Consider the following 54,170-nt stretch of genomic DNA (forward strand, 5'->3'; position numbering starts at 1 on the left):
CGAGTGCGCTCAGGTCTTCGGTCATCGCGTCGTCGTCGAGGTCGTAAGGCGGGTCGGAGAAGACGAGATCGAACGGGCCCGACGCTCGCGCGAGAAACGCACGCACGGAGCTCTCGTGGATTCGCGCCGTGTCCGCTGCGCCCGCCTTCGCGACCGTCGCGGCGTTGCGTCGGATGATCGCGGCGGCAGGACGCCCGCGTTCGACGAGGTCACAGCTGGCTGCGCCGCGGCTGAGGGTCTCGAGTCCGAGGGCGCCGGATCCGGCGTACAGGTCCAAGACGCGGGCATCAGTGATGGCGTCGGCTGCCTGCAGTGCACCGAAAAGCGACTCGCGAACACGGTCGCTGGTCGGACGCGTTCCCGCGCTCGGAACCTCGAGCCGGGCGCCCCTCGCGGTGCCTGCGATGATCCTCGTCACCCGTTCACGATACGACAACCGCGGTGTCGGCCGTGTCGGTCGCGTTCCCTAGACTCGGAGCATGTCCCTCACGCTCGATTCTTCGCTCGAGGAAGCGCTGGGCGCGACTCCGGCGAAGACGCTGAATCGTGCGTTCGGTATGAAGACGGTCGCTGATCTGGTCTCCCACTATCCCCGGCGCTACGCCGACCCTGGCGAGCTCACCCCGATCCGCGACCTTCCGGTCGGCGAGACCGTGACGATCGTCGCCGAAGTCCTCTCGTCGAGTTTCCGCCGCATGCGCAATCGTCCCGGAGCGATGGTCGATGTCGTCATCGGTGACGGCGTCGGGCGGATGTCGTTGACCTTCTTCGCCAAGAACATCGGCCAGGCCGAGTGGCGATCGAAGGACCTCGCCGTCGGTCGCCGCGGTGTGTTCTCCGGCAAGGTCGGGATGTTCAACGACGTCACGCAATTCGCTCATCCCGAATACGAACTCTTCGATGACGAAGACGCAGCGCGACGGCGTGCCGATGCCCGCGCGGCGGTGCTCATCCCGATCTATCCGGCGACCGCGAGCCTGCAGACGTGGCAGATCGCGAAGTTCGTCGGACGCGTGCTCGACGCCCTCACGTCGGTGCCCGACCCGCTCCCGGAAAGTCTGCGCGCCGACGAGGAGCTGCTCTCGGCACGTGATGCGCTGGAGTACATCCACCGCCCGCGGACGCGCAACGACATCGACCCGGCCGTGCGAACCCTGCGCATGCACGAGGCGCTGACGCTGCAGGCCGCGCTGCTTCAGCAGCGAGCCGCCGTTCGAGCTCTCTCGGCGACCGCCCGTCCCGCGCAGCCCGGTGGGCTCCTCGATCGATTCGACGCGGCCCTGCCCTATGCGCTGACCCCTGATCAGCAGACGGTGGGTGACGAGGTGGCGCGTGACCTCCTCGGCGCCTGGCCGATGAATCGGTTGGTGCAGGGCGAGGTCGGCTCGGGCAAGACGTTGGTGGCGCTCCGGGCGATGCTGCAGGTGGCGGAAACCGGCGGGCAGGCCGCTTTGATCGCCCCGACCGAGGTGCTGGCAGGACAGCATCTGCGTTCGATCGCCAAGATGCTGGGACCCGAGCTGGCCCCGTTGGTGATGCCGACTCTGCTCACGGGCCAGCTTCCTGCCGCCGAGCGCCGCAAGGCGGCTCTGCGCGTCGCCTCCGGGCAGTCGCTCATCGTGGTCGGCACCCATGCACTGCTCGGCGAGAAGACGACGTTCGCCGACCTCGGCCTCGTGGTCGTCGACGAGCAGCACCGTTTCGGCGTCGAGCAGCGGGAGGCGCTGCGCGCCAAGGGATCCAGCCCGCATGCGCTGGTCCTCACGGCGACGCCGATTCCGAGAACGGTGGCGATGACGGTGTTCGGAGATCTCGATACCTCGGTGATCCGCACCATGCCGGCGGGTCGCGCGGGAATCGAGACCTTCGTCGCCCCCCTGTCGGAGCATCCCGGGTGGTTCAACCGGGTGTGGGATCGGGCGGCGGAGGAGATCGCGCAGGGGCGGCAGGTCTTCGCGGTCTGTGCCGCGATCGACACCGCGAAGAAGACCGCAGAAGCGGGCGAGCAGCCGGTCGTGGCTCCGGAGGGCGCGGCGGGGCCGCGGTGGGGTGTTGTGCAGCTCGACGAAGCACTCGGTACACATCCGACACTCGGCGGCCTCCGACGGGCCGTCCTGCACGGACGGATGCCCTCCGACGAGAAAGACGCTGTGATGCAGGCCTTCGCCCGCGGCGATATCGATCTGCTGCTCGCCACGACCGTGATCGAGGTCGGGGTGGACGTCCCCAACGCCTCCACCATGATCGTGCTCGACGCCGACAGGTTCGGCGTGTCACAACTGCATCAGTTGCGCGGAAGGGTCGGTCGTGGTGGTGTGCCAGGGCTCTGCCTTCTGGTGACCGAAGCCGAGACGGGCTCTGTGGCTCGTGACCGTGTCGACGCAGTGGCCGCGACGCTTGACGGTTTCGCACTCGCAGAGGTCGATCTTGAACTTCGTGGTGAAGGCGACGTGCTCGGCGCGGCCCAGGCGGGAGTTCGCTCGTCCTTGAAGCTGCTCCGGGTGGTCAAAGACGCCGGGCTCATCGCCCTGGCGCGCGAGATCGCCGAGGGAATCCTCTCAGGCGACTCGGAACTCGCATCCCATCCCGACTTGCGCGAGGCGATCGGCAGGCGCGTGAGCGACGAGGATCGCGCGGCGCTCGCGAAGAACTGAGCCGACAGGGCGGTGCCCTAGGCTGGAGCGATGAGCAGCAGGATCGCCGTCGTGCCGGGTTCTTTCGATCCGCCCACATTGGGCCATCTCGACGTCATTCGACGTGCCGCGAAGCTGTACGACGAGCTGCACGTGCTGGTCGTGCACAACCCCGGCAAGGAGGCGATGCTTCCGATCGCGCAGCGGTTGTCGCTCCTGGAGCGTTCCATCGAGGAAGACGGCATGGCCGGGAAGATCGTCATCGGATCCTGGAGCATGGGGCTCCTGGTCGACTACGCCAGGGATGTCGGCGCGGGGGTCCTGGTGAAGGGCATCCGTTCGCAGATCGATGTCGCATACGAATCTCCCATGGCCATCGTCAACCGGCATCTCGCCGACATCGAGACGGTGTTCCTTCTTCCCGACCCCTCTCACGCACTGGTGTCGAGCTCCCTCGTGCGGCAGGTCGCTTCTCTCGGCGGCGATGTGACCCCCTTCGTGCCTCCGGCGGTCGCGGCGTTCCTCGACACCGGCTCCCGAGGGCTCTGACGACGCCGCCACAGGGAGTTTTCGGCCTCGTGGCAGGCAGAGCCGGTACGATTGCGGGGTGCGATCTCGACTGAACGGCCCTTTCAACCTCCCCGCCCGCGACATCGTTCGACGCCCGGGCGAGATGCGCGAGCACGAGTTCACCGTGACTCTGACCGAGCCCTGGGGCGAGGGGATCGTGACCTTCGAAACCGGATCACAGATCGACATCGATGTGCGGCTGGAGTCCGTGCATGAGGGGATTCTGGTGTCGGGTACGGCCGATGCCGAGTACGTCGGAGTGTGCGGAAGATGCCTCACCGAGATCGCTCGGCCCGTCGAAGTCGAGTTCCAGGAGCTTTTCGCGTATCCTGGTGAGGAAGAAACTGACTTCGAGGTTCAAGACGACCACGTGGATCTTGAAACTCTCGTCAGGGATGCGGCCGTATTGTCGCTTCCGTTTCAGCCGGTGTGTCAGCCGGATTGCCCGGGTCTCGACCCGAGTACGGGCGAACGGCTGACCGTGAGCACCGGAACGGAGCAGGCCGCTCCCATCGATCCTCGGTGGAGTGCGCTCCAGAACATCACAGACCAAGGGCGCGCAGCAGAACGCGGCGCGACCGAGAACACAGAAGAGAGTTAGCCATGGCTGGTAACCCCCCGAAGCGCAAAGTATCCCGCTCCAACACCCGCTCGCGTCGCGCGCAGTGGAAGGCGGCGCCCATCACCCTCGTGAAGACGGAAGAAAACGGCAAGACCGTCTACAGCCGTCCTCACCAGGCGAAGGTCGTCACCGACTCCCAGGGCACCGAGCTCTACATGGAGTACAAGGGCCGCAAGGTCGCTGACGTCTGAGTCGTCTCTCACGACCGTGACAGAGGTCCCCGGGGGGACGAGACCTCTCCCTGAGAAGCTCCGCGTCGATATCGACGCGGAGCTTCTGGAGTTGGCTCTCACTCATCGCTCCTATGCCTACGAGCATGGGGGCATCCCGCACAACGAGCGACTCGAGTTCCTGGGCGACTCGGTGCTCGGCCAGGCGGTGACGGTGATGCTCTTCACCACGCATCCCGACCTGGACGAGGGCGAGTTGGCCAAGCGGCGCGCCAGCGTCGTGTCCACTGTCGCCCTCGCCGAGGTGGCTCGCGGGATCGATCTGGGCAGCCATCTTCTGCTCGGCCGTGGCGAAGAGCAGACCGGCGGTCGCGACAAAGACTCGATCCTCGCGGACACGATGGAAGCCGTGATCGGCGCCACCTATCTCTCTGTGGGGCCGGAGGCAGCGACCGCGCTGGTGCTGCGGCTCACTGCGCCTCTGCTCGCCGACCCTGAGCGTTATGGTGCGGCGATGGACCCGAAGACGAGCTTGCAGGAACTCGCTGCCCGTTCGGGAGCGACTCCGCCGCAGTACTCCGTCGAGGCGAGTGGGCCCGACCATGATCGTCGCTTCACAGCCACGGTGGTCGTCGGAGACGTCCGTATGACGGGCACCGGAAGCAGCAAGAAGACGGCCGAGATGGCTGCGGCGCTCAGCGCCTGGCGCCTGCTCGACGAGCGTGCCTGAGCTTCCCGAGGTCGAGGTCGTCCGCGCGGGGCTCGCGCCTGCTGTCGTCGGGTCGCTGATCAGCGCGGTGACGGTGCACGACGAGCGCGCGCTCACCCGGCATCCGGCGGGTGCTGCCGACTTCGTCGGACGCCTCGAGGGCTCGAAGTTCACGGCGGCGTCGCGGCGGGGGAAGTTCCTCTGGCTACCGCTGGACGGCGCGAAGTCCGCGTTGATCGCGCACCTGGGGATGAGTGGGCAGATGCTGCTCCGCGCCCCGGACGCCGTGCTCGAGCGCCACGAACGCATTCGCCTCCATATCGAGCACCCGGTGATCGGCGAACTCGCGGTCGTGTTCGCCGATCAGCGGACGTTCGGGTCGCTCGCGGTCGACAGTCTGATCGACGACGGCACCTCTTTCGTGCCGAGCCAGGTCATGCACATCGCTCGCGACCCTCTGGATGAGACCTTCGACGATGATCGGTTCCGACGTGCACTCTCGGTGCGCGGCAGCGCCATCAAACGGGTGCTTCTCGATCAGACCATCGTCAGCGGCATCGGCAACATCTACGCCGACGAGTCTCTCTGGGCGGCCCGCATCCATCCGGAGACTCCGGCTGCACATCTCTCGACTCGGGCGGTTCGCCGGCTCCTCGAGGAGGTCCGCGCCGTGCTGACGAAGGCCCTCGCTGAGGGCGGAACCAGTTTCGATGCGCAGTACGTGAACGTGAACGGGCAGGCGGGCTACTTCGCGCACTCGCTCAACGCTTACGGCCGCGGCGGGCAACCGTGTCCGCGCTGCGGCGGCAGCATCCGCCGCGAGGCGTTCATGAATCGCTCGTCGCACTACTGTCCTCGCTGCCAACGTCTCCGCTGACGACGGAGGACTCACCCCACGCGGAACGCGCCGGCCAGCAGCGGTCGCGTGGCCCAGGTACTCGCCCAGACGACCCCGATGCCGATCGCGATGACGGACGCGATCGTGAGGAGCGAGAGGGGCGCCGTGATCAGCGCGATGCCCACGAGCGGAAAGGCCAGGACCCCTGCGCAGAGCGCGGATCCGACCGCTGTCAGCAGGAGCGGGGACATGATCGCGCGACGTCGCGCGCGATCCACGGTTTCCAGGGGGACGCCCAGGTGATGGAGGCTGCGGTGGAGTTCTCGCTGGTCCAGCACGTCCGAGGCCTGATTGACCCCGACGGATGCCGCGACCATGAGGAACGAGCCGACGAGGGTGATGATGAGTCCGGTGCGGATGTCGTCGATGAGAGCCACATCTGCGGCGGACGCGTCGGCCGCGCTCATCACGTTCATGACCGCGACTCCGGTGCCCGCGAAGACGGCCATGAAGCTCGCCATCGCGATGCCGCCCACCTGTCGCCACGCCGCTTTCGGAGAATCGAGCACCACGCGCGCGGCGAGGAGCCGCTCTGGCACGGCGGCGCGGCGGAGCTGACGGGTGGCGGCGACCTTCAGGACCCACGGGCCGAGAACGTTCAGCACGGCGAGGACGGCGCCGAACATGCCGGCGAGAACGATGATCGTGGTGACGAGATCGCCGATCGAGGGGAAGGCCTTGATGACCACGAAGGCCACCGCGACAGCGCCGACAGCGACGATCACGCGCACCCAGTGCACCTTCGCGGGGGCCGAGCGCGTGCGCACGCCCAGTGGTGAGATCACCACTCGACGAAGGCCGAGAGTCGCGCTGGCGGCGGCGAGCACGAGGACACCGAGGAAGACCACGACGATGTGGAGTGGCGGCAGCACCACCGCCCCGAAACCGAGCGACTCACCGCGAAAAGGGATCAGTCCGATGAGGGGACTGAGCGCGAGATGCCCGACGACTCCGAGGAGCGCGCCGACAGCGGCGACGAGGACCGATTCGACGACCGTCGCGAACGTGACGCCCCCGGGGGAGACGCCCAGCAGTCGCAGCGTGGAGAGGCGTTCATCGCGGCGGCGCGCGGAAAGACGTGCGGCGGCACCTCCGAGTGACACCAGCGGGACGACCAGCAGGACGAGTGCGATGGCCGCGAGCGCCTGGTAGATGGGGGCTTCCGGGTCACTCCACCCCCAGAAGGACTGGGCGCCGCCGATCACGCTGAGCACCAGGGTGGTCACGATCCCGAATGCGGTGACGGGCAGGGCGAGAACGCTGTTCTGCCCCGGGGAAGGGCGAAGCAGCAGCGAGAGGACGTCGGCATTCATGCGGCCACCGCCGACGAGACGATCCGGCCGTCACGGACGGCGATGGTGCGCGTGCACCGCGCCGCCACCTCCGGATCGTGGGTCACGACGACCAGGGTGCGCCCTTGGCCTGTCGTGGACCAGAGCAGGGCGTCCATGACCTCGGCCGACGTGCGCGAGTCGAGCGCTCCCGTCGGCTCATCCGCGAAGACGAGCTCTGCACCGGTGGCCTGGGCTCGTGCGATCGCGACGCGCTGGGCCTGCCCACCGGAGAGTTCGCCGATCCGACGATCCTCCATGCCGGCGAGGCCGAGCGCTGCCAGCCAGGATGCCGCGTGCTGGACAGCGTTCTGACGCTTCACACCGTTGATCATGGAGGCCAGCGCGACATTCTCGACCGCGGTCAGCTCGGGGATCAACAGTCCCTGTTGGAAGACGAATCCGAAGCGTTCCCGACGCAGACGCGAGCGAGCCGCCTCTTTCAGCGCGGTCACTTCGACAGGTTCTCCCTCTGCGGGCCGGAAGAGGACGGTCCCCGAATCCGGTGCGACGATTCCGGCCAGCACGTGCAGCAGAGTCGTCTTGCCGGAGCCGGATGCGCCCATGATCGCGACGGACTCGCCACGAACGACCGTCAGGTCGACGCCCGCGAGGGCTCGTGTGGGTCCGAAATTCTTCGTGAGGGCACGGGCTTCGAGCAGAGGGATGTTCATATCCCCAGCCTCGTCACCTCGGGCCGCCATGTCGTCGGCCCGGCGGATGAGGCTGTGGGACCGGAATCATCCCGAAGAATGACATCCGGCTTTCGACTCAGTCTCCGAGCTTCTTCTGCCAGGCCCCGGCGTACGACACCGGCGCGAAGCCGATCGCCTCGTTGATGTCGAGCATCGGTCGGTTCTCCTCCGCGTTGAAGGTCGAGACCACAGGCGAGTGCGGCATCAGATCGCGCCAGCGAAGCAGGTTGGCGCATTTGACGATCATGCCGAGTCGGTGTCCTCGGTGATCCTTGGCCACCAGTGTGCCGAACTGGTGGGTGACTCCGGTACGGTCAGCAGCGATCAGCAGTTCGTTGTAGGCCACCAGATCTCCCGTCGGCACATGCTGCACTGCGGCGACCGAGACGGCCTGGCCGGCGCCGGTGAGTCGTCCTTCGCGTCGGACCACACGGTCGGCGTCCCACTCCTCGGCGGCGAAGTCCATGTCACCGCTGGGTGCATCGGTCGACAGTCGAGCCAGGACAGCGGCGAACCCGGCACGCAGTTCGGGCGGAGTCGGCAGCATCCACTCGACGAGCCGATAGTCCGGTCCGGCCGTCTCCTGCGCCGCGGTGAGGGCGTCGCGCAGGGGCGTCGGATCAGCCCGCAGATCGAACTCGCTGTTGCGTTCGACCTGCTCGAGTTCGTAGCCCGCGGCCTCGAGGAGATCGGTGAGGGGGGTAGCCGGGACTCGACCCCACCCCGTGCGCGGCATCAGCATGCGCTCGGCCTCACCCGGACGGTGGAGCGTCCAGAGCTGAAGTACGGAACGTCCGCGCGCGCGGGCCTCGGCCTGAGCGCGAGCGAGCAGGGCCTCCTCGACGCCGCGCCCCCACTGCGCCGCCGGTACGAGCAGATCGATCTCCGCCGCGTGCGCGTCCTTCTCCTGAGCGAACGCGATCGTCACCATTCCCGCGATCTCGTCCTCGAAGCGGGCGACGAATCCGAGGCTGACCGAGTCGGTGTCGTCCTGCCAGTCGGGGAGCATCTGCGCGGCGTCGGGCGGCAGGTCGGGGAGGCCGACGGCTTCATCGCAGATACGCCGGTTGAGCTCGCCGAATGCACGGAAGTCTCCTGCATCGTCGCCATCCAGCGTCGCGGGGACGGTGAGAGGGGTGATCGTCATCGCGATCGTCGTCATGACAGTTCCTTCTTCCATGCGCCTTCGTAGGCGGTGGGGGTGAAGCCGAGGGCTTCGTTGATGGCGAGCATCGGGCGGTTCTCCTCGGCGTTGTAGGTGACCACGCGCGGGGACTCGGGGACCATCTCCGCCCAGGAGAGGAGTGAGACGCACTTCACCAGGAGACCGAGGCGGTGGCCGCGATGCTCCGTGAGCACGAGGGTGTCGTCCTGATGCGAGACCGCGTGCGGGTCAGGGCCGATCGCGAGTTCGGTGAACGCGCTGAGCTCGCCGGAGGTGATGTGCTCTGCGGCCGTCACCAGCACGGTCCGCCCCATCTCGGCCGACCGGCGCTCGGCGTCGGTGAGGCGTGCGACGTCCCAGGCTTCCTCGTCGGTCTCGAGTCCCGCGCTCGGCGCGTCCGTCGACATGCGCGACTTCAGCCACGCGTATCCAGCCGCGCGATCCTGAGGCGTCGGCACTCGCCACTGCACGACGCGGTAGTCACGGGACTCCGCTTTCGCCTGCGCGAGCAGTCGGCCCGTACGTCGGAGCGTCGCGGCCGACAGCTCCAGGTGGCTCACCCGGGCGACCTGCTCGAGATGGAAGCCATGCCGGCGCAGGAACCGCGCGACATGATCCTCGGGGACGCTGCCGAATCCGGTGGGCGCCTCCAGCCGGGGGCCTGCGCTCGGTGGCTGCTCCGTCCAGTTCTGCATCACCGAGCGGCCGTGACGGCGGGCGACCGCCTCGAGATGGGGGAGTACCGCGGAACCGATGCCGCGGCCCCACACGGACGGCCGGAGTTCGACGGAAGCGATGACGACACGCGAACCCTCCTCGTTCGGCACGTCCACGACGGCACGCCCCACGATGTCTCCGCCGAGGCGCACCGCCCAGACGTATGTCGTCCGCTCCTTGCGCGACCGCAGCAAGGGCAGCAATGCCTCGGGCGTCAGGTCCTGTTCGGCTCGGCCGGTGACCTCGCGGTAGACGACGTTGCGGACGCGGGCGAGTTCGCGGAACTCGCCCGCGTCCGCTGCATCCGCCCGTGCCGGGAGCACGAGCGGATGCAGCGTGGCAGCTGCGGTGAGGGGGATGGACATGGTCGGATCTCCGATCAGCGCAACTGGTGGTGCAGGTCGTAGGTGAGCAGTGCGAACCTCTCCGCCGGGGTCCGGTGACGATCGCCGAGGCGGAACTCCGGGCCGGGGTCGGTGTGCAGGCTCCGGCGGATGGGCCGGGGACGCTGCGCCCGCTGGAGCAGCCAGAGGCCGATCCGGAGGGACAGACGATCGGTGAGAGCGAGCTTTCGCAGATCGTCGGGGCGGGGGATGTGGAGGACCTGCTGGTCCTCGGTATCGGGCGGGCGGGTGAGGCTGCGGTGCAGCGTCGAGTTCACGATGATTCCTTCGAAGTGAGTGGAGTGGGGTGCGCCGATGTGCGCTCGCGATGGAAGAGCCGATCGCGGAGCATGCGGACGGATGCGGCGTCTGGGCCCGCGGAAGACGGAGCCGAGAGCGGCAAGGGTTCCTCGACCTGACAGCGGATCAGAGGATGGAGCGCGGCAGAACGAACGAGACTCTGACCTGAGACGAGGCAGAGATCTGGCGTCGAGGTTCTAAGACTCCGTGCGGGAGCGGTCGCCGGCGGCTACCGAAAACGCGTGGCGCGGCGCGGAATGCGCTGGCGCGGCGAGGCCTAGGGCCTGGGCGTTGAGCTGAGTGATCATCATCGGTAACCTCCTTTCGTGTGGCGATCCGCACGCCAAGCTAGCGAACGTCCACATCGGCCGTCAAGCATTTTCTCTCGGAACGGCGTGTCGCGGGCGGCGCGGGTTCGACCTCTGCCCGCGCGGGATGACGGTTCATTGCGACGATTCCGGTAGCGTAGCCGCGTGATTCTCCCCGGACGAGCGGTGCCCGCATGCATCTGAAGAGCCTGACGCTCAAAGGGTTCAAATCGTTCGCGCAGCCGACGAGTTTCGTCTTCGAGCCGGGTGTCACGTGCATCGTGGGTCCGAACGGCTCCGGAAAGTCGAATGTCGTCGACGCCCTCGCCTGGGTGATGGGCGAGCAGGGGGCGAAGACGCTTCGCGGCGGGAAGATGGAGGACGTCATCTTCGCCGGCACCTCGACGCGGGGGCCGCTCGGTCGCGCGGAGGTCCAACTCACCATCGACAACGCCGATGGCGCGCTTCCGATCGAATACGCCGAGGTGACGATCAGCCGCACGCTCTTCCGCAACGGTTCGAGCGAGTATGCCATCAACGGCGAGAGCTGCCGACTTCTCGACGTACAGGAGCTGCTGAGCGACTCCGGCCTCGGACGTGAGATGCATGTCATCGTCGGGCAGGGGCGGCTCGACACCGTCCTGCAGGCGTCGCCGGAGGACCGCCGCGGCTTCATCGAAGAGGCCGCCGGCATCCTCAAGCACCGACGCCGCAAGGAGAAGACTCTCCGAAAACTCGACGCCATGGAGGCGAACCTCACTCGTCTGAGTGACCTGGCGGGCGAGATCCGACGCCAGCTGAAGCCGCTCGGACGCCAGGCCGAGATCGCCAGGGAGGCGCAGACCATCGCCGCCGTGGTGCGTGACGCCAAAGCACGGATCTTCGCAGACGACGTCGTCGCATTGCGCACGGCACTCGCCGACCACCTGCGCACCGAACACGAGCGCCACACGGAGCGCCTGGTGCTGTCCGACCAGGCGGAGACGGTGCGGGCGGGCATCGCCCGGCTCGAACAAGACCAGAATTCCGTCGCCGTCGACCAGGCCCGCAGTGTGGCATTCGGTCTGGAGCAGGTGCAGGAGCGGATGCGTGGTCTCTATACGCTCGCGAACCAGCGCCTCGCCCTGCTCGGGTCGGAAGAAGAAGACGCCGCCGTGACGGCTGTGACCGTGACCCAGAGCACCATCGATGAAGCGAAGGAGGAGATCGATGTGATCTCCTCCGGTCTCGGCGACGCACAGGATGCCGCGGCGGCAGCGAGCCGCGATGTCGTGCATGCCCGGGCCGAGCTCGACACGCTCGACGTCGATATCGCGGAGCAGAGCGCCTTGGTCTCCGAATACGACATGCGCGTGTCGACTCTGCGTGGAGTCGCCGATTCCGCCGCTTCCGCCCTCGCTGCTGTGCGCGGTGCGGTGCTCCGCCAAGAGAATGCTCTCGAGGCGGCCGACGCACGCCGGCGCGAGGCAGCAGAGGCTCTCGCAGCGATCGATGAGGCAGAAGCTCCCGAAGGCACCGCGGCCGAGCATGCCGCGGCGTACGACGCCGCACAGCGGGCATCCTCCGCGGCGGAAGCCGAACGTGAGGCGTTGCGGGAGCGGTTGCACGCCGCCGAGCGCGAGGCTGACGCGCTCACCGCGAAGGCAGCAGCGCTCAGCAGTGCTCTGGCACTCTCCGGCGGTGCCGCCGAGATCGTGAAGGCCGGGGGTGCAGGGGTACTGGGCCTCGTGGGTGACGCCGTGCAGGTGCGAGCGGGATATGAAGCCGCGATCGCCGCCGTGCTGGGCCCCCTGGCGGAGGGTGTCCTCGTGGCCACCGGGTCCGATGCCTTCGCGCTGGCCGCGGAGGCGATGGAGAACAGGCGGGGGATCGTCGACTTCGTCGTCGCGGATGCGAGGCGTCCCGCGACGCATCTGCCGACGATCGAAGGGGTCACACCGGCGGCCGACACGGTCACGGCTCCGAGCGGGATTCTCGGAGTGCTCTCCCATGTCCTGATCGCCGATGACCTCGGTTCCGCGCGACGCTCGTGGGAGGCGCTGAACCCCGGCGGCGACTCGATGACGACGATCGTCACCATCGGGGGCGATGTCGTCACGGCCCAGACCCTGCGCACGGGGTCCGGCGGCGAGCGCTCGCGTCTCGAGTTCGCTGCGGAGCGTGACGCCGCCAATGAGCGTTTGACCGAGATCATGGTCGTCGTCGATTCGCTGCGGGAAGCCCGCGAAGACGCGAACGAGGCCGTCGAGACGACCCGCAGGCACGCCAAGGACGCGCTTCGGGCGCTGCGCGAGCACGATGCGGCGCTGGCCACCCACGCGGAGCAGGTGAACCGGATCACCGTGCGCCATGAATCTGCGGTTGCCGAGTGCGAGCGATTGGAAGCAGGGCTGGCCCAGGCTCAGGCTGCGGTCTCCGATGCCGAGGCGAAAGCTCAGGCAGCGAAGGCCGAGGTGGACGCGGCGGTCGCCGCGCCGCGCCCCGTGCTCGATGCATCTGCCAGAGACGGCCTCCTCGAAGCGCTCGAGGCAGCACGCGAAGCCGAACTGCATTCCCGCTTGGAGATCGAGACGCTGCGTGAGCGGGTTCGCGCCGCCCAGGCGCGGGTCGCGAGCCTCGAGCGCCAACGTGAGCACGAACGCGATGCTGCCGCCGAAGCGGCCCGCCGTGCCGTGATCCGCCGAGCACAACGAGATGCGGCGTCGGGCGTGGCGGCCGAGTTGCCACGCATCCTCGACTCTCTCGACCGGTCCGTCACCGAGGCGCGGGTCGCGCTCGGCGAGGCAGAGGCGGCGCGGTCCGCTCAGAACGAGGAGCTCGTAGCGCTCCGCACGCAGGAGACTTCGCTGCGGGAACGGCTTTCCGGTCTGACCGAGAGCGTCCACGGGCTCGAGTTGCAGATCCACGAGAAGAAGCTGCATCTGAACAGCCTTCTCGAGCGAGTGTCGTCCGAACTGTCTCTCGACGAAGATATTCTCATCGCGGAATATGGTCCGGATCAGCTGGTTCCCCGCGATCCCGGGATGCAGGCGGCCGAATCGGATGCGGGCGACGACACGGCCATCCCGTTCGATCGCCGCATCCAGCAGCGTCGTCTGACCGACGCCGAGCGAAAACTCGCACAGCTCGGTCGAGTGAACCCACTCGCACTCGAGGAGTTCGCGGCCCTCGAGCAACGACATGCGTTTCTCACCGAGCAGCTGGCCGATCTCACGCAGACCCGACAGGATCTGCTGACGATCATCGGTGATCTCGATGAGCGGATGCAGACCATCTTCGCGAGTGCCTTCGAAGACACCAAGGAGGCCTTCGGCCAGGTGTTCCCGTTGCTGTTTCCGGGCGGCGTCGGCAGCATCTCGCTCACCGATCCGGAGAACATGCTCACCACCGGGATCGAAGTGTCCGTGCGCCCCGTGGGCAAGAAGATCGAGCGGCTGTCCCTGCTGTCCGGCGGCGAGCGCTCGCTCGCGGCGGTCGCGCTGCTGGTGGCTATCTTCAAGGCGCGGCCCAGTCCGTTCTACATCCTCGACGAGGTCGAGGCGGCGCTCGACGACGCGAACCTCGGACGCCTCCTCAGTGTGTTCGAGCAGCTTCGCGAGAGTTCGCAGTTGCTGATCATCACCCATCAGAAGCGAACCATGGAGATCGCCGACGCGCTCTACGGCGTCTCGATGCGCCAGGACGGTGTCTCCGCGGTCGTCGGTCAGCGGGTGGGCGACCGCGCGGCCGCGAGCTGAAGCGCCCAGGGCGGGCGACCGCTGCCATCTCGCTTGACCCGTAGGCTGGGGTCATGGCGGAGAAGTCCTGGTCTCTTGGTCGCGCACTGCGCGGCATGTTCGTCAAGCCCACCATCGACGAGACGACCTGGGAGGATCTGGAGACCGCGCTCATCACGGCGGACTTCGGACCGGACATCAGCGAGCGCATCGTCGAGGAACTGCGTGAGAAGGTCGATCGTTTCCGGACGACCGACCCGAAGGATCTGCAGCGAATGCTGCGGGAGACTCTCGAAGAGCACTTCGCGAAGTTCGACACGACGCTGAAGCTCACGGAGCGTCCAGCGGTCGTGCTCGTCGTCGGCGTCAACGGCGTGGGGAAGACGACCACCATCGGCAAGTTCACCAAGTTCCTCCGTGGCTACCAGCGGAGCGTGGTGGTCGGAGCGGCGGATACCTTCCGCGCCGCTGCCGTCGACCAGTTGGCGACGTGGGCGCAGCGCGGGGGAGCGGCGATCGTCCGCCCGCAGCAGGAGGGTCAGGACCCGGCATCCGTCGCATTCCAGACCGTCGACTATGCGAAGCGCGAAGGCATCGAGATCGTGATCATCGACACTGCCGGCCGGCTCCACACCAAGGGCGGGCTCATGGATGAGCTCGGCAAGATCCGTCGCGTCGTCGAGAAGCAGGCCCCGATCAGCGAGGTCCTTCTCGTGCTCGACGCCACCACGGGGCAGAACGGCGTCATGCAGGCCGAGTCCTTCCTCGAGCACGCGGGGGTCACCGGGCTCGTGTTGACCAAGCTCGACGGCTCCGCGAAAGGCGGCTTCGTCCTCGCGGTGCAGGAACGCACCGGCATCCCGGTGAAGCTCCTCGGCCGCGGCGAGGGGATCGACGACCTGACCGGATTCACGCCGCACGTCTTCGTACAGTCTCTCGTCAGTTGACGACGGGACTACCGCAGTGAGCACGAGGCTGGTTTCATAGCGTTATGGCGATCGAACACGACTATTTCGGACTCCTGTCCTCAGGACCCGACGGCTCGATCTTCTGGTCCGAGACCGTTGAGCTCGGCGATCAGAGTGTCACGGTGGATCTCACCGCTCCCGACCAGGACGACGTGTCCGCGGATGCGCTCGATATCGCGGCATCCCTCATCGCCGGGTTGGAGAGCGTCGATGACACCGCGCGGAGGGGCATGCTCGCCGAGGTGGACGATCGCACCAGCGAAGTGACGGAGTACATCCTTCAGCAGCAGGAGACCTACGGCGACGATCTGCCGGATGTCCTCGTCGACGTCTCCGGTGATGCCGCGGTGGACATCATCCGCTCGTTGCGCCTCATGAGCATGACGATCCTCGCTGACGAGCACGGGGGATCGGAGCCCTTCGCCGTGCTCGAATATGCGCTCGACGACAGTTCGACGGACGAGGTTCTGCTGGTGAACCTCGGCTCCGACGGCAGCGTGCAGTCGGTGATGAGCGCCGACTGAGGGGCGCCTCAGACGGGGCGCGTGCGGATCAGACGGCCTGGGCGAAGCCGAGGTCGGCGCTGTCGGCGATGTGCGCCAGGCGAGCGGGGATCTCTCGCCCCTTCGACATCATCGACTGGGCCCACAGGCGACCGGCCCGGTAGGACGACCGCACCAGTGGGCCGGCGAGAACCCCCAAGAAACCGATGCGCTCCGCTTCCTCTTTGAACTCGACGAACTCGGCGGGCTTCACCCAGCGCGCTACCGGAAGGTGTCGGGGAGTGGGGCGGAGGTACTGCGTGATCGTGATGATGTCGCAGCCGGCCTGGTGCAGATCCTCGAGAGCCTGGACCACCTCCTCCGGTTCCTCGCCCATGCCGAGGATGAGATTGGACTTGGTGATGAGTCCCGCATTCCGCCCCTGCGTGAGCACGTCGAGCGAGCGCTCGTATCGGAAGGCGGGACGGATCCGTTTGAAGATGCGCGGGACCGTCTCGATGTTGTGTGCGAAGACCTCAGGCCGAGCGTCGAAGATCTGGCCGAGGAAGGCGGGGTCGGCATTGTGCTCGTTCGCCAACAGCTCGACCCCCGTGTTCGAATTGAGTTCATGGATCTTGCGGACTGTTTCCGCGTTCAACCAGGCTCCCGTGTCGGGGAGATCGTCGCGTGCCACACTCGTCACCGTCGCGTATCGGAGGTTCATCCGCGCGACGCTCTCGGCGACACGTCGCGGCTCGTCGGTGTCGTAGTCGGCGGGTTTTCCGGTGTCGATCTGGCAGAAGTCGCAGCGTCGGGTGCACTGCGAACCACCGATCAGGAATGTCGCTTCACGATCCTCCCAGCATTCGAAGATGTTCGGACAACCGGCTTCTTGGCACACCGTGTGCAGATCTTCGCTCTTCACGAGGGAGTGCAGCGCCGTGTACTCCGGTCCCATCCGCGCTTTCGTCTTGATCCACTCGGGCTTCCGTTCGATGGGGGTCTCGGCGTTGCGGATCTCGAGACGGAGGAGCTTGCGGCCCTCGGGTGCGGCGGTCATGCTCGTGCTCCTGTCGGTTCGATGGCGTACTCGGTGGTGAAGGCGGCGACCACGGAGGGCGCGATGTCGACGGGCCGAACGGACCGCCCGACGACCTCGCTGACGGTGGTCACACCGGCATCGGTGATCCCGCAGGGCACGATGGTGCGGAACCCCGCGAGCGAGTTGTCGCAGTTGATGGCGAAACCGTGCATGGTCACGCCCTGCTGGACGCGCACCCCGATGGCAGCCACCTTGTCCTCGGAGAGTGGCCGACGTACCCAGACGCCGCTGCGACCGTCCACTTGATAGCCGTCGACGCCGAAGGGCCGCAGCAGCCCTATCAACAATCGTTCGAGGCGCCGGACGTGCGCCACGACGTCCATCGGCTCAGGCAACCGCACGATCGGGTAGCCGACGAGTTGGCCCGGACCATGCCAGGTGATCTTGCCTCCGCGGTCGACGTCGACGACCGGAGTGCCGTCGCGCGGGCGCTCATGGGCCTCCGTGCGCTTGCCGGCCGTGTAGACCGCCTCGTGCTCAAGGAGGATGAGGGTGTCGGGGCGGGTGCCGTCGACCACATCGGTGTGCACGCGGCGCTGCAGGTCCCAGCCATCGCCGTACGGCACGAGACTCGGGGAGTATCCGGGCGTGAGGATGTCCAGCATGATCGTTCCCGTCTTCGCCAGTAGTTGGATCGCGTCTAACAATACGCCCCCGCCGTCCGTGACGGGTCGATCTCGCTCGTCGAGCGGTAGCGTGAGGGGATGAGTTCTCCTGGACGTGCAGGTCGCCCGAAGGCGTCCTCCCGAGAGACGCTGGCTGAAGCGGCGTGCGAACTCTTCCTCGAGCGCGGATACGACGCGACGTCGGTCGCCGACATCACACAGCGCGCCGGCGTCAGTCGATCGAGCTTCTTCAACTACTTCACCTCCAAGAGCGACGTGCTCTGGTCCGGTGTCGATGAACGGATCAGCGAAGCGATCACCGCTTTGGCAGGCCTGGCGACAGACGCGACCGGAGACAGCGTGCGCGGCATCCTGCTGGTCGTGGTCCGGGACTTCGCACCGGACCCCCTGGCGCTCGCACTGCGCAACGCCTCGGCGATGGGGCTGCAGAAAGAGCTCGTCCGGGACACGGGCCTGCGCATGGCGCGTCTCTCGGCCGCGATCGCCGGAGCTGCGCGGGCGTCGGGCGTGGATGTCGTCCGCGCCGACATCCTCGGGGCGGCGTACGCCGCGGCCGTGCTGTCATCGTTGCGGGTGTGGGCCGAGCACGGCGCCGGCCGAGGAACCCCGGAAGCCGTACTGCTCGACGCGCTCGGCACGATCCACGATCTTCCCTGGGTGATCTGAGCGCTCCGCGGACGAAACGGCGGATGCCGGACACGTCATGAGTGAACCCACTTCCGAGGAGGACTCATGACCAGAGACCAGTTGGACGACCTGCTGAACGCTTCGGCGCCGGCCGCACGCGGGCTGGACGACCACGATGCGCGCGCCATGATCGCGGCGGCCGCGGCGGCAGCGACCGTCGATGCGCCGCTGCGGCATGTGCCGAGGCCTGGACGCAAGCGCCGGGCGGTCATGCTGAGCGGGGCACTCGTGCTCCTCTTCGCCGGGGGTGCGGGCGTGGCGGCGGCGACATCGGACTGGCTCTGGGGGGATGGCCTGGAAAGTCCCGACCGCAGCTATCACTACACCTCGCCCACCTGGGGCGAGTGCGAGATCCGCTTCAGCACGATCACCACGCGGAATCCGCTCGACCAGGCTCCGGTCACGCGGATCGTCGACGAGTGGTTCGAGACCACCGATGTGGAAGGCGCTGCGGCGCCCTTGGTCAGCAAGTACCTGGAGACGCTGGAGAACCCGCAGGCGCAGGACGCGGCCGGCGACGAGGACCCCAGGACCCCGGACCTGAACGCCTGGACCGCTCACGAACAGGCTCTGAGCGAAGCGCTGCACAACGAGTTGGCGGAACACGGCTACGGCCCCGGGACGCTGGACGGGGCGGAGTCGCACAGCCAGGTTCACTGCGACGGCGAGGACTGGGGCGGCGAGGGTGGTGTGGAGTGAGACCGGACGAATCCCTCACGCGGGCCCTCCAACGGGACAGCGCCGATCTGCTCACCTATCTCGCACGGCGTGCGGGGGCGGATGCAGCCCCGGATCTGCTCGGCGAGACGATGGTCGTCGCCTGGCGTCGGGTCGATGAGCTGCCGGTCGACCCCGAGCGTGCGCGGATGTGGCTGTTCGGCATCGCGCGCGGCACGCTCCAGAATCACGCCCGGGGTGAACGCCGTCGCTGGGCTCTGGCCGATCGCATCCGCCTGAACGCCGGGCCGGAGGCCGCAGCTGCGCCATCGGATGCCGGTGCGGAGGTCAGGGATGCGATCGAGCGGCTTCCGGAAGAGCTCGCCGAGCTGATCCGCCTCGTCCATTGGGATGGCTTCCCGCTGACCGACGCCGCCGAGCTGCTCGGCATCCCCGCGTCGACGGCGCGCGGTCGGTACCAGCGTGCGAAGAACGAGCTCCGCGCCGCGCTGAGCGTCGAGGTTCCGCTCGCGTAGAATTATCAGCACCATGGCTACCTTTGGCACGCTCTCCGATCGGCTCACCGAGACCTTCCGCAACCTTCGCACGAAGGGAAAGCTCACCGCGGCCGACGTCGACGGCACCGTGCGCGAGATCCGACGCGCGCTCCTCGACGCCGACGTCGCACTCGTGGTCGTCAAGGATTTCACTGCCAAGGTGCGTGAACGCGCGCTCGGCGACGAGGTGAGCAAGGCGCTGAACCCCGCCCAGCAGGTGGTGCAGATCGTCAACGAGGAACTGGTGCAGATCCTCGGCGGAGAGCAGCGACGACTGCAGTTCGCCAAGACGGCTCCCACGGTGATCATGCTCGCGGGTCTGCAGGGATCCGGAAAGACGACCTTCGCGGGCAAGCTCGCGAAGCAGCTCGAGGGGGAGGGGCACACGCCACTGCTCGTCGCAGCCGACCTCCAGCGCCCGAATGCCGTGAACCAACTCCAGGTCGTCGCCGAGCAGGCGGGTGCCACCGTCTACGCACCGGAGCCGGGTAACGGCGTCGGCGACCCGGTCAAGGTCTCCCGCGACGGTGTCGAGCACGCGCGTCGTCAGCAGCACGACGTCGTGATCATCGACACCGCAGGTCGCCTCGGTGTGGACGCCGAGCTCATGAAGCAGGCCGCTGACATCCGCAAGGCCGTGAACCCCGACGAGGTCCTGTTCGTCATCGACGCCATGATCGGTCAGGACGCCGTCAACACTGCCAAGGCCTTCCAGGAAGGCGTCGACTTCACCGGCGTGGTGCTGTCGAAGCTCGACGGTGACGCGCGCGGTGGAGCGGCGCTGTCGGTGGCATCGGTCACCGGGCGTCCGATCATCTTCGCCTCGACCGGCGAACGTCTGGAAGACCTCGAGCCCTTCTACCCCGACCGCATGGCGAGCCGCATCCTCGACCTCGGCGACATCCTCACCCTCATCGAGCAGGCCCAGCAGGCCTTCGATGAGGAAGAGGCCACGAAGATGGCTGAGAAGCTCGCCACAGAGGCGTTCACGCTCGAAGACTTCCTCGACCAGCTTCAGCAGATGAAGAAGATGGGCTCGATGAAGAAGATGCTCGGGATGCTCCCGGGTATGGGTCAGATGAAGCAGCAGCTCGACGATTTCGACGAGCGCGAGATCGACCGCACCGAGGCGATCATCCGCTCGATGACCCCGGGGGAGCGCCGGAACCCCAAGGTGCTCAACGGCTCCCGGCGTCTGCGCATCGCCCGTGGCTCCGGCATGACCGTCACCGACGTCAATCAGCTCGTGCAGCGCTTCGAGCAGGCCGCGAAGATGATGAAGACCGTCGCCCGCGGCGGCACGCCGAACATCCCCGGCATGGGGCCTGTCCCCGGGATGGGTCGCACGGGAGCCTCATCCAAGCGAGGGAAGAAGGGCAAGACGTCTTCCGGCGCCTCGCGCTCGGGCAACCCGGCGAAACGCGCGGCGGAGAACGCAGGTCTCGCGGCGGCGGCCACGCCCACCGGATCCGGCTTCGGTCTGGGGAACGCCGCAGGCAAGAGCCCGAGCGAGGCCGAGCTCGCCGAGATTCAGAAGCTCTTCGGCAAGAACTGAGTTCTGCTCGCCGCCGCAAGGTCGGCGTCGGTGCCGACGGCGCGAGTGGGCACCGTTGTCATCCTGCGCTCGGGCCGGGCGACGATCTGCCCCAGCACGAGTGCGGTCACCGCGATGCCGAACCCGATCGACTGCGTCGGCGTGAAGGCCTCGCCCACGACGAGCGCTCCGAGGGTGGTCGCGACGATGGGCGAGAGCAGCGCGAGAAGCCCTGGTGCGATCACGGGTAGTCGCTGGATCCCGCGGAACCAGAGGGTGTACGCGACGATGCCGCCGACGGTCCCCAGCCAGAGGTAACCGAGAATCGCCGCGCCGTCCACCGTGGAGGGCACGCCTTCGACGGTGAGCGTCACCGGCAGCAGCAGGACTCCGCCGGCGGTGAGCTGCCACCCCGCGTACGCGATGGGGCCGACGCCTACGGGACGACCCCACTGTTTCGTGAGGATCATGCCCACACCGGTGGCTGTGACGCCCCCCAGGGCGGCGAGGAGGCCCAGCGCATCGAGTCGGGCCGCCGGACCGAGGACGACGAGAGCCACGCCGCCTGCGCCGGCGACAGCGGCGGCGGCGCTCAGAGGGCGGATCCGTTCCCGCAGGACGAGGGCGCCCAGAATCAGCACGATGAGCGGTTGTGCACCGGCGACAGCAGCCGCGACCCCGCCGGGAAGCCGCTCGGCGGCGAGGAACAGAAGGGGGAAGAATGCACCGATGTTGAGGGCGCCGAGGACGAGGATCCTCCACCACCAGGTTCCGCGAGGCAGTCGTCCGCCGATCACGACGGCAAGCAGTCCCGCCGGGAGTGCGCGAACCAGCCCTGCGAACAACGGATGCCCAGGGGGGAGCATCTCCGTCGTCACAAGGTATGTCGTTCCCCATGCGATCGGGGCGAGGGCCGTGAGCAAGATGGTGGCCAGTCGTTCCATATGATCAGCGTGCTCTCGGCGTAGCCATGAATCCAACGCATGCTTGTCATTCCAAGCATGAAGCGCAATCATGACCCCATGGAACTCCAACAACTGCGATACGTGGTCGAGGTGGCCCGCACGTCGAACTTCACGCGGGCGGCTGAGCGCTGTTTCGTGACTCAGTCGGCGTTGAGCCATCAGATCGCCGCGCTCGAGCGCGAGATCGGTCATCGACTGTTCGTGCGATCGAGTCGCGCTGTGCGGCTGACCGAAGCGGGCGAGGCGTTCGTCGCTCAGGCGCGTACGGCGGTCCAGGCGGCGGAGCGCGCGAAGGAGAATGCGGCCGCCGCCGGCGGCACGGTCGTCGGCACGCTCCGGCTCGGGGTGATACCGACCGTGACCGCACTGGACGTGCCGGCTCTGCTCACCGAATTCCACGCACAGCATCCGTCGGCTCGGGTGGAACTGCGTGTGGGAAACAGCGACGCGCTGACCGGAGCCATTCGCCGCGGCGATCTCGATGTCGCGCTCCTCGGTCTGCGCGAGGGCATCGAACCCGTCGGAGTCGCCTCGCGCGCGCTGTCGTCCGATCGTCTGGTGGCCATCGTCCCGGAGGGCCACGCGTTGGCTGCGGCGGCGTCCGTGAGTCTGCGCGAGCTCGCGGGTCTGACGTTCGCCGACTTTCCGGCGGAGACATCCGGCCGCGCGCAGAGTGATGCGGCCTTCGCGGCGGCCGGCCTGGAACGCGACGTCTCGTTCGAAGCGGATTCCGTCCCGCTCCTCCTCGACCTCGTCGCCGCAGGCCTGGCGGTCACGCTCCTGGCACCCGGCATGGTCGCGCGATCAGCCGGCCACGTCGTCGCCGTGAAGGTGCGAGACGGGCCTGTCCGCACCGAGCACGTGGCGTGGGACGCCTCTTCGCCGCGCAGTGCCGCCAAGGCCTTCCTGGCCGTGATCGCGGCGACCGCGCCGACACATGAAGAAGCGGGCCCGGAGTGAGACTCCGAGCCCGCTTCCCGATGCCGTGCGGTTACTTCACGTCCTCGTCGACCCAGTCCATCGACTTGGTGACAGCCTTGCGCCACAGACGCAGCTGACGGTCGCGCTCGGCCGCGTCCATCGACGGCTCCCAGCGGCGATCCTCCTGCCAGTTGGCCGAGAGCTCGTCGAGTCCGTTCCAGAAACCGACGGCCAGGCCGGCGGCGTACGCGGCTCCCAGAGCGGTGGTCTCGGCGACCACAGGGCGAACGACCGGAACTCCGAGGACGTCTGCCTGGAACTGCATGAGGGCGTCGTTCGCGACCATTCCACCGTCGACCTTCAGCTCGGTGAGATCGACACCCGCGTCGGCGTTGACCGCGTCGAGCACATCGCGCGTCTGGAAGGCCACGGCCTCGAGAGCAGCGCGAGCGATGTGGTTCTTGTTCGCGTATCGGGTGAGCCCGACGATCGCGCCCCGAGCATCCGGACGCCAGTACGGCGCGAACAGACCGGAGAACGCGGGGACGATGTACACGCCGCCGTTGTCGTCGACCTGCTCGGCGAGCTTCTCGACCTCGGGCGCCGAGGAGATGATCCCCAACTGATCGCGCAGCCACTGGATCAGCGAGCCGGTGACCGCGATGGAACCCTCGAGCGCGTAATGCGTCGGGCCGTCGCCGAGCTTGTAGCCGACGGTGGTGAGCAGCCCGTTCTTCGAGCGGACGATCTCTTCCCCCGTGTTGAAGATCAGGAAGCAACCCGTGCCGTAGGTGTTCTTGCTCTCGCCGGTCTGGAATGCCGCCTGACCGAACGTCGCGGCCTGCTGGTCGCCCAGGATGCCTGCGATCGGTGTCTCGCGCAGCAGCGAGGAGCTCTCGGCTGAACCGTAGACCTCGGAGGAGGAGCGGATCTCCGGCATCATCGAACGCGGCACGCCGAACGCCTCGAGGATGTCGTCGCGCCATTCCAGCGTCTCGAGATCCATGAACATCGTGCGGGACGCGTTCGTGACATCGGTCGCGTGCACGCCGCCGTCGATACCGCCGGTGAGGTTCCACAGCACCCAGCTGTCGGTGGTTCCGAACGCCAGGTCGCCCGCCTCCGCCTTCTCGCGGGCACCCTCGACATTCTCGAGGATCCACGTGATCTTGGTGCCGGAGAAGTACGTCGCCAACGGCAGGCCGACGACGTCCTTGAAGCGGTCGCCTCCGCCGTCTGCCGACAGGCGGTCCACGATCTCCTGTGTGCGGGTGTCCTGCCAGACGATGGCGTTGTAGACCGGCTTGCCGGTGGTCCTGTCCCACACCACAGCGGTCTCGCGCTGGTTGGTGATGCCGACAGCGGCGATGTCGTGACGCGTGAGATCTGCCCGGCTCAGCGCGAGGCCGATGACCTCTTGGACGTTGCGCCAGATCTCGGACGCATCGTGCTCCACCCAGCCTGCCTTCGGCAGGATCTGCTCGTGCTCCTTCTGGCCGGACGCGACGATGCTGCCCTTCTTGTCGAAGATGATCGCGCGGCTAGAGGTGGTTCCCTGGTCGATGGCGATGATGTAGTCAGCCATGGTTGTTCTCCTTCGAATTCAATGGGTGTCAGGCGAGGTGCAGCAGGACGGATGCTGCGAGCGCGGCGAGTACGCCACCCACGAGGGGACCGGCGACCGGCACCCAGGAGTACGACCAGTCGCTCGAACCCTTCCCCTTGATCGGCAGGATCGCGTGGGCGATGCGGGGTCCGAGGTCACGCGCTGGGTTGATCGCGTAGCCGGTGGGTCCACCGAGCGATGCGCCGATACCGACGACGAGGAGCGCGACAGGAAGGGCGGTGAGCGGACCGAGGCCTCCAGGCGTGCCCACCTCGATGTCGCCGTAGTCGGCGAAACCCAGGATGACGAAGACCAGCACGAAGGTCCCGATGACCTCCGTGGCGAAGTTCCACCCGTAGGAGCGGATCGCAGGCCCGGTGGAGAAGACGCCGAGCTTGTTGGCGGGATCGGGCTCCTCGTCGAAGTGCTGCTTGTACGCGACCCACACGACGATCGCGCCGATGATCGCTCCGAGCAGTTCTGCGCCGGTCGCGACGAGGAACATCGTGAAGGTGATCGTTTCGGCCACGAGCAGACCGATGCCGACGGCGGGGTTCAGGATGGCACCGGAGTAGGCAGAGACGAGCACACCGGCGAACACCGCCAGGCCCCATCCCCAGTTGACCATCAGGAATCCACCGCCGAAGCCCTTGTTCTTCGCCAGGGCGACGTTGGCGACCACACCGCAACCGAGGAGCACGAGCATTGCCGTGCCGACGAGCTCCGAGAGGAAATATAGACCGAGATTTACATCAGCCATGTCTTCATTGACCTTTCTTCTGTGTCAGGGCCCCTCTGCCCTGACACGTGAGGGGAAGTTCGCCGCGAGGAGGGCGGCGGTCGGAGTTCTCGTCAGCCGCGGGTGCGGGACGAGATGTGGAGTCCATGGCGTTCGTTGAGCAGCACACGAGTCTGCTCGAGCTCAGCATCCTGCCTCGCGCGGTCCCAACCCAGTAGCGGCGCCAGCGCGTCGGCGATCTCGTCGAGCACCTCGGCATCCGCGTTTCCGGTGAAGGCGATGCTGGTGCGGCGCAGAACGATGTCCTCGAGGCGAGTCACCATCTCGTTCTCGACCATCCACTCGAGCTCGCGGGTCGACAGGTCGCCGCCGGCGAGGGACACGTCGTCCCCCTGCTCGACGTGCTTCCAGACCTGGGCTGCGCGGGTCCCGTAGCGCGCGAGCAGTTGAGTGGCGCGCGCGCCTGCGCCGGCGAGGTTCTCCTCGATCCAGATGCGCTTGGCCTTCTCGGTGCGCGGGAAGTCGCGGCCGCCACCGATGGCGCGTCCGCTCGTCGAGACGGTCCGGGTGCGATCGATGAGTCCGAGGGCGACGTCGGACAGCGACTCGCCGAGAGCTCGGAAGGTCGTCCACTTGCCACCGACGAGGCTCACCAGCGGCACAGCGCCCTGGCGGTCGACCTCGATGCGGTAGTCGCGGGACACGAACCCGGGAGCGGTGTCCTCATGACGGGGCAGGGGGCGGACGCCGGAGAACTTGAACACGATCTGATCGCGCGAGACCGGGATCTGCGGGAACACGTGATGGATCAGATCGAAGAAGTAGTCGACCTCTTCTTCGGTGCATACCGCGACTTCACTCGGATCGGCATCGATGTCGGTCGTGCCGACCAACACCCGACCCTTGAGCGGGTAGATGAGGACGATACGGCCGTCGGAGTGCTCGAAGAAGATCTCTCGGCCCTGAGTCGCCTCCAGCAGATCGGGGTGGTCGAGCACGATGTGTGAACCCTTGGTTCCCCCCATGTACCGGGTGTCGGTGCCGAGAGCCTCGTTCGTCAGATCGGTCCATGGGCCCGAGGCGTTGACGACGACGTCTGCCTGCACCGAGAATTCGGTGCCGCTCTCCCGATCACGGAGCACCACTCGATCGCCGTCGCGGGCGATGGCCTCAACATAGTTGAGTGCCTGCGCCCCGGGGTGTGCGGCGAGGCCGTCCTGCAGCACGTCGAGCGCGAGACGCTCGGGGTCGTGCATCGACGCGTCGTAGTAGGTCGCCGTGTACTTGATGTTCGGATCGAGCGACGGCAATTCGGCCAGTGCACGCTTGCGCCCGAGGAATCGGTGACGAGGGACGGTTCCCCCGTCGCGCGAGAACGTGTCGTAGATCGTGAGACCGATCTTGATCAGGAAGGCTCCGCGCTCCTGCGGCTTGCCGCTGCGGTGGCTGAGGAAGCGCAGGGGAGCGGACAGGATGCCCGAGAACGTCGAGTAGATCGGGATCGTCGTCTGGAGAGGTTTGACGTAGTGAGGAGCGATCTTGAGGAGGCCGTTACGCTCCTGAACCGATTCGCGGACGAGTCGGAACTCGCCGTTCTCCAGGTACCGGATTCCGCCGTGGATCATGTGGCTCGACGCGGCCGATGCGCCCGAAGCGAAGTCGCCACGTTCGACGAGCACGACGTCGACGCCTTGAAGTGCCAGGTCGCGGAATGCGGAGATTCCGTTGATCCCACCGCCGATGACGAGGACGCTCGTGCGTCCCGATTCGCGGACTGTGCGGACCTCAGCGCGCTCTGCTGAGGAGTGTGTCGATTCGATCATCCTCGAACTCTCTTCCTTGCTTGCCACCAGCATCGACCTCGGCGACCATGGGGCGCAAGCCCACTGCACATATGTGCAAGGATCGAGGGCAGGAGGAACATCATGGCTGGTTCGGGCGCGCAATCCCGCGACGCGAAGCTGATCGCGGCGCTCACCGCCGCGCAGCTCTACTACATGCAGGACAAGACGATGGAGGTCATCGCACAAGAGCTGCGCACCTCTCGATCATCGGTCTCGCGGCTGCTGAGCTTCGCGCGGGAGAGCGGCCTCGTCGACATTCGGATCAATTCGCCACTGGAGCGCCTGGGCATGCTCGAGCAGCGGATCCGTGATCGGCATCGGGTCGCCGCGCATGTTGTGCCGATGCCGGAGATCGTCAGCGAGGTGGAGCGCTTGGAGAGGGTCGCGCTCACTGCGGGCCGGCTCATGTCGCAGTTCGTCGACTCCAACATGATCATCGGCGTCGCCTGGGGCTCGACGATCAGCGCGGTCAGCCGCGAGCTCACCCAGAAGGAGACGCACAACACGACGTTCGTGCAGCTCAACGGTGCAGGCAACACCCAGACCAGCGGCGTCGAGTACTCCAGCGACATCCTGCAGCGCTTCGGCAGCGCCTTCGGGGCGCAGGTGCAGCAGTTCCCGGTGCCCGCGTTCTTCGACGACCCGGCGACGCGCGAGGCGATGTGGCGGGAGCGGAGTACGCGAAGGGTGCTCGATCTGCAGGCGAAGATGGACATCGCCGTCTTCAGCCTGGGGTCGCCGGCCGCCGAGGTGCCGAGCCGCGTGTACGTGGGTGGGTATCTCGGCAGGGACGACTACCGCAGCCTGCGTGAGGACCACGCCATCGGCGACGTCGCCACCGTGTTCTTCCGGGCGGATGGCTCCTGGCGCGATATCCGCGTCAACGCGAGAGCCACGGGGCCAGGGCTGGATCGCCTACGTCGGGTGCCCCGCCGCGTGTGCGTTGTCTCCGGGATACCGAAGCTGGTGAGTCTGCGAGCGGCGATAGCCGCGGAGCTCATCACCGATGTCGTCCTCGACGAGGGACTCGCGCGCCGTCTCGTCGAGGACTGAGGCTCAGAGGTCCTCGGTCGACGACTCCGGCCCGGAGCGGAACTCGCGGATGAGATGCTGCACCACGGCGGTGAGATCTCCGCCGGTCGCGTTGGCGATCGTGAGCTGGCGCTCGTAGCTCGCGCCCTTCTCCAGGGTGGTGGCGATGCTGCTGAACTCCTGAAGGCAGCCGAGCTCGAGCGCGACCGGGGCGAGACCTTCGAGGGTCTCGGCGAGGTGCTCGCGGACCGGGCGCTGCGTCCCTTCGGCGTCGATGATCACTCGAGCGTCCAGTCCGTATCGCGCTGCACGCCACTTGTTCTCGCGGTGGAACCACGCGGGCATCTCGGGGAGGGTGCGGCCGTCGTCCAGCTGGCGCGAGAAGTGCTCGACCAGTACTTGTGTCAGGGCCGCGACCGAGGCGAGCTCGGGAAGTGTGGAGAGGCCGTCGCATGCGCGCACCTCGATCGTGCCCCACCGGGGCGCCGGACGGATGTCCCAGCGCACCTCCGTCGCATCGGCCATGACCCCTGTCCGCACCATGTCCTCGAGGTACGACTCGTACTGAGACCAGTCCCGCAGCGGCCACGGCAGACCGGCGGTGGGCAACTGCTGGAACACCAACGCGCGGTTCGAGGCATACCCGGTGCGCTCACCCGCCCAGAATGGGCTGGATGCGGCGAGGGCCTGAAGATGGGGAAGAAACCCGGAGAGGGCGTTGATGATGGGGAAGACCTTGCGCTGATCTTCGACGCCGATGTGCACATGGATGCCCCAGATCATCATGTTGCGCCCCCACCACTGGGTGCGTTCGATCAGCGTGTGGTACCGGGTCTTGTCGGTGACTTCCTGGTCGTACCACTGCGCGAACGGATGGCTGCCGGCGGAGAGCAGCTCGATTCCGGACGGGTCCGTGGCCGAGCGGACGGCGGTGATCGCATTGGCGATGTCGTCGACGGCATGGGCGACCGAGTCCCCGATGCCACTGGTGACCTCGATCGTGTTCGTCAGCAGCTCACCCGTCACGGTGTGACGCTCATCTTCGCTCTCCGCTTCCAGAGCGGCGAGCAGTTCGGGGGCGCGGCCGACGAGATCACCGGTCGCGGGATCCGCGAGCATGATCTCCCATTCGAGGCCGACGGTGGAGCGGGCCGAAGCGGCGAAATCGAGTTTCACGAGCACAGTCTGACATGCGGCGAACACGACACGACGATCCTCATTGCGCCGCGTTTCGCGCGGAGAGCGGCCATCTGGCAGAATAGAAGGTCGGACGACCTGCTCGACCCTCTATCCAGCAGTCGTCCTCCCTATTTGAGCTTCCGCCGGGTGTGCACCCCACGCTCCAGGCGATCAGTTCGTTTCCTTCCACACAATTCAGGAGAATCGTGGCTGTCAAGATTCGTCTCAAGCGCCTGGGCAAGATCCGCGCGCCTTACTACCGCATCGTCGTCGCCGACTCGAAGACCAAGCGCGATGGTCGCGTCATCGAGGAGATCGGCAAGTACCACCCCACCGAAGAGCCTTCCTTCATCGAGGTCGACTCCGAGCGGGCGCAGTACTGGCTCTCCGTCGGCGCGCAGCCGACCGAGCAGGTCGCCGCCATCCTCAAGATCACGGGCGACTGGGGCAAGTTCAAGGGCGACAAGGACGCGAAGTCCACCCTCAAGGTCGCCGAGCCCAAGGCTCCGTTCGAGATCGACGCTTCCAAGAAGTCCGTCGTGAAGCCGAAGGTGGAGAAGAAGGCGGAGACCCCCGCTGAGGCCCCCGCCGCCGACGCGGAGGCCGCTGAGGCCCCCGCCGCCGACGCAGAGTAATCCGTCGTGCTTGCCGCCGCGCTCGAACACATCGTCAAGGGGATCGTCGATCACCCGGAGGATGTGCGAATCAACGAATCCACGTCGCCGCGAGGCGACCTTCTCGAGGTGCGCGTGCACCCCGACGATCGTGGACGTGTGATCGGGCGCGGCGGCCGCACCGCGAAGGCTCTCCGCACTCTCGTCAACACTCTGGCAGACGGGCGTCGGGTCCGTGTCGATGTCGCGGACGACTGACGTGGCTTCGAACGACCGAACACAGGGCAAGAATCAGCTGCGCGTCGGCCGCCTCGTCAAGGCGCACGGCCTCAAAGGCGCCCTCAAGCTGGAGCTCTACACAGACAACCCGGCGGGACGTTTCGTTCCCGGCGCGGCGTTCACGTTGCAGGTGCCTGAGGCATCTCCGTGGCATGGCAAAGACGTCACCGTCCGCGAGTACCGGGTGATGAACGGCAATCCCGTCGTGTTCTTCGACGATGTCGACGATCGCGAAGCCGCCGAGAGCCTGGTCAAGGCGATCCTCTGGATCGACCAGGACGAGAACGAGGTGGAAGACAACGCCTGGTTCGACCATCAGCTCGTCGGCCTCGACGTGGTGCGCGACGGCGTCGTCGTGGGCCGGGTCGCACGGGTCGAGCACTTCCCCGCCCAGGATCTGCTGATCGTCACGCCTGCGGGATCGACGAGCGGCGGAGAGATCATGGTGCCGTTCGTTCAGGCGATCGTCCCCACGGTCGACGTCGCGGCCGGAAAGGTCATCGTCACGCCGCCTGCCGGTCTCTTCGAAGAGCTTCCGGACACGGTGGAATCCGACGCCGACGTCCCCTCCGGCGACGCTGCGGCCGAGTGAGCACGGGTTCAGTCCTGTGCGCATCGACGTCCTTTCCATCTTTCCCTCGTACTTCGATGGTCTGACTCTCTCGCTGCTCGGCAAGGCGCAGGATGCCGGCATCCTCGATCTCACTGTGCGGGATCTCCGGGACTGGACCTCCGACCGTCACCGCACGGTTGACGACACTCCCTACGGTGGCGGCGCAGGCATGGTCATGAAGCCGGAACCGTGGGCGCTCGCGCTCGATGAGCTCTCCGCTTCGTCGACGGCATCCCCGACATCACATCCGACCATCATCTTCCCTTCTCCGGCGGGCGAGGTCTTCACTCAGGCGACGGCGCGGCAGCTGTCGACACGCAGCCACCTCATCTTCGGATGCGGGAGATACGAGGGCATTGACGAGCGCGTCTTCGACTACGCCGCTGACCTCGGTGAGGTGCGTCTCATCAGCCTGGGCGACTACGTCCTCAACGGGGGAGAGGTGGCGACGATGGCGATGATCGAGGCCATCGGTCGCCTCATACCCGGAGTGGTGGGCAACCCGGAGAGTCTCCTGGAAGAGTCCCACGAAGACGGACTTCTCGAGTATCCGTCCTTCACCAAGCCGTCGCTCTGGCGCGATCGCGCGGTGCCCGACGTGCTCCTCAGTGGCAACCATGCCGCCATCGCGTCCTGGCGGCGCGACCAGCAGATCATTCGCACGCGGATGCGACGCCCCGATCTGCTGGGCGACGAGCGCACCGAGTCCTGAGGCGACGGGACGAGATCAGAGCATCCGTTCGACGCCGCACTCGATCTCGAAGACGACGCTGTGCGGATGCCGCAGCGCCAATGCGCCGGTCGGGTCCAGGCCCCGCAGCTCTGCGCGCAGCATCCTGCCGATCATCTCGTGGCTCACCAGCAGCGGGACTCCGTCAGAGGCCCACCCGCAACTGCTGAGCGCTTTGCGTGCGCGTCCCCGCGCCTGGGCGTAGCTTTCGCCTCCCGGAAATGCCCAGCCGTAGCGATTGGCGGCGCGTTCCTCCCTCGCGCCGGGAAAGTCCCGGTCGATCTCCGCCCAGGTCCTTCCGGCGAACTCGCCGTGGTGGATGTCGGCGAGCTCGGGCACCTCGATGAGGTCGACTCCGAGCCGTTCGGCGATGATGACTGCCGTTCGCAGCGATCTCCCCTGTGGGCTGGAGCAGACGGCCGTCACGTCGGTGCGTGCCAGGTGCTCGGCGGTGGCGCGCGCCTGAGCGATGCCTTCCGCGGTGAGCGGGGAATCGAGTTGGCCCTGGAGTCGGTGTTCGAGGTTCCAGACCGTCTGCCCGTGGCGCGCGAGCAGCACGCGCGCCGGCACGTGACGATCCTGCGGAATCATGGACTCAGAATGGCACATGACCGAGTCTGCCACCGCGGTTTTCGGCGGTCGTCGCTGTGGAGCCGTCCGCTCGCATGCTCGATGTCCTCCGCGCAAAGTTTCCGCGTGTGGAACCGTTGATCGGGACGGCCGAGAAGATCCCTGTCGTGGACGCGTCGATGGACACGGTGACGGTCGCTCAGGCCTTCCACTGGAGCTTTCCGGATTCCGCTTCGTGCGTCGAGAAGAGGTGCGCTGGATCGAGACGATCTCTCGCGCCCACTATCGGGGCCGATGGTTGACGGTCAGCAGTTTCCTCGTCGCCGACGACGACGACGAGCGCGCGGCGATGGTCGCCGATCTCGAAGCGGTCTTGGAATCGGCCCTCGACACACGCGGTCGGGAAGAGTTCGAACTCCCGCAGGTGACGGATGTGTTCGTGTACCGCCGCGCCTGAGACCGATGTGTGGTCGCTCGGACGCTTCGATCAGTCGACGCCGAGGAAGGCGCGGTCGGTGAGGATGATCGGACCGCTCTCGGTGATCGCGATGGTGTGCTCGGAGTGTGCGCCACGGGAGCCGTCCGCGCTGCGCAGTGTCCACCCGTCGGGATCGGTGACCAGTTCGTCCGTCGTGGCGAGGAACCACGGCTCGAGAGCGAGGACGAGACCCGCGCGGAGGGGGAAACCGCGGCCGGCGCGGCCATCGTTGGGCACGTGCGGGTCGCCATGCATCGTGCGCCCGACGCCGTGTCCGCCGAAATCCGTGTTGATCGAGTAGCCGTCGCCGCGGGCGATGTCCGCCACCGCTGCCGAGATGTCACCGATGCGGTTGCCGACGACGGAGGTCTGGATGGCTGCGGCCAACGCCCTCTCGGTGGTGTCGATCAGGCGGAGGTCTTCTTCCCGGGCGGTGCCCACGACGAAGGAGACGGCGGAATCGGCGACCCAACCGTCTACGGAGACCGCGAAATCGAGGGTGACCAGGTCGCCGTCGCGGAGGGCATAGTCGTGCGGGAGTCCGTGAAGCACCGCGTCATTGACCGATGTGCAGATGACCTTGCCGAACGGGCTGGCCCCGAACGACGGGTGATAGTCGATGTAGCAGGACTCAGCGCCGGCCTTTCGGATCATCTCGTGAGCGCGGCGGTCGATGGAGAGCAGATTGGTTCCGACCTTGGTCTCATCGCGCAGTGTCGCCAATGTCTCGGCGACGAAGCGGCCCGCGGCGCGCATCTCGTCGATCTCGGCGGGGGTGCGCAGTTCGATCATCGGGTTTCCTCTCGTCCCTCCCATTCTCCCTGATACGGACCCACCCGATCGCCGCGCGCTCACAGCGAACACCGGTGCACCCGGAGGGGCGGCGTCGTACGATCGGAGCATGTGGTTGCGACAGGCCTACTTCCGCTGGCTCCTCCCGGCGGCGTTCCTGCTGCCCCTGTGGCTGGTGATCGGCTGGGCGGTCTTCCAGGGCGGGTGGGCGATCCTGTGGGTGCTGTTCATCGCTGTGCCCTCGGTCTTCCTCGGTCAGCTCCTGCTCACCCTCCTGACGCGCTCTCGGCCCTCGGTCCGCATCGAGCGAGCCGTGTCCTGGTGGGACGTAGCCGGCTTCACCCTCTGGCACGGCCTCACGATCGCCGTGGGATTCTTCATCGAGGGCGCGTTCGGCTGGTTGCTCGCGGCAGCGGTCGTCGTCGGCATCGCACTGGTCTGGCTTCAGGTGTGGCAGTTGTGGAATGAGGCGAGGGGGAGTGGCGCGAGGCTGCGCGAGACCATCTCCTGGTCGACGATCCCTGCCCAGGGCGAGCAAGCGCCTCCGACGCGCGCGCGCGAGGTCATCGTGCTTCGCGAGACCGACACTCGGGACTGATTCCGCGGTTTTGGCCGCGCGCAGCATCCATGGCAGAATGAATCTTTGTGCCGTGACCGGCTCTGCCTCAGGGGAGCCCGCGGACGCATCAGCGCCGTACGGCACACTTCCTTTCTTATTCCTTCTGAAAACATGCATCCGACCTGTGGCGAGTGCAGAGAGAGACGATCATGCAGATCCTCGACGCCGTCGACGCGGCTTCACTCCGTTCCGACATTCCTGTCTTCAACCCCGGTGACAACGTGAAGGTCCACGTGAACATCACCGAGGGCAGCCGCTCTCGTATCCAGGTCTTCCAGGGCGTCGTCCTCGGCCGCCAGGGCGACGGTGTGCGCGAGACCTTCACCGTCCGCAAGATCAGCTTCCAGGTGGGCGTCGAGCGCACCTTCCCGGTGCACTCGCCGGTGATCGACCACATCGAGGTCGTCACCCGCGGTGACGTGCGTCGCGCCAAGCTCTACTACCTTCGCCAGCTTCGCGGCAAGAAGGCCAAGATCAAGGAGAAGCGCGACCGCTGAGTCGCAGCATCTCCACAGCACCCCGGGACACGATGTCCCGGGGTGCTGTGTTCTATGCCCGGTGTGCGACCCTTGTTACGGCCGCTTCGAGGCGGTGCATGATTGCGAAGGAACATGATGACTGACTCCCCGCCCGCGCCCGCGACCAGACGCCGTCGGGGTTTTCTGGTGTTCCTGCGAGACGTGCTGGTGATCGTCGTGATCGCGGCACTCGTGTCGTTCGTCGTCAAGTCGTTCGTGGTCCGCTCTTTCTACATCCCGTCCGCCTCGATGGAGCAGACACTCCTGATCAACGACCGCATCCTCGTCGACGAGCTCACGCCGCGGTGGGCGCCGTACGCGCGCGGAGACGTGGTCGTGTTCAAGGACCCGGGCGGCTGGCTCGATGCCCAGGTGCAGAAGCCGGCGCAGCCGCCGCTCGCCGAGGCCGTCGACTGGGTGCTGAACTTCGTCGGCATCTCGGCGACCGACTCGCAGGATCATCTCGTCAAACGAGTGATCGGCACCTCCGGCGATCACGTCGTCTGCTGCAACGCGGTCGGCCAGATCACCATCAACGGCGCCCCCATCGACGAACTCGACTATCTGAACCTGCCGGAGGGTGACTCCGCGGCATCGAATGATCCGTTCGACGTCGTCGTTCCGAAGGACTCGGTCTGGCTGCTCGGCGACAACCGCGACCGCTCCCGCGACTCTCGTGCCCACCAGGATCTGCCCAGCGGCGGCTTCGTGCCGTTGGCGAACGTCGTCGGCAAGGCCTTCCTCACCACATGGCCGCTCGATCGCGTGGGAACCATCGACGGCCATCACGAGATCTTCAACGGGGTTCCGGAGCCCGAATGACCGTCGTCGCACCGAAGCTGACCCTGGAGCGGAGGCTCCTGGGCGAATGCGAGCTGATCATCTCTCTCGACGAGGTGGGTCGCGGAGCACTCGCCGGCCCTGTCGCTGTCGGCGCCGCAGTGATGGACGCCGCCGGAGCTCGCAGGCGCGTGCCGGAGGGGCTCCGCGATTCCAAACTCGTCTCGGAGAAGCGCCGACCCGAAGTCGCGGCGCGCGCGGCGGCGTGGGTGCAGGCGTCCGCCGTCGGATGGGCGAGCGCGGCGGAGATCGACGAGATGGGGATCATGCGTGCTCTGGGGCTGGCAGCGTCCCGTGCCGTGCAGGCCGTCGCGGATCAGGGCGCCGTCATCGCGAACGCCCTCATCCTTCTCGACGGGAACCACGACTACGTCTCGAAAGTCCACCCGGTGCCGCTACGCGTGCGCCCGGTGATCAAGGCCGACCGCGACTGCGCATCCGTGTCTGCGGCGTCGGTGATCGCCAAGGTCGCACGAGACGGTCACATGACCGAACTGCACGGGAGCCACCGGGACTATCAGTGGGACCGCAACAAGGGGTACGCGAGTCTCGAGCACCGCGAGGCGATTCGGGCCGTGGGACTTTCGCCCTTCCACCGAGCGTCGTGGGCGATCACTGAGGCCCCCACGCTGTTCTGAGCGAGTCGCCGACTGCCCCGCCGGACGATGCCGCGCGCGGGCGTCCACGACTCTAGGATGGACTCATCATGGATGAGGAAGCCTTCGACGACTACGACCGCGAGCTCGAGCTGGCACTGTTCCGCGAATACCGGGACGTGGTGTCGCAGTTCCAATACGTCGTCGAGACCGAGCGCCGGTTCTATCTGGCCAACGAAGTCAACGTCGTCCGCCGCGACACCGAGCACGACTTCTACTTCGAGATCTCGATGAGCGACGTGTGGGTGTGGGACATCTATCGCGCGGATCGTTTCGTGAAGGCTGTGCGTGTCCTGACTTTCAAGGACGTCAACGTCGAGGAGCTTCAGCGCCGTGAGTTCGAACTGCCACAGGAGCTTTCGCTCGACGGCGAGTGACCTGGACCGCTTGTTCGGGCGTTCTGAGTCGTCGTCCACAAGCAGTTCGATACGTGGCTTGTCCCGCATTGCTGTGACGCTGGCCGGTCGATGGCTCGAACCATCGGCATCGGGCACGATGCTGAACGCATGGCAGCGAAGGATGAACTGGGCAGAGCAGGCGAGGAACGCGCAGCACAGCACCTGACGCGGCACGGATACACCGTGTTGGACAGGAACTGGCGGTGCGCACAGGGCGAGATCGACATCGTGGCCGCGCGCAACGGTCACCTTGCGATCGTCGAGGTGAAGACGCGCCGATCGGCGGCGTTCGGGCACCCGTTCGAGGCGATAGATGAGCGCAAGAGACGGCGGCTGTGGGGGCTGGCACAGGCCTGGAAGGCCGATCACCCTGATCTCGCCTCGGGACTGTCCATCAGACTCGAGGCGATCGGGATCATCGGGACCGACCCGGCGCGAGGCGCGCTCGAGCACCTCGCGGACATCTCGTGAACACGGCGCGGACGTGGGCTGTCGCCCTCACCGGGGTGGACGGGCACATGGTCGAAGTCGAGGCCGATCTGTCGCAGCAGACGCCCGATTTCAAGATCATCGGGCTGCCGGACAAGTCACTCGGCGAAGCGGTGCAACGCGTTCACAACGCGTGCAAGAACGCAGGTCTCGACCTTCCTCGACGGCGACTCACCGTGAACCTGTCGCCGGCGAGCCTGCCGAAGCATGGCGCAGGGTTCGACCTCGGCATCGCCGTCTCCACCCTGGCGGCCGGCGGCTCCATCGAGCGACGAGCGATCGCCGACACGGTCCACATCGGCGAACTGGGTCTGGATGGGCGGCTTCGTCCTGTGCCCGGCGTTCTCCCCGCAGTGTTCGCTGCTGCAAAGGCGGGCTTCGGTCGGGTGATCGTACCGAGAGCGAATGAAGCGGAGGCGAGCCTCGTCCCTGATGTCGAAGTGCGAGCTGCCGTGTCTCTCGCCGAGGTCGCGGTATGGCATGGTGCCGACGTCGAAGTCCCCGATGTGGAGCCTGTCGAGGCGGCGGAGCGCGGGCTGATCGCCGATGAGGTTCTCGACCTCGCCGACGTGGTGGGTCAGGAAGAGGCGGTCGAAGCGCTCATCGCTGCGGCAGCGGGCGGACACCACATGCTGCTGAGCGGACCTCCTGGCGCCGGAAAGACGATGCTCGCCCGTCGACTCCCCGGTATCCTGCCTCCCTTGGACGAGAGAGAGGCGCTGGAAGTCGCGTCCATCCGTTCGCTCAGCGGTCGCCCGGTTCTCGCACTCGATTCACTTCCACCGCTGGAAGCACCTCATCACAGCGCATCGGTGGCGGCCCTGGTCGGAGGAGGATCACGCGTGGCGCGCCCCGGTGCCATCGCGCGCGCTCACCGCGGAGTGCTGTTTCTCGACGAGGCGGCAGAGTTCACGCGCGTCGCGCTCGATGCTCTGCGTCAGCCGCTGGAGGCGGGGGTCATCGAACTGCACAGATCGGGTTTCACGGCGAGGTTCCCAGCGCGCTTTCAGCTGCTCCTCGCCATGAATCCGTGCCCGTGCGGGAATCACGGGGTACGAGGAGCCGAGTGCGTGTGCCCTCCGGCCGCGATCCGTCGGTATGCGACGCGCTTGTCCGGCCCGTTGCGGGATCGGGTCGACGTCGATCTGCAGCTCACCCGCGTCGCGCCTTCCCGAGCCACGTCCGGCGGATGCGCGGATGTCACCACGGCGCAGGCGTCTGCGCGGGTTTCGGCTGCGCGGCTGCGGGCGGCTGAGCGGTGGAAGCGAACCCCCTGGCGGCGCAATGCCGATGTGCCGGGTACCTGGCTGCGACAAGGCGAGTTCCGCCTCCCGCCCCGGATCCGGGGCTCGCTCGACAGGGCTCTGGAACGAGGGGTGTTGACTCTGCGGGGGTATGACCGTGTGCTGCGGCTCCACAAGACCTGTTAATAACGTTTCTCGCGCCGAAAGAGACGCGCCGGTTCCGCCACCTTGTTCGGCAGTCGGCCGTGACATCCTCGCGGAGTGATCCAGGAGGAGCGGTGGTTGACTTACAGGCAGGCTGCGGAGCGCGTGAGGTCCGTGGAGCGCACCATACGGCGGTGGCACCAAGACGGCATGGTCATGGGCTGGCAGGTCATCGGGGGTCAGCGCACGCGCGTCGTGCGCGAGGACGTGCTGCTGGCCTGGTGGCGAGACAGGATGGACAGCAGCCCTGTGCATCAGCTCCGGCTGCGGAAGCGCCTCGAGGCGGCGGGGGTCGCATACGTCCCCCCCTCGCGGCCGCCTATGCCGAAACCCGAACCGCAGCTCGAGCCGGTCGACGAGGACGCCAGCGATCGGTGGCCGCCACTGGCTCCGTTTCACGAGCCGCTCGATCACATGAAACCGATGGCCGGCCGCGACGAGTACGCGCAACTGATGAAAGCAACTCGGCACACTCCGACGCGCTGCCGCGACGTCGATGAGTTCACCGCTGAACGCCTCGACGCCAGCCAACTGCGCCGCTTGGAGGCAATCTGCGCAACTTGCCCCGTGCTAGCCCTCTGCGGCGCCTACGCGGTCGCAGCGCAGCCTGCAGCGGGTTTCTGGGCGGGTCGGCCCGCGGACAAGACCCCGATGTCGGCGGCCGTGGCTATGGTGTGACGCGTACCGAAGCGCTGGGCTTGGGACGAAAGGGGAACACCATGGCGGATAAGACGGAGTCGCAATCAGTGATCGAGGCTGAGGAAAAGGCGCAGAAGGCGTTGTTCGATCTCATCACTGACGCCGCAGCACACATGCGAGGTAACGGGCACGGGTTGTCGAACCAGAGCGCGGTCCTTAAGAACCTCGCGCAGTCGTTCCGCCTTGCTGCAGGCGGCGAGCAGGCTGACGTCATCGAGGGCAGCAAATAGGACCCGACGCGGGCGGCTGGCTCGGCGGTCGGGCCGCCCGCGTCGCACGTCTACCGTCGGAGCGGGTCCGGGCGTCCATACTCCCAGATCTTCCATCCCATCTTCTTCCCCAGCTCGCCGAAGCACCCCTGCACCCCGAGCCGGTGCATGACGAACCACCACACGTCGAGTTCGTGCGCCATGGTGGCAGACACGCGTCGGAGGAACGCCTCAAACTCTTCGGGCGTCCCTCCTGGATAACCGCCGAGGATGACGGCTGCTTCGCGCTCGAGACGCTCCCAGTACTCGGCTGGGGGGTCGAACTCACCCTGGTCGTCGGTGGCCAGCACGTCGAGGTAATGAAACCGGCCGGAGCGCCCGTAGCGAGAGAGCGTTGCGAAGAGCAGGGGAAGCATCGTGCTCTCTCGCACTCTCGCGATGAGCGTAGCCACGTACCCAGTTGCCACGGCGGCTGGCTGGTTCGCTTCGGCTGTGGCGAAGAGCTTTTCGACGAGGCTCTCGATATCGTGCCCCCAGGTCCACTGCATGGTGTTCTTCGAGGGCCACCGTCCGGATGCCTCGATTGCAGCGCACCCGAGCATGATCTTGGCGAGCTTCTCGACGCCGATGCTCCCGAGCGTGAACACGGCGTCGTTGTGGATGGTTGGTTCGCGCAGTCCCTTGATCGCGGCGACAGTGTCGCGCATGAGGTTCTGGACGGACTGGCCCTCCGCGATGAGCGCGAAGGTCTGCTGCATGGAGAGCGCCGGATGGATCGGGGGCATGCCCCCGAGAGTAGCCCGGCCCGGTGCTTGCGATCTCAGCGAACTATGTCGCTGAAGCTGTCGCTGAGGTACTGCGACAACCTGGCGATGTCGGGATAGATGGTCGCCGTGGTGTACGCGAAGCGCCGTTCCAGGTATTTGCGGATTTCGGGCTTGGCCTTCGCAGTGATGCGAAATGAGTAGGTAGGCGCGAGATTTGCCCGGTTTGACTGGGGACGGGTTCGAGGATTCTGGGTCTTGGCGTAGATCGAGCTCGACGCCAGGAGATCCGCCTTCGTCCAGTACTTCGAACCTGACGACTTCTTGAAATACGACCCCGTCCGCGCGGACATCATGGGCACGCCGTCGAGTATGAACGCCGCGTTCTGCGCGACTATCCGCGGATCGTACGCCGGCGGAACCCACACCCGCCGCCTCGAGCCCGTGCCCCAGTCCGCGCGCTGACGTTCTTGAGCTGTCTTGAGGAAGTGCCAGAACGGCGTGTGCAGTGACCCGGTCTCGTCCAAGATCACTTCCGCTGAGCGGTCGTGACCGGGGAGGCCTGCTGGCCGGGTGGCGATGGCGAACAGGCGCGCGTCGTCGTCCTCTGTAGCCTCGTTATTTTCGACGGCGAACCAGGCTCCGATGTATGGGTTCCGGGTGACGTCGAGCAGCCGCGTCGGGGCTCCGAAGTGCTGCAGCTTCGCTAGTAGTTCCAGAGCTGGGGTCCCATCAAGCCGCCACTCCGCTCGCGCCACGCGCAGGAGCTTGGTTTCGGCGTCGACCATCTGGTTCTCATCTGGGTAGGGCTGAGGCCCGGTGGGCGCGCTGGCGGGATCCTCAACCCCGTTCTGCTCCATCAGACGGCGGAAGAGATTGCTATGCAGCCCCCAATCGGAGGACCGGACGCCCCGCCAGACCAGCGGCAGCTCCGGGACTTTGTCTGTCAAGTTCCGGATTTCGACGTGCAGGGCGTCGAATGAATCGATCACAACTTCATGACGCTTGAAGTAGTCGCCGGCGCTTCGCAGCTCGGGGGAGTAGGAGGAACTCTCGACATTTGGCCGAGCGAAGTCCTCGCTTCGACTCAGCGTGCCCGTAAGGAGTGGCGCGAGCCCTTTGAATAGCGAGTAGTCCGGAGTGACCAGTTGCATGAACGACTCGAGGAAACTACCCATGCCGAACAGCTTCGAGTAGTCGATGCCCTCAAGAGGATCCGTTCCCACGATCTGACCTATATCGAAGCCTTTCAGCAGGTCGGCGGCGAGGAAACCGGGCATGGACACTGCGGGCTCGCCCGGGCGGCCCGCGTGGGAATTTTCGGGATCGGCGGCGTCGGCGCCCGCATCGTCGTCGGAAGACCGCTGCACACCTTCAGGATCTTGGTCGTCCTCAGGTTCGGTTTCGTCTCCTCCATGAGCCATGGAGGAAGCCTAGTGGTGCCCTGGGGGCTCGTCGCTCGTGTGCTCCGCCAGGGATGCGAGCTGTTGTGGGCTCTGCGATACTTCGAAGCGTTCGAAGGAATTCTCGGAGGGGGACCATGAGCGCTCGCACCGCCACCGCGGCCGTAGTGCTTCTCGCGGCGCTCGCACTCACGGGTTGCGCCGAGTCCGCGACTGACGCGGGAGACGAGCGCACAGCCCCTGCAGTGGCCGAGTCCGGGCAGCCCGAGACCCGCGACACCGAGACTCCTGTCCCGGTCGTCGCCGAGACCGACGGTCCTGAGACGTCCGACGAAGAACAGCAAACCGCGTTCATCAAGGAGGTGCGCAGCCGCTTGGCGAAGATCCGCACCCAGATCCCCGACATCACCGACGAACAGCTGATCTCACTTGCTCACAAGGCATGCGACGCCTTGGCGCCGAATCTCACAGGCGAGGACCTCTCGCTCGTCGAGGGCGAGACACGGACGAATGGGCATTTCATGGACAGCAGTGCGATCATCGTCGCGGCGAGGCTCACGATGTGCCCGATCGAGAACTAGCCGGCTACGACCTCGTATACCTCGCCGCTGCCATCCGTCCAGATACAGCCGGGGGAAGCTCCGTTCGCCAGGCTGCTCGGGATCGCATCCATGCCGTTCAGCTGGATGCCGCTCGCCGAGATGGCAACTGAGCGACCGCCCATCTGCATTGCTGCGAGGCCTGCACCGACGTAGACGCGTGTAGTGCCGTCGATCATCCGGATTCCACCGCCCGGATCCGCTTGCACCTTCGCACCCCCAGGGAAGGTGACGGATCCGCCGTCGGCGGGGTCGATGATCATGTCGCCGACCTGGATGCGCCCGCCGGGGAGGACCCGGACGTTGCCGGTGATCTCGCCGTTGCCGTTGAGATCCCACGGTCCATTGACGGTGAGCTGGCCCGTGAAGGTCGTGGGGCCGGTGACGTTCTGGGCTCCAGAGATGTTTATCGTGCCCAGCCACTCGAGCGTGCCCGTTCCGCGCAGCGTGCCGGTGACGACGAGGTACCCGCTGACCTTCGCGGACCCCTCGACGATGAGGCCCTCGTTCGAGGCGACGCGCAGCGAGCCCTCGGTGATCGACGAGTAACCGAGCGGCGACTGCGTGAGCAGCTGCTGCACAAGCTGACGCAGCTGCTGCAGCTCCTGGTAGATGATGTCCGGCCGCGGAGTGTAGGTCATAGCGTCAAGGTCCTTCGTGTAGGTGTGTGTGAGGGGCCGGCCCCGCCCAGCGCCGGCCCCATCGGTGGTGTCTCAGGCGCCAGGCGTTGGCGCGGGCGTGGTAGATCCTGAGACGTCGTACGCGGAGGCCCAAACCGGAAAGGACGGCGGGCGGGCACCGCGCACGAGAGTCATGTCACCTCGGATACGACGGCAACGGGCCGAAGGACGGATCCTCCGGGAACAACAGCTCCGTCGCAGGCTCGACGGTCGACGCGATCGGGCGGGCGCGCCGCTCCTGGATCTTCGTGTGCACGTCGCCGATCCCATTGAGGCGCACGCCGCCGACAGCGAGTGCGAACCAGTCGAGGTGTGACTGGGTCTTGCCCTCGAGGTAGAACTTGCCGCCCTGCCCCCAGTTGTCACCGGCAGCGAACAGTACCGAGAAGTCCTTGCTGAGACCGCCCGTCGGCTCGAGACCGAACGCCGTGGACATCAGAATGCGGAACGACGCGATCGGCTGCACCGCGAGCCATGACTTCTTCGCGGCGCGGAACGCGGTGATCGTGTCGTCGTCCTGATCGATCACGGCGTCAGACGTCGTGCTGTACGAGATCCCGAAACGCTGCGCGGCGTCGACGAGCGGCGCGATAGCGTCGTCGAACCGCGGCTGCAGCTCGAGGATGATCGCCTCGAGCATGGGCACTGTGTCAATGATGACTTCCTTGCGCAGAGCGTCGCTCACGACGCGCACGCCGGGTGCCATGCCGCGATACGCGCCCACACCGTCACGGTCATGGATCCGGATCGAGATCTCGGTGACGCGGTCGCAGAGCTCGTGGTCCGAGAGATCCAGCAGACGGCCGGACGGCGTCGCGGCGTGCTTCTCGGCGACGTCGGCCAGGTGCAGGCCGCGGACGATCGGCTCGGGGACAGCGATACCGAAGGCGTCGCACCGCTCGGCGAACGCGCGAATCGAGTGCCAGTTCATGCTCCGGCCTCCACACTCTCGATCGATCGCTGCTCGAGCAGGTGCTCGACGACGGACGGGCGAGTACTCGCAGGCAGATACCCGTTGCGGTAGACGTACGACTGCCCGCCGCCGACGAGATCCACGACGACACATGGTGCGAGTACTCGATACTTGGCCCGACCGTGCAGGTAAGTGTTGATCGCCACGGTCACGCCCTCCCCGGGACGGCCCAGCCAGCCTTCGCGGCGAGCGCGTTGACGGCGGCCGGCGCTGGTGCGGCTGGGCGCGGGACCCCGGCAGCGGCGGGCGTGGCCCAGCCGGCACGCGAGGCGAGGGAGGCGGGCGCCTTGGGTGCAGCGTCGAACGCTGCGAGCAGCTGATCGGCGCCGGCGGACGCTGCGACGCCGAGACGGGCCGACACGGCGTTCACGAAGCGTGCGGCATCGGCGCGCTTGCGATCGAGGTCCTCGACGGCGGAGTTGCTCGCGCGCGGATAGGGGCGGAGCGGGGTGAAGGAACGGGTCATGGTTGCTCCCAGGAGTGGAGGCGTTCACGCGCGGCCCCAGCCCGTCCGCGTGTTCTCCAACCAGGAGACTTCTGACCGTCGAAGCGAGCGACCCACACGGCCGATCACGCTCCCGTCGAGAACAACGATAGCGCGCGCCTTCCCCGCGGGCGCGGATCATCACTCTGCGGCGCGGCGAGATACGGCCGCGCGGCGAGAAGCTGCTCGAGCTGCGTCCACACGTCGGCCCAGATCAGCGCACCGTCGGCGCCGTACAGACGGTCGACGTCGACGAACCGGGCAAAGTCCGCGGGATCCGCGAGGACGTCACGGAGCACGATGCCGAGCAGCATCCGGTTCTGCTCAGCGATAGCCGAGCGCAGCCGCGTGAGCTGTGTTTCGGCCGCCTGCGCACGCCGACGAAGGCTGGCCGCGATCTTCGCATGGTTCCGAGTGTCTGTCATGAGGCCCTCCGATGCCCGCGCGCGCGATGGGGGTGCTCAAAACGGCCGGGGAGAGAGGACCACACCCCCGGGCTGTGGTCCGCCCCCGACCGGGATGCTGGATTTTTCGAGGGGTGGGGGTCCGTGGCGGTGGGCCTGGTCACGAGCTCGGACCTTCGAGTGCAGTGGCGATCCGGTCGAGCGAGGTGGCGATCGAGACGAGAGCTTGCACGCTCGCCTCGTCGGTCTGGTTGTAGGCGAGTGATACGAGCGCGGCCTGGATGTGTTCGTTCATGGGCGTCCTTTGTTCTGGGTGACCTCGCCGCGGCGAGGTAGTTGATTGATGAGTTCGCGGTTGACCTCGCCACCTCGCCCCCTTAAGGGGGCGGCGAGGTGACTGGCGTGCTCGCTGGCGAGGTGGCGGCGAGGTCCGGCGAGGTGGCGAGGTGAGGGAGCGAGACATGCAGCTTCGCTCCGCGAGGTCCGGGCACGACGACTGATAGCGCGCGCTGCTGCGCGACGTGCGTAGCCTGACGAACATCACTGCGCGGGATGCCTGCACCCTTCACGAGTGCGTCCTCGATCGCCGCCTGGCTGAGCCCGCCCGGGTTCGCGGCGAGCAGCTCGACGAGCGCGGCGACGGCGACCTCGACAGCTACATCGCGGCGCGACATCCCCGTGACGCTCATGCGCCGGCGAGCAGCGTCGTACTCGAGCTGAGTCTCGGGCACGGAGACGTCACGGCCGAACGCTGAGAAGAACCGTGGTGACGAGGCGGGGTCGTCGGGACGCTCGAGCGTGATCTTCCATGTGACGTCTGGCCATCCGAGCAGGCGGGAGTCGCCGCGTGCGCGTTCGCCGGCGTGGCCCATGTGGTGCACGAGGATCGCTTCGCTGATGCCCGCCTCGACCTTGAGCGCGTCGAGGGCGACGAGGAACTGGCCGGCGTCGCGGTTCTCGTCGAGTCCGAGCGCGTCGAGCACGGGGCGCAGGCAGTCGAAGATCAGCACATCGGCGCCGCGCAGCACGTCGGCCCACCGTGCTCGAGTAGTGGGGTCGATGATGTCGAACGACGCGGTGCGGCCGCGGAGCGAGACGACGGACACGTTCTCGGGTCGCTGGATCTCTTGCTCTCGCAGCCAGCGGCGGAGGCCGCGCGGGTCGAGCTCGTTGTCGATGAGGACGACGTGCGCGGGCTGCACGGCGAACACACCGAGGAACGGGTCGCCGTCTGCGAACGACCGGGCGAGGTTGCCAATCGTGGTCGACTTCCCCGCCTTCGCCGGTGCGGGGAACAACACGTTCCCGCCCGTAGGGAGCAACCGGTCGACGCGGTACACGGCGTCGACGTCGGGCTCGTCGAGGAACGCGTCGAGCCGGGTCGGCGCAGGGATCGCCGTGTCGGCGCTCTCTTCCGCGTCGAGCAGACGGCGGGCATCGCGCCGCACGCGGAGGCGCTGCAGCTCGTGCTCGAGGTCCGCGTCGGCGATCGCCTCACGTTCAGCGGGCGTGGGCGCCAGACGCTGGCGAGCTTGCTCGAGCGTGTAGTCGTAACCGCTCTCGAGGCCGGCATAGTTGACCCGTGCGCGCAACGTCAGCCGGCCGCCATGCTCGCGCAGTCCGCCCGCGGTGCCCTCGACCTGCCCCGGGTGCTGGTAAGCGACCAGGAACGGGCTCGTGGCCTCTGCGCGCTGCCAGCCGGCGAGCAGGCGGTCCCAGGCGTCAAGATCCTCGGCGAATTCGTCGACGGGACGCAGCATGGTCACGCGTCCGCACCGCCGCCGAGAATTGCGGCGATCTTGTCGCGCTGCTCGGGCGTGAGCGGAGGCGCATCGGCGACGATGGCGGCGACGTGTGCGGCGATTGGGTCGGCGTCGGGAGTGAGGCTGGACATGTCGACGCGGAAGATCTTGCCCAGCTGGACGGCGCGGATGCGGCCAGCGGCGATCTGCCGGCGGATGGTGCGGGGATCGACGCGCAGTTGCGCGGCGGCCTCATTGACGGTTCCCCACGGCGTGGTGGAGGTGGCGGTTGGCATGCGTAGCTCCGTGAAAGATCGAGATCTTTCGCGGCTCCGTGGGAGCTGGTCGGGTCAGAGTCCTGCCAGCCCACGCGATGCGAGTTGTTGCCCTTGCCTCGTGTGACTGAGGTGAATGCTGCTAGTCCTCGATGCCGTGGTCTGACTCCGGCTCGGACTGCTCACCTACTGGCTACATCTTAACGCCCGGTGATGCATTTGCAAGCATCACCGGGCGTTCGACGGGTGTGTCAGGCGCTGAATTCTCGGCGCAGCTCGGAGATGAGGTCGATCATCATTTCAAGTTCGAGTTGCGTCAGCGGATCAGTGACGCGGGTTCCGAGATGGGCGTAATAGATCCAGAATCGTCCGGCGCGATTCCACTTTCGATTCACCAGGCCGTGGGCCTCGAATCGGCGGAAACTCTGCAGGGCCCTCTCGAAGGAGTTCATCATGTTCGCTCGGTCGACGTCTGTTGAGCCCCGCAATGGGCGCACCACGAACTCTTTCCGCGAAGGAGTGCGCGACACCCGATAGTGGACGCGCATCAGGTCGCCGTCAGCGTTCTCGGTGTAATAGACATCCAGTGGGAAGTCATCACCGATTCGCAAACTGTAGTCCGCGTAGTAGAAGGCGTCGCGGTTGCTAGATTTGATCATGATCGAGTCCTCCGTTGACTTGATCTCAGGCCCTCGTCGAGTTCCAGCTCGGCGGGGGCCGCCTTCATCCCGGCGGGCGCCGGGAAGCTTCATCGGGCCCAGTCGATGCCGACCGTCTCCGGCCGAAACGTCCGTGTTCCGCGACCTGGCGGGTGCAAGGTGACCGTCATGAGTGTCGCGATGATCGCGCGCCTTCGGTCGAGCGTCAGCGACGCCCACGCGGCGGCGACGTCCGGGGCGCCGACGACGTCGCCGAGCACGTCGACGCGGCCGGCGTCGGCGAGCCGCGTCTCGAGCTCGTTCAGGCGGGTGCGTAGCCTTTCCGTCGCCGCGCGCAGTTGCGAAGCCGTCAGCGTGCCGTCTGCGAAGTCAACAGCGAGTGCGTCGAGGCGTGCGCGGACGCCAACTGCTTCGAGGCGCATGCCTTCTGTGTCGACGCCAGGGGAGCGTTGGAGCAGCTCGCGTGCATCCTCGCGAGCGAGGCGCGCGAGGATGACCGCGGTCACGTATTCTTCGACGGGCTCCGCTCTTCGAGCGAAATGCCCGCTGCTCGCCGAGCAGCGGTATGCGCGGACGCCCTGGCGAGCGTTCCCGCCAGCGTGAGCCGTCGCGCCGCACACGCCACACAGCGCAATGCCGGTGAGCAGATGAGTCGGTGCGCGACCGGCAGACCGTCGGGCCGGGTTCTGCAGCACCGCCTGCACGGCCTCGAAGGTTGCCGCGTCGACGAGCGCCGGCCACCTCGCGGGGGCGGATAGGGTCTCGCCTTTGTAGCGCACTCGACCTGCGTAGCGCGGGTTCATCAAGACCGCTCGGACGGCATCGGCGCGCCACGGCGAAGGTTCGCCCGCGTGGCCGGATCGGGCCTGACGAGCTTGTCCAGTCACGAAGCCCTGCTGGTTCCATCTGCGTGCGATCGCCGCGAGCGACGTTCCGAGCAGGAGGTCTCGGAAACCTTCGCGCACTGCATCAGCCTCGGGCTCGCGAACGGTGATGCCGTCGGCCTCGAAGCCGAACGGACGACGCCCGCCGACCCATTTTCCGCTGCGAGCTCGCGATTCGTTCGCTCGGATCTGGCGCTCTGATTTTCTGCGCACCTCGAACCTCGCCATGGCGGTCAGCACGGAGGCTTGCATCTCGCCTGACGCGCTCGTGAGGTCGAGCTCTCCTTCGAGGGTGGTGACGGCCACACCGGTCGCGATCAGCGATGAGAGGTCGGTCTGGGTACGGAGTAGTCGGTCTAGATTCACTGCTACGGCGACGTCGATCACGCCGTCGGACGCATCGGCGAGCATCTGCGCCCACCCTGTCGATCGCCCCCGTGCCTTGGATGCGGACGTGTCGTTATCCCGGTACTCCTTCTCGACCTCCCACCCGCGAGCATGAACCATCGCGGCGCACCGATCGCGCTGCCGCTCGATGCCTTCTGCGACGTCCAGGGATTGACGAAGGTAGATTCCCGCTCTCATGAGAGTAATGGTAAAACAACGTGCTCCGTCTCGCCTGGACCATGGCCGACCTGGCCGAGATCGACAGTCCCGGAGGCGATGAGATCGGCCGGGCCCTGTATCTCAAGAGGGGTCTGACGCCATGATGAAAGCACTGCTCGACACCCCCGACACGGTCGGCGCCGCGGAGTTGCTCCGCCCGGAAGGCGATGTCGCCGAGGCTGTGGCCCGCGCGGCGTGGACCGTCATCGCGGAGCCGGGCGATGCGGTGGCCGGCCACTTGATCGCAGAGCTCGGCGCGCGGGCTGCTCTGGAATTCGCGCTCGGAGACTTTCCCGGCGCGCTCTCGGCTCCCGATGCGGGGCCAGGCACCGTCGCGCATCGTGCGCTTGCCGACGCGCGCGCCCGGTGGCGCCCCCGCGCCGATCCTCGTTCCGTCCGCGACGCCTTGCGGGGAGCGTGCGAGGTCGATGCCACGTTCCTCATTCCGGGCGACCAGAACTGGCCGGTGTCTCTCGACGATCTCGGCGCCCACGCACCGATCGCGTTGTGGGTACGAGGGCGCTCGGAGCTGCTGGTCGCCGACCCCCGAGTGGCCATCGTGGGTGCGCGGGCTTCGAGCGCGTACGGAGATCACGTCGCTGCTGAGCTCGCCGGAGACCTCGCGGCGACCGGAGCGGTCGTCGTGTCCGGCGGGGCTTACGGCATCGACGGCTCCGCGCATCGCGCGGCTCTCGGGGTCCAGGGCTCCACTGTCGCTTTCCTGGCCGGTGGTGTCGACCGCGCCTATCCCGCCGGACACCAGGCGCTGCTGCGGAACATCAGCGAGCAGGGTGCGGTGGTGAGCGAGCCTCCATGCGGTACGGCGCCGACCAAATGGAGGTTCCTCGCGCGGAACAGACTCATCGCCGCTTTGGGAAGCGCGACCGTCGTCGTCGAGGCGGACTGGCGCAGCGGCTCGCTGAACACTGCGGGGCACGCTGCAGCGCTCGGCCGCCCGCTCGGGGCAGTACCAGGACCGGTGACCTCCGCGTCATCCGCGGGCTGTCACCGCCTGCTCCGGGAGTATGACGCGCAGTGCGTGACTTCGGCGGCCGAAGTGCGTGAACTGTGGGGCGGGCGCGACGGAAGCGCCACCACGTCGACTGCGGCCGACCCGGACCGAGTTCGCCTTCTCGATGCGATGAGCGCGCGCTCGCGAGTGCCTGTCAGTGAGCTCGCTCGACGCTCCGGACTGGCGCCGGATCGCGTGCGAGCGATCCTGGGCGTCCTCGAGCTGGAAGGTGATGCGCTTCATGATGAGGGCGGCTGGCGGCGGGCACCAGGGCGGCCGTGACATGTCTCCTCAGCGATCTGCTGCCGGTCGTTCACCTCCGCGTCAGCGGCACGGCCTGCGTTCGTGCACGTGATCCGGCGGTCCGTTCACCCGCGCGTCAGTCCGACGCAATCTGGTTCCCTTAGCCTCCCCGCGGCGACGATCGCCGCAAGATGAAGGAGACCACGTATGCCCGACCGACTGCCGATCAGCCGGCGAACCATCCTCACCGCGGGGGCGCTCGGCGCCCTCGGCACCGCCCTCCCGCTCGGCGCCGAGTCGGTCGCCGCAGCTGCCTCCGCGCCGCAGGCGGTTCCCGGAGCGGACGCATCCGCATCGAGGAGCCCGCACTCGAAGGCGCCGCGTCTGCAGTTCCATCCCGGCGGCACGTTCAAGGTGGTGCAGTTCAACGACACCCAGGACGACGAGATGACGGACCGACGCACCGTCGAACTGATCGAGAAGGTGCTCGACCAGGAGAAGCCGGACTTCGTCGTCATCAACGGCGACGTGATCACCGGTGGGTGCGAGACCAGGCTCGCCGTGAAGCAGGCGATCAACAACGTGGTGTGGCCGATGGAATCTCGTCGAATCCCGTGGGCGGTCACCTTCGGCAACCACGATGAGGACTCACTTCCCGAATCAGGGGTGGACGAGGCCGGGATGCTCAAGATCTATCGTTCGTACGAGTACAACGTGAACGCCGAGAACACTCGCGGGTTGACGGGCACGAGCAACACGATCGTGTCGATCTCCTCGTCGGGCAAGAAGAACCGCGAGGCGTTCGCGCTGTGGCTGATGGATTCGGGTCGCTACGCGCCCGAGGCGATCGATGGCCAGGACTTCACCGGCTACCCGACCTGGGACTGGTTGCGCATGGATCAGGTCGCCTGGTACCGCGAACAGTCTCAGCACTTCGAACAGCGACGCGGACGCAAGGTACCCGGCCTCATGTTCCTCCACATCGCCCTGTGGGAGCACCGCTTCATGTGGTGGGGTGGCGTCGACACGCGCACCGAGGCCGATGCAGCGCGCGGCAGGGCCCGCCACGGGATCGTCGGTGAGCGCAATGAGGACGAGTGCCCAGGTCCCTTCAATTCGGGGATGTACAACGCCATCCTCGAGCGGGGTGACGTGAAGGGGGTCTTCGTCGGGCACGATCACATCAACGACTACGTCGGCGACTACTACGGCGTCATGCTCGGCTACGCCCCGGGCACCGGCTTCGGCGCCTACGGTCTTGCGGGGGAAGAGCGCAACCGGATGCGCGGCGGGCGTGTCTTCGAACTCACGGAGTCGGGCGACGATGTCACGATCGCCACGCGCGGGGTCTATGCCCGCGACCTCGGCATCGACCTGACCGCGAACGACCAACCGATGGAGCCGCTGCCACTCGGACCGCGTCAAGAACGGGTCTGACGCGCCGAAGAAGGCCCGGTGCGCTCGGCGGTGGCGGCGCGGCGCGCGCGGCGCGGCGGGGGCTCGGTATCCGGGTGCCCGCCGCGTCCGCGCAGGTACGTTGCCACGCAGGAGGTGCGCGTCCGTAGAAGGGTGCGTTTTCGTCCACCCCGCCGTCGGTGCCGCGCCGCCGCGCAACGGACATGCGGGTAGACGGCGAGGCGACGCCAGCTCGGGTGCGGGCCCGGTCATCCTGGGGGTATGGATCTCGCGGTCGCCATGGATGCGTTCGTCGACCATCTGGAGAAGGTGCGAAGACTCTCTCCGGCGACGGTCCGGGCGTATCGCTCAGACCTCCGAGACCTCCGCGCCGCTGCGGGAGCGATGTCGGTCGACGCGGTGGACCTGGAGGTGCTTCGCGATTGGCTCTGGCGTGCCACTCAACGCGGCGATGCCCGATCCACGCTTGCGCGCCGAGCGGCAGCGGCGCGGTCATTCTTCGGGTGGGCCCACGAGCAGGGCCTCATTTCGCACGACCCCAGCCTGCGTCTGATCGCACCGAAGAAGGGCCGAACGCTGCCGACTGTCGCATCCCAGGATGCGATGAGCACACTGCTTGACGCGCACCGGACCGCGGCAGAAACAGGTGACCCGATCGCGCTGCGGGATCACGCGATGCTCGAGTTGCTCTACGGGTCGGGAATTCGGGTGTCCGAACTGTGCGGGATGGACGTGGACGACCTGGATCTGGACCGAGGCACCGCGCGGGTACTCGGCAAAGGGGCCAAGGAACGAGTGGTCCCGTTCGGGCTGCCGGCTCGCGAGGCCTTGGGTGCCTACCTCCGCCGAGCGCGTCCCGTATTGGTCGCTCGCAGCACCTCGGCCACTCCGGCGGTGATGCTCGGCACGCGAGGTGCTCGAATCGGACCCCGCACGGTGTACGCGCTCGTCGCGCGGGTGCTGGCGCCGATCGTCGGAGCGGACACCGTCGGTCCGCACGCTTTGCGACACACCGCCGCCACGCATCTGCTCGATGGCGGGGCCGACCTGCGCGCCGTCCAGGAGATCCTCGGGCATGCCAGTCTTGGCACGACCCAGATCTACACCCACGTGTCCGCAGAGCGACTGACAGCCACGTACCGGTTGGCGCACCCCCGCGCCTGAACCCGGGTCGCGCCCGCTGAGATTCACAGGGGTCGGCAGCAGGGCAGAAGAATCGCGCGGGGGACAGCGTCGAAGAGGAGCATCGGGTTGATGTAGTCGCCGTCCAGCCGGACTCCGACGTGGAGCGTGCCCTCAGGCGCATGCCCTCCCGCGTTCACGGTGCCGATCTCCTCACCTGCGGACACCGCGTCGCCCGGCTTCAACGGAGAAAGGAGAGGCTCGAAGGTCGACACGAAACCTCCGTCGTGCTCGATGGTGAGCAGCGGGCGGTCGACGACGGTCCCTCGGAACGCGACCACCCCGTCTGCGGGTGCTCGGACCACAGTTTCCCGGGGTGCCCGCAGGTCGACCCCGCGGTGACCCGCTCCATAGTCGTGGGCGGGCGCGCGGTACGGCGCGACCACTGCACGTGGTCCGTCGAGCGGCCAACGCCACACCGGCAGGTCGGGAGTGTCCGCGAGAGACGGAGTCGCGGCGGCCCCACCCGTGGCGAGGAAGATCGCGAAGAGCGCCATCAGACCGCCCGAGATGACACGTGACGAAGTGCGCATGCAGGGCATCGTGCCGGATCGACCCGTCGCTCCGTCGGCGCCGCGGAATTCACGGGCGAAGGTGGGGGAGAAGCGGTCGGAATCGGCTGCAGTGCAGGGCGAGTGCGCGCGCTGCATCCTGTATGCTGGGGGAGCACCTCGATCTCGAGGTGACTACGCGTGCCCAGAGCGACTTCGGTCGTGGCATCACTCCCACAGGTCCTGTTCCATGAGCGGGCGGGTGTGCGCCGGGCACCAGGAAGTCCGATCATCAGATCGGCAGATAACCTCAACGGCGCAGATCGCGCCAGAACCAGGAGACGACCATGGCTGTGGTCACCATCCGCCAGCTGCTCGACAGCGGCGTCCACTTCGGACACCAGACGCGTCGGTGGAACCCGAAGGTGAAGCGATTCATCCTCACCGAGCGCAGCGGCATCCACATCATCGACCTCCAGCAGTCGCTGGGCTACATCGACAAGGCCTACGACTTCGTCAAGGAGACCGTCGCCCACGGCGGCACCATCCTCTTCGTCGGCACGAAGAAGCAGGCGCAGGAGATCCTCGCCGAGCAGGCCACCCGTGTCGGCCAGCCCTTCGTGAACCAGCGCTGGCTCGGCGGGCTCCTCACCAACTTCTCCACGATCTCCAAGCGTCTCGCACGCATGAAGGAGCTCGAGGAACTCGACTACGAGACCCCGGCCAACAGCGGCTTCACGAAGAAGGAGCTGCTGCTCAAGAAGCGCGAGCTCGACAAGCTGCACAAGTCGCTGGGCGGTATCCGGAACCTGACCAAGACGCCTTCGGCTCTCTGGGTCGTCGACGCCAAGCGCGAGCACCTCGCCATCGACGAGGCCAAGAAGCTCGGCATCCCCGTCATCGGAATCCTCGACACCAACGCCGACCCGGATGACTTCCAGTACCCGATCCCCGGCAACGACGACGCGATTCGCTCCGTCTCCCTGCTGACGCGGATCATCGCGGACGCCGCTGCCGAGGGCCTGCAGCAGAAGCACAACCCGGAGACGGGCGACGCTGAGCCGCTCGCCGACTGGGAGCGCGAGCTTCTCGAGACGCCCGCCGACGACGCGCCTGCCGCGGACGCCGCTGAGGCTCCGGCCGAAGAGGCTCCTGCCGCTGAGTCGGCTGAGGCTCCGGCCGACGAGGCTCCCGCTGCTGAGTCGGCTGAGGCTCCGGCAGAAGAGGCTCCCGCCGAGGAAGCTCCCGCCGCTGAGTCGGCTGAGGCTCCCGCGGAAGAGGCTCC

63 protein-coding genes (2 of these 63 running past the window's edge) are annotated in these 54,170 nt (G+C 67.1%); 35 read left to right on the forward strand and 28 right to left on the reverse strand.

Going from position 1 to position 54,170, the window contains the following annotated elements:
* On the reverse strand, nucleotides 1–418 hold the 5' portion of the coding sequence (gene rsmD / locus D7252_RS13270) for a 16S rRNA (guanine(966)-N(2))-methyltransferase RsmD (protein ID WP_120775818.1). It extends 200 nt beyond the left edge of the window; 418 of the gene's 618 nt are visible here — the first part of the coding sequence; its start codon is at nucleotides 416–418; its stop codon lies beyond the left edge, outside the window.
* A 61-nt stretch (nucleotides 419–479) separates the two neighbouring features.
* Here rsmD and D7252_RS13275 point away from each other — a divergent pair, with 61 nt between their 5' ends.
* The 6 genes from D7252_RS13275 (at nucleotide 480) to mutM (ending at nucleotide 5,581) form a co-directional block, all read left to right on the forward strand.
* Nucleotides 480–2,654 carry an ATP-dependent DNA helicase RecG gene (locus tag D7252_RS13275; RefSeq protein WP_120775819.1) on the forward strand — a complete coding sequence of 725 codons (2,175 nt, stop codon included), beginning with the start codon at nucleotides 480–482 and terminating at the stop codon, nucleotides 2,652–2,654.
* Between the two features lie 30 nt (nucleotides 2,655–2,684).
* A complete protein-coding gene (gene coaD / locus D7252_RS13280; RefSeq protein ID WP_120775820.1) occupies nucleotides 2,685–3,182 on the forward strand; it encodes a pantetheine-phosphate adenylyltransferase in 498 nt (165 codons plus the stop codon).
* 70 nt (nucleotides 3,183–3,252) lie between these two features.
* Complete coding sequence (locus D7252_RS13285) at nucleotides 3,253–3,804, forward strand: DUF177 domain-containing protein (protein WP_251051386.1); 552 nt, start codon at nucleotides 3,253–3,255, stop codon at nucleotides 3,802–3,804.
* A gap of 2 nt (nucleotides 3,805–3,806) precedes the next feature.
* On the forward strand, nucleotides 3,807–4,016 hold the full coding sequence (gene rpmF, locus D7252_RS13290) for a 50S ribosomal protein L32 (RefSeq protein ID WP_120775821.1): 210 nt from the start codon (nucleotides 3,807–3,809) through the stop codon (nucleotides 4,014–4,016).
* 16 nt (nucleotides 4,017–4,032) lie between these two features.
* On the forward strand, nucleotides 4,033–4,725 hold the full coding sequence (gene rnc, locus D7252_RS13295) for a ribonuclease III (RefSeq protein WP_120775822.1): 693 nt from the start codon (nucleotides 4,033–4,035) through the stop codon (nucleotides 4,723–4,725).
* Complete coding sequence (mutM, locus tag D7252_RS13300; RefSeq protein ID WP_120775823.1) at nucleotides 4,718–5,581, forward strand: bifunctional DNA-formamidopyrimidine glycosylase/DNA-(apurinic or apyrimidinic site) lyase; 864 nt, start codon at nucleotides 4,718–4,720, stop codon at nucleotides 5,579–5,581. Before rnc ends, mutM begins: the two co-directional genes overlap by 8 nt.
* An 11-nt stretch (nucleotides 5,582–5,592) precedes the next feature.
* Here mutM and D7252_RS13305 read toward each other — a convergent pair whose 3' ends face one another.
* From D7252_RS13305 to D7252_RS13325, 5 genes are all read right to left on the reverse strand, one after another.
* Nucleotides 5,593–6,915 (reverse strand): FtsX-like permease family protein, encoded by a 1,323-nt coding sequence (locus D7252_RS13305; RefSeq protein ID WP_120775824.1) that lies wholly within the window; start codon nucleotides 6,913–6,915, stop codon nucleotides 5,593–5,595.
* The gene (locus D7252_RS13310) at nucleotides 6,912–7,607 is read right to left on the reverse strand and encodes an ABC transporter ATP-binding protein (protein ID WP_120775825.1); all 696 of its coding nucleotides are present in this window, start codon (nucleotides 7,605–7,607) and stop codon (nucleotides 6,912–6,914) included. Before D7252_RS13310 ends, D7252_RS13305 begins: the two co-directional genes overlap by 4 nt.
* Before the next feature lie 97 nt (nucleotides 7,608–7,704).
* Nucleotides 7,705–8,790: a GNAT family N-acetyltransferase gene (locus D7252_RS13315; protein WP_120775826.1), complete on the reverse strand. Its 1,086-nt coding sequence runs from the start codon at nucleotides 8,788–8,790 to the stop codon at nucleotides 7,705–7,707.
* Nucleotides 8,787–9,875: a GNAT family N-acetyltransferase gene (locus D7252_RS13320; RefSeq protein ID WP_120775827.1), complete on the reverse strand. Its 1,089-nt coding sequence runs from the start codon at nucleotides 9,873–9,875 to the stop codon at nucleotides 8,787–8,789. The genes D7252_RS13315 and D7252_RS13320 overlap by 4 nt, the downstream gene beginning before the upstream one ends.
* A 14-nt stretch (nucleotides 9,876–9,889) precedes the next feature.
* On the reverse strand, nucleotides 9,890–10,171 hold the full coding sequence (locus tag D7252_RS13325) for a hypothetical protein (protein WP_120775828.1): 282 nt from the start codon (nucleotides 10,169–10,171) through the stop codon (nucleotides 9,890–9,892).
* Between the two features lie 524 nt (nucleotides 10,172–10,695).
* Here D7252_RS13325 and smc point away from each other — a divergent pair.
* The 3 genes from smc to D7252_RS13340 are packed head-to-tail and all read left to right on the forward strand — an operon-like array spanning nucleotide 10,696 to nucleotide 15,709.
* On the forward strand, nucleotides 10,696–14,238 hold the full coding sequence (smc, locus tag D7252_RS13330; RefSeq protein ID WP_120775829.1) for a chromosome segregation protein SMC: 3,543 nt from the start codon (nucleotides 10,696–10,698) through the stop codon (nucleotides 14,236–14,238).
* A 53-nt stretch (nucleotides 14,239–14,291) separates the two neighbouring features.
* Nucleotides 14,292–15,164 carry a signal recognition particle-docking protein FtsY gene (ftsY, locus tag D7252_RS13335; protein ID WP_120775830.1) on the forward strand — a complete coding sequence of 291 codons (873 nt, stop codon included), beginning with the start codon at nucleotides 14,292–14,294 and terminating at the stop codon, nucleotides 15,162–15,164.
* 44 nt (nucleotides 15,165–15,208) lie between these two features.
* Nucleotides 15,209–15,709: a DUF2004 domain-containing protein gene (locus tag D7252_RS13340; protein ID WP_120775831.1), complete on the forward strand. Its 501-nt coding sequence runs from the start codon at nucleotides 15,209–15,211 to the stop codon at nucleotides 15,707–15,709.
* A gap of 28 nt (nucleotides 15,710–15,737) precedes the next feature.
* Here the strand turns inward: D7252_RS13340 and lipA are convergent, their stop codons facing one another.
* Nucleotides 15,738–16,727, reverse strand: a complete 990-nt coding sequence (lipA, locus tag D7252_RS13345) for a lipoyl synthase (RefSeq protein ID WP_120775832.1) — start codon at nucleotides 16,725–16,727, stop codon at nucleotides 15,738–15,740.
* Nucleotides 16,724–17,374, reverse strand: a complete 651-nt coding sequence (gene lipB, locus D7252_RS13350; protein WP_120775833.1) for a lipoyl(octanoyl) transferase LipB — start codon at nucleotides 17,372–17,374, stop codon at nucleotides 16,724–16,726. Before lipB ends, lipA begins: the two co-directional genes overlap by 4 nt.
* A 99-nt stretch (nucleotides 17,375–17,473) precedes the next feature.
* Here lipB and D7252_RS13355 point away from each other — a divergent pair, with 99 nt between their 5' ends.
* The 4 genes from D7252_RS13355 to ffh all read left to right on the forward strand — a co-directional run bounded on the left by D7252_RS13355 (nucleotide 17,474) and on the right by ffh (nucleotide 20,851).
* Entirely contained in the window at nucleotides 17,474–18,061 is a 588-nt protein-coding gene (locus tag D7252_RS13355) for a TetR/AcrR family transcriptional regulator (RefSeq protein ID WP_120775834.1), read from the forward strand.
* 66 nt (nucleotides 18,062–18,127) lie between these two features.
* On the forward strand, nucleotides 18,128–18,781 hold the full coding sequence (locus D7252_RS13360; protein WP_120775835.1) for a hypothetical protein: 654 nt from the start codon (nucleotides 18,128–18,130) through the stop codon (nucleotides 18,779–18,781).
* A complete protein-coding gene (locus D7252_RS13365) occupies nucleotides 18,778–19,275 on the forward strand; it encodes an RNA polymerase sigma factor (protein WP_120775836.1) in 498 nt (165 codons plus the stop codon). Before D7252_RS13360 ends, D7252_RS13365 begins: the two co-directional genes overlap by 4 nt.
* A 13-nt stretch (nucleotides 19,276–19,288) precedes the next feature.
* Nucleotides 19,289–20,851, forward strand: a complete 1,563-nt coding sequence (gene ffh / locus D7252_RS13370; protein WP_120775837.1) for a signal recognition particle protein — start codon at nucleotides 19,289–19,291, stop codon at nucleotides 20,849–20,851.
* On the opposite strand, the gene D7252_RS13375 is transcribed toward ffh, so the two are convergent.
* On the reverse strand, nucleotides 20,827–21,774 hold the full coding sequence (locus D7252_RS13375) for an EamA family transporter (RefSeq protein WP_120775838.1): 948 nt from the start codon (nucleotides 21,772–21,774) through the stop codon (nucleotides 20,827–20,829). The two genes, ffh and D7252_RS13375, sit on opposite strands and share 25 nt — an antisense overlap.
* A gap of 78 nt (nucleotides 21,775–21,852) precedes the next feature.
* Here D7252_RS13375 and D7252_RS13380 point away from each other — a divergent pair, with 78 nt between their 5' ends.
* Nucleotides 21,853–22,755 carry a LysR family transcriptional regulator gene (locus D7252_RS13380; protein ID WP_120775839.1) on the forward strand — a complete coding sequence of 301 codons (903 nt, stop codon included), beginning with the start codon at nucleotides 21,853–21,855 and terminating at the stop codon, nucleotides 22,753–22,755.
* 31 nt (nucleotides 22,756–22,786) lie between these two features.
* Here the strand turns inward: D7252_RS13380 and glpK are convergent, their stop codons facing one another.
* From glpK to D7252_RS13395, 3 genes are all read right to left on the reverse strand, one after another.
* Nucleotides 22,787–24,301, reverse strand: a complete 1,515-nt coding sequence (glpK, locus tag D7252_RS13385; RefSeq protein ID WP_120775840.1) for a glycerol kinase GlpK — start codon at nucleotides 24,299–24,301, stop codon at nucleotides 22,787–22,789.
* 28 nt (nucleotides 24,302–24,329) lie between these two features.
* On the reverse strand, nucleotides 24,330–25,082 hold the full coding sequence (locus D7252_RS13390; protein ID WP_120775841.1) for an MIP/aquaporin family protein: 753 nt from the start codon (nucleotides 25,080–25,082) through the stop codon (nucleotides 24,330–24,332).
* 92 nt (nucleotides 25,083–25,174) lie between these two features.
* Nucleotides 25,175–26,884, reverse strand: coding sequence for a glycerol-3-phosphate dehydrogenase/oxidase (locus D7252_RS13395; protein WP_120775842.1), 1,710 nt, complete (start codon nucleotides 26,882–26,884; stop codon nucleotides 25,175–25,177).
* Nucleotides 26,885–26,986: 102 nt separating this feature from the next.
* On the opposite strand from D7252_RS13395, the gene D7252_RS13400 reads away from it, so the two are divergent.
* Entirely contained in the window at nucleotides 26,987–27,958 is a 972-nt protein-coding gene (locus D7252_RS13400) for a sugar-binding transcriptional regulator (RefSeq protein WP_120775843.1), read from the forward strand.
* Nucleotides 27,959–27,961: 3 nt separating this feature from the next.
* Here D7252_RS13400 and D7252_RS13405 read toward each other — a convergent pair whose 3' ends face one another.
* Nucleotides 27,962–29,113 (reverse strand): glutamate--cysteine ligase, encoded by a 1,152-nt coding sequence (locus tag D7252_RS13405; protein ID WP_120776968.1) that lies wholly within the window; start codon nucleotides 29,111–29,113, stop codon nucleotides 27,962–27,964.
* A 209-nt stretch (nucleotides 29,114–29,322) separates the two neighbouring features.
* Here D7252_RS13405 and rpsP point away from each other — a divergent pair, with 209 nt between their 5' ends.
* The 4 genes from rpsP to trmD are packed head-to-tail and all read left to right on the forward strand — an operon-like array spanning nucleotide 29,323 to nucleotide 31,334.
* The gene (gene rpsP / locus D7252_RS13410; RefSeq protein WP_120775844.1) at nucleotides 29,323–29,751 is read left to right on the forward strand and encodes a 30S ribosomal protein S16; all 429 of its coding nucleotides are present in this window, start codon (nucleotides 29,323–29,325) and stop codon (nucleotides 29,749–29,751) included.
* 6 nt (nucleotides 29,752–29,757) lie between these two features.
* Nucleotides 29,758–29,988, forward strand: a complete 231-nt coding sequence (locus D7252_RS13415) for an RNA-binding protein (RefSeq protein WP_120775845.1) — start codon at nucleotides 29,758–29,760, stop codon at nucleotides 29,986–29,988.
* Nucleotides 29,972–30,601, forward strand: coding sequence for a ribosome maturation factor RimM (gene rimM, locus D7252_RS13420; protein WP_120775846.1), 630 nt, complete (start codon nucleotides 29,972–29,974; stop codon nucleotides 30,599–30,601). Before D7252_RS13415 ends, rimM begins: the two co-directional genes overlap by 17 nt.
* A 16-nt stretch (nucleotides 30,602–30,617) precedes the next feature.
* Complete coding sequence (gene trmD, locus D7252_RS13425) at nucleotides 30,618–31,334, forward strand: tRNA (guanosine(37)-N1)-methyltransferase TrmD (RefSeq protein WP_120775847.1); 717 nt, start codon at nucleotides 30,618–30,620, stop codon at nucleotides 31,332–31,334.
* A gap of 15 nt (nucleotides 31,335–31,349) precedes the next feature.
* Here the strand turns inward: trmD and D7252_RS13430 are convergent, their stop codons facing one another.
* On the reverse strand, nucleotides 31,350–31,943 hold the full coding sequence (locus tag D7252_RS13430) for a histidine phosphatase family protein (RefSeq protein WP_251050730.1): 594 nt from the start codon (nucleotides 31,941–31,943) through the stop codon (nucleotides 31,350–31,352).
* Between the two features lie 26 nt (nucleotides 31,944–31,969).
* On the opposite strand from D7252_RS13430, the gene D7252_RS13435 reads away from it, so the two are divergent.
* Nucleotides 31,970–32,224 carry a class I SAM-dependent methyltransferase gene (locus D7252_RS13435; protein ID WP_259461148.1) on the forward strand — a complete coding sequence of 85 codons (255 nt, stop codon included), beginning with the start codon at nucleotides 31,970–31,972 and terminating at the stop codon, nucleotides 32,222–32,224.
* A complete protein-coding gene (locus D7252_RS20095; RefSeq protein WP_183055410.1) occupies nucleotides 32,158–32,379 on the forward strand; it encodes a hypothetical protein in 222 nt (73 codons plus the stop codon). The genes D7252_RS13435 and D7252_RS20095 overlap by 67 nt, the downstream gene beginning before the upstream one ends.
* Before the next feature lie 30 nt (nucleotides 32,380–32,409).
* Here D7252_RS20095 and map read toward each other — a convergent pair whose 3' ends face one another.
* Entirely contained in the window at nucleotides 32,410–33,192 is a 783-nt protein-coding gene (gene map / locus D7252_RS13440; protein ID WP_120775849.1) for a type I methionyl aminopeptidase, read from the reverse strand.
* Nucleotides 33,193–33,301: 109 nt separating this feature from the next.
* Here map and D7252_RS13445 point away from each other — a divergent pair, with 109 nt between their 5' ends.
* The 9 genes from D7252_RS13445 (at nucleotide 33,302) to D7252_RS13485 (ending at nucleotide 39,089) form a co-directional block, all read left to right on the forward strand.
* Nucleotides 33,302–33,790 (forward strand): MFS transporter permease, encoded by a 489-nt coding sequence (locus tag D7252_RS13445; protein WP_120775850.1) that lies wholly within the window; start codon nucleotides 33,302–33,304, stop codon nucleotides 33,788–33,790.
* Nucleotides 33,791–33,960: 170 nt separating this feature from the next.
* Nucleotides 33,961–34,308 (forward strand): 50S ribosomal protein L19, encoded by a 348-nt coding sequence (gene rplS / locus D7252_RS13450; protein ID WP_120776970.1) that lies wholly within the window; start codon nucleotides 33,961–33,963, stop codon nucleotides 34,306–34,308.
* Between the two features lie 117 nt (nucleotides 34,309–34,425).
* Nucleotides 34,426–35,151, forward strand: a complete 726-nt coding sequence (gene lepB / locus D7252_RS13455) for a signal peptidase I (protein ID WP_183055293.1) — start codon at nucleotides 34,426–34,428, stop codon at nucleotides 35,149–35,151.
* The gene (locus D7252_RS13460; RefSeq protein ID WP_120775852.1) at nucleotides 35,148–35,807 is read left to right on the forward strand and encodes a ribonuclease HII; all 660 of its coding nucleotides are present in this window, start codon (nucleotides 35,148–35,150) and stop codon (nucleotides 35,805–35,807) included. Before lepB ends, D7252_RS13460 begins: the two co-directional genes overlap by 4 nt.
* Before the next feature lie 68 nt (nucleotides 35,808–35,875).
* On the forward strand, nucleotides 35,876–36,202 hold the full coding sequence (locus tag D7252_RS13465; protein WP_017204525.1) for a DUF2469 family protein: 327 nt from the start codon (nucleotides 35,876–35,878) through the stop codon (nucleotides 36,200–36,202).
* 129 nt (nucleotides 36,203–36,331) lie between these two features.
* Nucleotides 36,332–36,694: a YraN family protein gene (locus tag D7252_RS13470; protein ID WP_120776971.1), complete on the forward strand. Its 363-nt coding sequence runs from the start codon at nucleotides 36,332–36,334 to the stop codon at nucleotides 36,692–36,694.
* Nucleotides 36,691–38,142 (forward strand): YifB family Mg chelatase-like AAA ATPase, encoded by a 1,452-nt coding sequence (locus tag D7252_RS13475; protein WP_120775853.1) that lies wholly within the window; start codon nucleotides 36,691–36,693, stop codon nucleotides 38,140–38,142. Before D7252_RS13470 ends, D7252_RS13475 begins: the two co-directional genes overlap by 4 nt.
* 75 nt (nucleotides 38,143–38,217) lie before the next feature.
* Nucleotides 38,218–38,838, forward strand: coding sequence for a WhiB family transcriptional regulator (locus D7252_RS20100; protein ID WP_183055294.1), 621 nt, complete (start codon nucleotides 38,218–38,220; stop codon nucleotides 38,836–38,838).
* 41 nt (nucleotides 38,839–38,879) lie between these two features.
* Nucleotides 38,880–39,089: a hypothetical protein gene (locus D7252_RS13485; RefSeq protein ID WP_120775854.1), complete on the forward strand. Its 210-nt coding sequence runs from the start codon at nucleotides 38,880–38,882 to the stop codon at nucleotides 39,087–39,089.
* Between the two features lie 50 nt (nucleotides 39,090–39,139).
* Here the strand turns inward: D7252_RS13485 and D7252_RS13490 are convergent, their stop codons facing one another.
* Together D7252_RS13490 and D7252_RS13495 are read right to left on the reverse strand one after the other, a co-directional pair.
* Entirely contained in the window at nucleotides 39,140–39,853 is a 714-nt protein-coding gene (locus tag D7252_RS13490) for a hypothetical protein (RefSeq protein WP_120775855.1), read from the reverse strand.
* Between the two features lie 35 nt (nucleotides 39,854–39,888).
* Nucleotides 39,889–41,256, reverse strand: coding sequence for an FRG domain-containing protein (locus D7252_RS13495; RefSeq protein WP_120775856.1), 1,368 nt, complete (start codon nucleotides 41,254–41,256; stop codon nucleotides 39,889–39,891).
* A 116-nt stretch (nucleotides 41,257–41,372) separates the two neighbouring features.
* Here D7252_RS13495 and D7252_RS13500 point away from each other — a divergent pair, with 116 nt between their 5' ends.
* Entirely contained in the window at nucleotides 41,373–41,816 is a 444-nt protein-coding gene (locus D7252_RS13500; RefSeq protein ID WP_120775857.1) for a DUF732 domain-containing protein, read from the forward strand.
* On the opposite strand, the gene D7252_RS13505 is transcribed toward D7252_RS13500, so the two are convergent.
* From D7252_RS13505 to D7252_RS13545, 10 genes are all read right to left on the reverse strand, one after another.
* Nucleotides 41,813–42,475 carry a hypothetical protein gene (locus D7252_RS13505; RefSeq protein ID WP_120775858.1) on the reverse strand — a complete coding sequence of 221 codons (663 nt, stop codon included), beginning with the start codon at nucleotides 42,473–42,475 and terminating at the stop codon, nucleotides 41,813–41,815. The genes D7252_RS13500 and D7252_RS13505 overlap by 4 nt on opposite strands.
* A 175-nt stretch (nucleotides 42,476–42,650) precedes the next feature.
* The gene (locus D7252_RS13510) at nucleotides 42,651–43,445 is read right to left on the reverse strand and encodes a hypothetical protein (RefSeq protein ID WP_120775859.1); all 795 of its coding nucleotides are present in this window, start codon (nucleotides 43,443–43,445) and stop codon (nucleotides 42,651–42,653) included.
* Complete coding sequence (locus D7252_RS13515) at nucleotides 43,442–43,633, reverse strand: hypothetical protein (protein ID WP_147406737.1); 192 nt, start codon at nucleotides 43,631–43,633, stop codon at nucleotides 43,442–43,444. Before D7252_RS13515 ends, D7252_RS13510 begins: the two co-directional genes overlap by 4 nt.
* A 2-nt stretch (nucleotides 43,634–43,635) precedes the next feature.
* A complete protein-coding gene (locus D7252_RS13520) occupies nucleotides 43,636–43,953 on the reverse strand; it encodes a hypothetical protein (RefSeq protein WP_120775861.1) in 318 nt (105 codons plus the stop codon).
* Nucleotides 43,954–44,057: 104 nt separating this feature from the next.
* On the reverse strand, nucleotides 44,058–44,396 hold the full coding sequence (locus tag D7252_RS13525) for a hypothetical protein (protein ID WP_120775862.1): 339 nt from the start codon (nucleotides 44,394–44,396) through the stop codon (nucleotides 44,058–44,060).
* Between the two features lie 139 nt (nucleotides 44,397–44,535).
* A complete protein-coding gene (locus D7252_RS20415) occupies nucleotides 44,536–44,670 on the reverse strand; it encodes a hypothetical protein (RefSeq protein WP_259461101.1) in 135 nt (44 codons plus the stop codon).
* Nucleotides 44,671–44,752: 82 nt separating this feature from the next.
* Complete coding sequence (locus tag D7252_RS13530) at nucleotides 44,753–46,135, reverse strand: AAA family ATPase (RefSeq protein WP_120775863.1); 1,383 nt, start codon at nucleotides 46,133–46,135, stop codon at nucleotides 44,753–44,755.
* A 2-nt stretch (nucleotides 46,136–46,137) separates the two neighbouring features.
* Nucleotides 46,138–46,413 carry a helix-turn-helix domain-containing protein gene (locus D7252_RS13535; RefSeq protein WP_120775864.1) on the reverse strand — a complete coding sequence of 92 codons (276 nt, stop codon included), beginning with the start codon at nucleotides 46,411–46,413 and terminating at the stop codon, nucleotides 46,138–46,140.
* A 230-nt stretch (nucleotides 46,414–46,643) separates the two neighbouring features.
* Nucleotides 46,644–47,144: a hypothetical protein gene (locus tag D7252_RS13540; RefSeq protein WP_147406739.1), complete on the reverse strand. Its 501-nt coding sequence runs from the start codon at nucleotides 47,142–47,144 to the stop codon at nucleotides 46,644–46,646.
* Nucleotides 47,141–48,520 carry a recombinase family protein gene (locus D7252_RS13545; protein ID WP_120775866.1) on the reverse strand — a complete coding sequence of 460 codons (1,380 nt, stop codon included), beginning with the start codon at nucleotides 48,518–48,520 and terminating at the stop codon, nucleotides 47,141–47,143. Before D7252_RS13545 ends, D7252_RS13540 begins: the two co-directional genes overlap by 4 nt.
* A gap of 121 nt (nucleotides 48,521–48,641) precedes the next feature.
* Between D7252_RS13545 and dprA the strand changes: the two genes are divergently transcribed.
* The 3 genes from dprA (at nucleotide 48,642) to D7252_RS13560 (ending at nucleotide 52,376) form a co-directional block, all read left to right on the forward strand.
* A complete protein-coding gene (dprA, locus tag D7252_RS13550; RefSeq protein WP_120775867.1) occupies nucleotides 48,642–49,835 on the forward strand; it encodes a DNA-processing protein DprA in 1,194 nt (397 codons plus the stop codon).
* Nucleotides 49,836–50,003: 168 nt separating this feature from the next.
* The gene (locus D7252_RS13555) at nucleotides 50,004–51,233 is read left to right on the forward strand and encodes a metallophosphoesterase family protein (protein ID WP_183055295.1); all 1,230 of its coding nucleotides are present in this window, start codon (nucleotides 50,004–50,006) and stop codon (nucleotides 51,231–51,233) included.
* Nucleotides 51,234–51,473: 240 nt separating this feature from the next.
* Nucleotides 51,474–52,376 carry a tyrosine recombinase XerC gene (locus D7252_RS13560; protein WP_120775868.1) on the forward strand — a complete coding sequence of 301 codons (903 nt, stop codon included), beginning with the start codon at nucleotides 51,474–51,476 and terminating at the stop codon, nucleotides 52,374–52,376.
* 23 nt (nucleotides 52,377–52,399) lie between these two features.
* On the opposite strand, the gene D7252_RS13565 is transcribed toward D7252_RS13560, so the two are convergent.
* Entirely contained in the window at nucleotides 52,400–52,927 is a 528-nt protein-coding gene (locus D7252_RS13565) for a M23 family metallopeptidase (RefSeq protein ID WP_183055296.1), read from the reverse strand.
* Between the two features lie 305 nt (nucleotides 52,928–53,232).
* Here D7252_RS13565 and rpsB point away from each other — a divergent pair, with 305 nt between their 5' ends.
* Nucleotides 53,233–54,170, forward strand: the 5' portion of a protein-coding gene (gene rpsB / locus D7252_RS13570) for a 30S ribosomal protein S2 (RefSeq protein ID WP_120775869.1). 49 nt of this gene lie beyond the right edge of the window; the window shows 938 of its 987 coding nt (coding positions 1–938); its start codon is at nucleotides 53,233–53,235; its stop codon lies beyond the right edge, outside the window.

It is taken from the genome of Microbacterium sp. CGR2 (assembly GCF_003626735.1).
Lineage (GTDB): Bacteria > Actinomycetota > Actinomycetes > Actinomycetales > Microbacteriaceae > Microbacterium.

Bases quoted from the DNA above. Each gene is read 5' to 3' on its own strand.
- D7252_RS13275 (WP_120775819.1), top strand. From the start codon at position 480: ATGTCCCTCACGCTCGATTCTTCGCTCGAGGAAGCGCTGGGCGCGACT.
- coaD (WP_120775820.1), top strand. From the start codon at position 2,685: ATGAGCAGCAGGATCGCCGTCGTGCCGGGTTCTTTCGATCCGCCCACA.
- rpmF (WP_120775821.1), top strand. From the start codon at position 3,807: ATGGCTGGTAACCCCCCGAAGCGCAAAGTATCCCGCTCCAACACCCGC.
- D7252_RS13305 (WP_120775824.1), bottom strand. From the start codon at position 6,915: ATGAATGCCGACGTCCTCTCGCTGCTGCTTCGCCCTTCCCCGGGGCAG.
- D7252_RS13310 (WP_120775825.1), bottom strand. From the start codon at position 7,607: ATGAACATCCCTCTGCTCGAAGCCCGTGCCCTCACGAAGAATTTCGGA.
- D7252_RS13315 (WP_120775826.1), bottom strand. From the start codon at position 8,790: ATGACGACGATCGCGATGACGATCACCCCTCTCACCGTCCCCGCGACG.
- D7252_RS13320 (WP_120775827.1), bottom strand. From the start codon at position 9,875: ATGTCCATCCCCCTCACCGCAGCTGCCACGCTGCATCCGCTCGTGCTC.
- smc (WP_120775829.1), top strand. From the start codon at position 10,696: ATGCATCTGAAGAGCCTGACGCTCAAAGGGTTCAAATCGTTCGCGCAG.
- ftsY (WP_120775830.1), top strand. From the start codon at position 14,292: ATGGCGGAGAAGTCCTGGTCTCTTGGTCGCGCACTGCGCGGCATGTTC.
- D7252_RS13340 (WP_120775831.1), top strand. From the start codon at position 15,209: ATGGCGATCGAACACGACTATTTCGGACTCCTGTCCTCAGGACCCGAC.
- lipA (WP_120775832.1), bottom strand. From the start codon at position 16,727: ATGACCGCCGCACCCGAGGGCCGCAAGCTCCTCCGTCTCGAGATCCGC.
- lipB (WP_120775833.1), bottom strand. From the start codon at position 17,374: ATGCTGGACATCCTCACGCCCGGATACTCCCCGAGTCTCGTGCCGTAC.
- D7252_RS13355 (WP_120775834.1), top strand. From the start codon at position 17,474: ATGAGTTCTCCTGGACGTGCAGGTCGCCCGAAGGCGTCCTCCCGAGAG.
- D7252_RS13360 (WP_120775835.1), top strand. From the start codon at position 18,128: ATGACCAGAGACCAGTTGGACGACCTGCTGAACGCTTCGGCGCCGGCC.
- ffh (WP_120775837.1), top strand. From the start codon at position 19,289: ATGGCTACCTTTGGCACGCTCTCCGATCGGCTCACCGAGACCTTCCGC.
- D7252_RS13375 (WP_120775838.1), bottom strand. From the start codon at position 21,774: ATGGAACGACTGGCCACCATCTTGCTCACGGCCCTCGCCCCGATCGCA.
- D7252_RS13380 (WP_120775839.1), top strand. From the start codon at position 21,853: ATGGAACTCCAACAACTGCGATACGTGGTCGAGGTGGCCCGCACGTCG.
- glpK (WP_120775840.1), bottom strand. From the start codon at position 24,301: ATGGCTGACTACATCATCGCCATCGACCAGGGAACCACCTCTAGCCGC.
- D7252_RS13390 (WP_120775841.1), bottom strand. From the start codon at position 25,082: ATGGCTGATGTAAATCTCGGTCTATATTTCCTCTCGGAGCTCGTCGGC.
- D7252_RS13395 (WP_120775842.1), bottom strand. From the start codon at position 26,884: ATGATCGAATCGACACACTCCTCAGCAGAGCGCGCTGAGGTCCGCACA.
- D7252_RS13400 (WP_120775843.1), top strand. From the start codon at position 26,987: ATGGCTGGTTCGGGCGCGCAATCCCGCGACGCGAAGCTGATCGCGGCG.
- rimM (WP_120775846.1), top strand. From the start codon at position 29,972: ATGTCGCGGACGACTGACGTGGCTTCGAACGACCGAACACAGGGCAAG.
- D7252_RS13430 (WP_251050730.1), bottom strand. From the start codon at position 31,943: ATGATTCCGCAGGATCGTCACGTGCCGGCGCGCGTGCTGCTCGCGCGC.
- map (WP_120775849.1), bottom strand. From the start codon at position 33,192: ATGATCGAACTGCGCACCCCCGCCGAGATCGACGAGATGCGCGCCGCG.
- D7252_RS13445 (WP_120775850.1), top strand. From the start codon at position 33,302: ATGTGGTTGCGACAGGCCTACTTCCGCTGGCTCCTCCCGGCGGCGTTC.
- rplS (WP_120776970.1), top strand. From the start codon at position 33,961: ATGCAGATCCTCGACGCCGTCGACGCGGCTTCACTCCGTTCCGACATT.
- lepB (WP_183055293.1), top strand. From the start codon at position 34,426: ATGACTGACTCCCCGCCCGCGCCCGCGACCAGACGCCGTCGGGGTTTT.
- D7252_RS13460 (WP_120775852.1), top strand. From the start codon at position 35,148: ATGACCGTCGTCGCACCGAAGCTGACCCTGGAGCGGAGGCTCCTGGGC.
- D7252_RS13465 (WP_017204525.1), top strand. From the start codon at position 35,876: ATGGATGAGGAAGCCTTCGACGACTACGACCGCGAGCTCGAGCTGGCA.
- D7252_RS13470 (WP_120776971.1), top strand. From the start codon at position 36,332: ATGGCAGCGAAGGATGAACTGGGCAGAGCAGGCGAGGAACGCGCAGCA.
- D7252_RS13485 (WP_120775854.1), top strand. From the start codon at position 38,880: ATGGCGGATAAGACGGAGTCGCAATCAGTGATCGAGGCTGAGGAAAAG.
- D7252_RS13490 (WP_120775855.1), bottom strand. From the start codon at position 39,853: ATGCCCCCGATCCATCCGGCGCTCTCCATGCAGCAGACCTTCGCGCTC.
- D7252_RS13495 (WP_120775856.1), bottom strand. From the start codon at position 41,256: ATGGCTCATGGAGGAGACGAAACCGAACCTGAGGACGACCAAGATCCT.
- D7252_RS13500 (WP_120775857.1), top strand. From the start codon at position 41,373: ATGAGCGCTCGCACCGCCACCGCGGCCGTAGTGCTTCTCGCGGCGCTC.
- D7252_RS13505 (WP_120775858.1), bottom strand. From the start codon at position 42,475: ATGACCTACACTCCGCGGCCGGACATCATCTACCAGGAGCTGCAGCAG.
- D7252_RS13510 (WP_120775859.1), bottom strand. From the start codon at position 43,445: ATGAACTGGCACTCGATTCGCGCGTTCGCCGAGCGGTGCGACGCCTTC.
- D7252_RS13520 (WP_120775861.1), bottom strand. From the start codon at position 43,953: ATGACCCGTTCCTTCACCCCGCTCCGCCCCTATCCGCGCGCGAGCAAC.
- D7252_RS13525 (WP_120775862.1), bottom strand. From the start codon at position 44,396: ATGACAGACACTCGGAACCATGCGAAGATCGCGGCCAGCCTTCGTCGG.
- D7252_RS20415 (WP_259461101.1), bottom strand. From the start codon at position 44,670: ATGAACGAACACATCCAGGCCGCGCTCGTATCACTCGCCTACAACCAG.
- D7252_RS13530 (WP_120775863.1), bottom strand. From the start codon at position 46,135: ATGCTGCGTCCCGTCGACGAATTCGCCGAGGATCTTGACGCCTGGGAC.
- D7252_RS13535 (WP_120775864.1), bottom strand. From the start codon at position 46,413: ATGCCAACCGCCACCTCCACCACGCCGTGGGGAACCGTCAATGAGGCC.
- D7252_RS13540 (WP_147406739.1), bottom strand. From the start codon at position 47,144: ATGAAGCTTCCCGGCGCCCGCCGGGATGAAGGCGGCCCCCGCCGAGCT.
- D7252_RS13545 (WP_120775866.1), bottom strand. From the start codon at position 48,520: ATGAGAGCGGGAATCTACCTTCGTCAATCCCTGGACGTCGCAGAAGGC.
- dprA (WP_120775867.1), top strand. From the start codon at position 48,642: ATGATGAAAGCACTGCTCGACACCCCCGACACGGTCGGCGCCGCGGAG.
- D7252_RS13555 (WP_183055295.1), top strand. From the start codon at position 50,004: ATGCCCGACCGACTGCCGATCAGCCGGCGAACCATCCTCACCGCGGGG.
- D7252_RS13560 (WP_120775868.1), top strand. From the start codon at position 51,474: ATGGATCTCGCGGTCGCCATGGATGCGTTCGTCGACCATCTGGAGAAG.
- D7252_RS13565 (WP_183055296.1), bottom strand. From the start codon at position 52,927: ATGCGCACTTCGTCACGTGTCATCTCGGGCGGTCTGATGGCGCTCTTC.